Source organism: Sivoneniella epilithica UHCC 1019, from assembly GCF_040830845.1.
In the GTDB taxonomy this organism is placed as follows: Bacteria; Cyanobacteriota; Cyanobacteriia; order Leptolyngbyales; family Leptolyngbyaceae; genus ULC077BIN1.
Window position 1 is genome coordinate 1 of record NZ_JBFPDP010000032.1, and the last position, 57,671, is coordinate 57,671.

Consider the following 57,671-nt stretch of genomic DNA (forward strand, 5'->3'; position numbering starts at 1 on the left):
CAATTTACGACTCAAGATGCCCGCATCAAACTCAAGCGTCTCTATCCATCAATTCTTTCTTGACAGACTACTAGTTGCAAAAGCAATGTACTGGGGTGGGCTGTATGATGCCGCTAGTCAAACCGTTCGTTTAGTCACCCATCCGACCCTCAATCCAGCCGTTATTTATGGCTATCAGACTCACTTTGCTAGCGTTGATAATCTTGAGGATTTAGTCGGCGGACACATTTACGTTGGCATTCTATTGATCGGTGGCGGCATCTGGCATATTCTAGTTCCTCCACTCAAGTGGGCAAGAAATGTGCTGATTTTTTCAGGTGAAGCAATTTTGTCTTACTCGTTGGGAGGTATCGCCCTTGCTGGGTTTGTAGCAGCTTACTTCTGTGCTGTGAACACCCTGGCATATCCAGTGGAGTTCTACGGACCGACATTAGATATCAAGTTGGGCATCGCACCTTACTTTGCCGATACGGTTAATTTACCGCTGGGCGCTCATACTCCCCGTGCTTGGTTAGCCAACACTCATTTCTTCCTCGCATTCTTCTTTTTGCAAGGTCATCTCTGGCACGCTCTGCGGGCAATGGGATTTAACTTTAAGCGAGTAGAAAAAGCCTTGAGTGCAGTTGAGGGTTAGGTTCCTCAGTTTGGTTACCAATAGAGACCTAAAACTTTACGTCTCTATTGGTAATAGATATTTTGGTAATAGATATTCACATCACTCATCCAGTTAAAAAATTCGGCGTTGCTGAATAGAAGTATGATTTTGACTGTAGGGGTAGGTTTTGTGCCTACCCTGAGGTCGATGAAGGGCAACTACAAGGGGTTGCCCCTACGAATTTCATATCTTGTTTAGCAACGCCAAAAGTTCTATTCAAGCTGTCAACAACGCTGCCACAAGGGAGGATTTAAGATGGCGCTTCCACTATTAACCTAATCTTCTGTCTAGTTAGAACCAACGGGTAGAAGGCTATGAAATCTTTGGAAATGTGCAACCGATAATTTACACGATGGATAATTTGCCAGTTAGAACAGAGGTCGATGAAATTATCTGGGCAGCTTATCGACAAAATTTTAATGAACAGTAAATTTTGCACCATCATCGTCAGGTTGCACTAGAGTCGCAACTGCGATCGCACCAGATTACCGTGCGTGATTTCATCCGTGGATTAGCCCTCATTACCCAGACTTAAAGCGCCGAGATGATTGTCGAATCTCTCTGAGAGCAGAGAACACACTGAAAGACCATTAGCAATCTCAGAGGAAAGAAAATGTCAAAGATTGGTTTGTTTTATGGAACTCAAACAGGCTCTACGGAAGAAATTGCAGAATCGATTCAAAAAGAGTTTGGTGGAGATAGGGTCGTAACGCTACACAATGTGATGAGCGCCGAGCCTAGTGATTTTGAAGACTATCAATACATCATTGTAGGCTGCCCAACTTGGGATATTGGTGAGTTGCAATCCGATTGGGAAGGACTCTACGAAGACTTGGATAAGGTTAATTTCACTGGCAAAAAGGTGGCTTATTTTGGACCAGGTGATCAATTTGGCTATGCCGATAATTTCCTGGATGCCATTGGCATTTTAGAGGAGAAGATTTCAGGATTAGGCGGTAAAACAGTGGGGCATTGGTCTACCGAGGGCTATGATTTTACGGAGTCAAAAGCGGTTAAGAACGGTAAGTTTATCGGATTGGCACTGGATGAAACCAATCAGTCTGAATTGACTGTAGAACGAGTACAAACCTGGGTTGCTCAGCTTAAATCAGAGTTTAGTTTGTAGTGTTCTTCGCCTACCGTCTACAGAAGTTGTGAGAAATACTGCTTCCAAACGAGTGTTTCTCTAACTTCTTTTCTTCATCACTCTCTACCAAAAACAATGGGAAACCCCTGTCTGGTTATGACGCTCACTGTAGGAGCGGCTCTCTGTCCGATCGCCCTGCTTTCACTATTGCTGGGATTCTTATGGGCAATTGGCGCTGCCTTTCGAGATGGGATTACACAACTCAAACGGTTACATTCAATTCCCTGCGATCGCTGTGTTTACTACACAGGTTGTCAGTTGCTTAAATGCACAGTTCACCCCACCAAAGCCCTCACCGAGGATGCTGTTGAGTGCCTCGATTTTGAACCCGTTTTGTATAGCGTCCCTGCCTGTCAACAACGCTGCAAACATTGATGTAGAAAAGACGGCGTTACTGAATGAGAATATGATTTACTGAGGGACAGGCACATCACCAAATTTGAGGTAGTGAAGTAGCAACCGAATTGAATGTTTAAGGATTTCTACGGACTTGGAATAACACAACGTTTTGCGATGCAACCGAGCCAGATAGGGTCGAAAGCGGGTGTTTTCTCCCTCAACCCGAGTCATGTACGTCTTGCTGACAATTTGGTCGCCCTCTGGAATAAATCCTGGATAAACAGACCACCCTAATGCCTTCGGCAACGCTACGCGAACGGTGACATAGAAGTAACACTTCCAAGTCGCAACGATCGCCCACAACGGACGAAAGGTGTCAGCACTATGATCACCCAAAGCCCATCCTAAAATCCCCTTTTTGAAGTGGTCAACGGCAGTCCACAGCCAAATTTTGTTTTTTTTGACCCCACAAACGTTTCTAACTCGTCTAGCCCACAAACGTCAGGAGGAACCTCTGGATCGTAAGCATCGGGTAACAGTTCACCGATTTGTTTGACCCAAGTAATGATGGTCGTATGGTGCACTCCTTTAACCCGCTCAATGCCTCGAAAACCCATGCCGTTAACATCCATCGTGAGGCACTCCCGCTTAAACTCCTCTGAATAACTGGAAGCAGGATCATAAGTTGCGATAAATTGCCGCCGACAGGTCTTACAGATGTAATTTTGTTTCCCTCTTTGCTTACCGTTTTTACTGACCTCACTTGAACCGCATTCGGGACACTGCACTGCTTTTACCCTGATTTCATATTTCTATTATGCAACGCCGAATTTTCCCTCCATTTACGCAGAGATGCACAAGACCTACCCCTACAGTCTAAAAATCTTGCATTCAGCAACGCCTTTCTGATGCACCTGAATCAAGCCTTGTAAAAAGTGGTGCAAGCTTTGCTTTACAAAGCTTATGTTTCATTATTGAAAGTTGATCTCACAGGGAAGTAAGTGAGCTAGCATTGGGGCTGATTGATACCTTGTGAGACCTAGGAGATTGCTGAGTGAATCGATTGATAAAGCGTGTCTCGTTGCTGATGAGGTCTGTTAAGAGAGGCGATCGCGCCCTGTAACTCCACTACTTCTAAACAAGTGCCACCTTGAGCGCCTGCCATCGTCGTAATGTGTTCTTCCATCAGAGTGCCGCCCAAGTCATTGCAGCCCCACTCTAAAGCTTCCACGGCTCCCGCCAAGCCCAACTTGACCCAACTTGGCTGATGATTGACAATCCACCGTCCAAAAAAGAGCCGAGCCACGGCAGTGAGATGAAGCGTGTCCGATAAAACGGGCTGATCGCGTCCAACCCGCCGACGTAAGGGTTTTGGGGCGGATTGCCCAACGAAGGGCAGCAGGATGAATTCTGTGATGTGGGCGGGATAATGGTTTTGGATGGCGGTCTGTTGCAGCGATCGCACTTGCTCGAAATGGCGAATCTGCTGAATTGGGGTTTCAATATGACCAGACAACATTGTGCTGGTGGTGGGCATTCCCAATTGGTGCGCCGTGCCAACAATCTCCAGCCAAGTCGCACTATCCGTCTTTTCCGGGCAAAGAATCCGCCGCACATCATCATCTAGCACTTCCGCCGCTGTTCCCGGCATGGAACCGACTCCAGAATCCTGCAACGCACCAATTACTTGAGCGTAACTCAGATCATCCTCACGGGCGATAAATTGAACTTCTTGGGGAGAAAAAGCATGAATATGGAGGGTCGGAAACTGGGCTTTAATAGCCGAGATCATCTGAGTATAATAAGCCAGCGAAGTGCCGTTTACCTTGGCTTTCAGGTTTAAGCCGCCCTGCATACAGATCTCAGTTGCGCCCCGTTGTACGCCGTCCGCTGTTTTTGCCAAAAGTTGTTCTTGATCGAGCCAGAAAGCGCCCTCTTCTCCTTCATCTCGCCGAAACGCGCAAAAGCTACAGTGTTGTTCGCAGATATTGGTGAAGTTGAGGTTGCGGTTGACGACATAAGTGACTGTTTCCCCGACCAGCGTTTGGCGAAGCTGATTTGCCGCATCTCGAATTTGCAGCAATTCGGCAGGCGATCGCGCATTCAGCAATGCCAACCCCTCTGCAACCGACAAATCTTGTCCTAAAATGGCGCGCTCTAGAATAGACTCGATTGTTTCAGTCATCACAAGGGTTTCAGCAGCAATATCTATCTAGCCTAACGCAGCTTACTCTTCGGGGAAATGAAGCATCCCTAAAAGCTGATCGGCATGATCCAAATTTCCTACAATCCGGCGCATGGGATGGGGCCACGCTCTGACGAGGGTTGGAGTGGCGGTCACATGGTCGATTTCTGCCTGTTCTGGATGTTGAGTGACATCAATAATTTTCAGAGTATAGGGTTGATTCAGCGATCGTTCTAGCAACGCATGAATTTTATGCAGCGTTCGTTCTGTTGCCATGCTGTGCCCCGATACAAACAGCCTTAACACATAGCCTTGGGGATTGGGCGATTTCTGCGGCGGGGTTGCTTCTAGCCTAAACAGAGGAATCGCAGGACTGTAGGGGGCTGTGCGCTCATATTGCACCACTAGATCGTGAGATTCCCAAAGTTGCGGGAAGCGATCGCGGTAGGTCATCAGCACGATTGGATCGCAGATTTCGGGTCGTAGCGGCGCAATCTGCCAGGTGAGGTCTTGAAAGCCAAACACCGCATTGAGCAACGATTGATAGCGGAAAACCAAGGGTGAAACTTCTGCGATCTGCTGCAATGCTTGCGTATGGGGATCAAAAAACTGATCCACTGTTGCCCCATAGCAAGGCACTAAAAAATGAGGCGGTTCAGACAAACCCAAAAGATTTTGCAGCATTCCACAAAGATGCACATGCCAACGCACCTGCTTTTGTGGATCAATACAGTAAATCAGATCTCCGCCGGGAGTAAACAAGGCAATGCCTTTGAATACCGCCGGCGATCGCTCTGAATTCATCGCCAAGGGCTTATTCAAATTGCGAACTATACCCGCCCCCGCAGCATTTGAGCCATTTCATTCGGTTTCTGCGACATTTCCAGGGCTGTTTCCTCCGTAATCCGTCCCGCTTCATATAGCTTGTAGAGGGATTGGTTCATATTACACATGCCATCAAAGGTACAGCGCGGAATCAATTGCTCCACTTCATCAAGGTCACCCCGACGAATGTAGTCTTTAATCGCATCGGTGTTAATCAAAATGTCATGGAAGGCGGCGCGTTTGCCATCGGTGGTGCGGCATAGCCCTTGGGCAATCACCGCAACCATGGATTCGGCGATCGAGACTCGAATTGGCTCCTGTTGATCGGGTTCATAAAGCTGAAGAATCCGCTCAATGCTTTTGACGGCGCTGTTGGTGTGCAGGGTGCCCATAACCAAGTGCCCTGTTTGAGCAGCTTTGAGGGCAGTATTGACGGTTTCGCGATCGCGCATTTCCCCCACTAGGATTACGTCCGGGTCTTCCCGCAGCGCCGCTTTCAAAGCATTATCAAATTGGTGCGTATGAATGCCCACTTCTCGATGTTTGATCAAGGCTTTTTTGCTGCGGTGAACAAACTCGATCGGATCTTCGATTGTAATAATGTGTTTAGGCATCTCCTTGTTCATATAGTCCACCATTGCCGCCATAGTGGTGGACTTACCGCAACCCGTCGGTCCAGTAATTAAGATCAAGCCTTTGTGATAATGGCAAATATCCTTGAACACAGGCGGCAAATTTAGTTGCTCGACCGTCAGGATTTTCATGGGGATCAGCCGCATCACCATGGCAGGACCATGCAAAGAACCGAAAATGTTAAGCCGAACGCGGGCAAAATCATATTGAGTCGCCCCGTCAAACTCTAGCTTTTCTTCAAACCGCTGAATTTCTGCATCGGTGAGAATCTCTTGCAGCCAGCTATAGAACGTAGAAGAATCGGTTTCGGGCCACTCTGTTTGATCCATCTCTCCCCGATTACGGTAGCGCGGCACCTCACCCACGCCGACATGAACGTCGGAATATCCTTTATCAAAAGCAGTACGCACTAATGCGGAAAGGGTTGGCGACCCATCTGTAGGAGTACGGCGATGAGGCGCAGGTGCAGAGGAAGGGGGAGATGAGATCGAACGATGTCCCGCCGCAGGAGGTGCTTGGGGAGGAGAAGACGAAATGACTGTAGCTGCTCCGCTAAGAGGAACTTGAGGAGCTTGCGTTGAAACGACAGTTGCAGCCCCCGCCGCAGGAGAAACCATGGTTGGGGGATTCATTTGCTGTGTACCAACAACCGTAGCGCCATTATTCATTGCTCTTGGCGGCGGTGGAGCAGGAGGAACCCGTGGTGGTGGTGGAGTACTAGGTTGACGCTGGGGTTCAGTCATAAAGTTACTCTCTCAACGGCTTTGGTAGTTCAAGCCTAAGCGGCTCGTTGTAAAATTGGTGCAGTATTTTTGTTGAATTGTGGCTTGTAGCATTGCTGTTTGCAATGTAACAGCCTTCACTATTTTATTCAGAACTTTTTAGATATTTTACGCAGAACCATAGAGGATTTAAGCTTGTTTGTTTTTATAGAAGTAGTGAGAGAGTTGGAGTTCGTTCTGTATTCCACTGTTTACTAAAATACATCGCTTAAAATGACTGTTCAACTATAAAATTGCCCATTCTTCAGCGATCGCTCCCATTAATGACCAATCATGCTGCCCGATCATTAAAAAATAAGCTTTCGTAGCAAGCAGTTCTGGCTCAAAAAATCTGGCTCAGGAAAAAACCATAGCAAAAGCTTACAGCGGTAGCCGACAATAGGAAAGACGAGAATACTTTTGGCAACTTAATTAAGGAGAGCGGGCGATGAGTGAGGCTGATCAGTGGTTTGTTGTGAAGCAAGAGAATGGGCAATGCGCGATCGCTCCTGTCCTTAGCACTGGCAATCTTGAAGAACATTCAGCCGAGTCAGAATCCTCGACTGAATCCGAAGCAGCAGAACAATGGGGACCATTTACTTCTCAGTCAGAAGCGATCTCGCGGCGAGTTGGGTTGATTCGAGCCGGCAAATGCAAACCAGCCTAGTAGGAAACGCAAAATTAATTTGAGGTTGGTAGGGGTTTAGCATTGGGGCAGCGATCGCCGCAATTCATCTAAGAATCCCCTTCTCCAGGCTAAACCCTTACACCTTTAACGCTTCGTTTCTGCCCGTGGAGCTTGGTTCCGAAATGCCTGAATCCTTTCTCCTAGAACTTCTACCGCTTTAGCAAACTGGGGATCTTCCAGCGTTCCAACCTTATCGCGGTTTGCAACTAGCGCTTTTCCTTGAGCTTCAGTTAATTTAACTTCCACATCTGGAGTAATGCCGTTTTTGTTAATATCCCGTTCATTGGGAGTGTAGTACTTAGCGATCGTCACCGCTAATCCACTATCTTTACCTACCTGCCGTACCGATTGCACTAACCCTTTGCCAAAGGTTTTGGTGCCGATCAATGCTGCCCGACGATTATCTTGCAGTGCGCCAGACAGAATTTCACTGGCACTGGCTGAACCGCCATCCACTAAAACCACTAATGGCTTGTTGGTCAGCGATCGCCCATTTGCTTGCTCTCTATCTTGTTCCCCAGTGCGGCTTTTTGTCGATACGATCGTGCCCTTTGATAACCACATCCGAGCAATATCAACGCTGGTATAGAGCAGCCCACCCGGATTACCTCGCAGGTCTAAAATATATCCTGCAACTTGCTGGTCTTCTAGCTTCTTGATCGCTTTTTGCATATCCGTTGGCGCATTTGCGCTAAATTGCACCAAGCGAATGTAACCAATTTTGCCTTGGGGGGATTGCACCTCACTTGACTTCACCGCATGGATTTCAATCCGAGCGCGTTTGATTGCATAATCGATTTGATTCGTGCCACGCAAAATGGTTAGCTTCACTGGGGTGCCTACAGGACCTCGAATCAGCGTCACCGCTTTATTGACATCCATCCCTTCAGTACTTTTGCCATCAATTTTGAGGATAATATCTTTTGACAAAATGCCAGCGGTAAACGCAGGAGAATCTTCAATTGGCGCAATCACCGTCAGCTTCTTTGTTTTCTCGTCTGCTGCGAGTTGAATGCCTACCCCGGTTAACTCACCAGAGGTATCAATTTTCATATTTCTAAATTCTTGAGGGTCCATGAAGCGGGTGTAGGGATCTCCTATTTTTTTGACCATCTCGCGGATGGCTTTATAGGCTTCATCGTTGCTCTTATAGGGACGTTTCAGGTATTCATTGCGTACCTTTTTCCAGTCCACTTGGTTAAAAGTGCCATCGACATAGGTGCGATCGATAATTTGCCAGACTTCATCAACCAATTCCTTGGGGCTTTGATTAAAGAAAGATTGCAAAGACAGCATGGACATTGGCTGAAGCGAAGTGTCCTTATCTGCATCGGCAACTTGCTGCTTAGAGTCATCGCTTTGCAACAACGCCTGTCCTTTGAAGAAGTGCAATCCGGTGCCTGCAATAGCGGCGGTAGAAACGGTTAATGCGGCGGCACCAAGGACAAGCCCACGTTTTGTAATTGCCATGTTGATAAGCCTAGAAATGACTACGAAAATTACGCCCAATCTAGCACAGGCAAGTCGCCTTCATCATCGCTCAAATGTCTATGGATCAACCCAGCGCCCATCCGTTTTAATAAGATTTATCAACTCTTCAACGCCGTTCGCTTCTGGGACGCGCTTAATTTCTTCTCGCCCTCGATACAGCGAAATATAGCCAGCCTGCTTACCCACATAACCATAATCTGCGTCTGCCATTTCTCCAGGACCATTAACGATACAGCCCATCACGGCAATATCTAACCCGGTCAAATGGTTGGTTGCATCGCGCACTTTATGCAGCACTTCTTCAAGATTGAACAGCGTTCGTCCGCAGGAAGGGCAGGCAACATATTCCACCATGGTTTTTCGTAACCCTAGTGCCTGCAAAATGCTGTAGCACACAGGGATTTCTTTCTCTGGGGCTTCGGTTAAGGAGACTCGAATGGTGTCGCCTAGACCTTCAGCTAGCAGGGTTGCGATGCCTGCCGTAGACTTAATCCGTCCATATTCACCGTCGCCCGCTTCAGTCACACCCAAATGCAGGGGATATTCCATTCCTAGGGCATCCATTCGCTCAGCCATGAGGCGATAGGCTGCCAGCATGACCGGCACACGAGAGGCTTTCATGGAAATGACGAGGTTATGAAAATTTAAGGATTCGCAGATGTGAATAAATTCTAAGGCAGACTCCACCATGCCTTCTGGAGTGTCGCCATAGGTGAACAGCATCCGTTCTGCTAGGGAGCCATGGTTTACTCCAATTCGCATGGCTTTGCCTTGGTTTCGCAGGGAAACGACCAGCGGTTCTAGGGTTTCACGAATTTTGTCCCCGATGTCGCCAAACTCGGAGTCTGTATATTCGGTGCGATCGCTTTTAGGTTTTTCAAAGACATAAAGTCCTGGATTAATCCGAACTTTATCGACATGTTTAGCCACTTCTAGGGCGATTTTCATGCCGTTGTGGTGGACATCAGCAACGAGGGGCACCGGGCGATAAGTAGCAATGAGCTTGTGTTTGATCTCTGCAAGGGCGATCGCGTGCGCCATGCTGGGAACCGTTACCCGCACAATTTCACAGCCAATTTCATGTAAACGGCGAATGCCAGCCACCGACCCGGCAATATCCAAAGTATCTTCATTAATCATGGATTGAACCACGACCGGATTACTACCGCCAATGGTGACATCTCCTACCGCTACAGGGCGTGTTTTGCGGCGGTGAATGGTGCCATCGGTAGAGTAGCGGGAGGCAACAGGAGAAGTAAGAGGAGTAGATAGCGTTTGCATAAGGCTGTTATTGGCTCTCTATGGCTAGAGAAAGGCTAGAGAAAAGGACTAGGATCAAGGGCACTGAGGTCTCCACTTTTCAGATTGCCATAGATGGGTCATTTTGCGGCAATAAAGCGGTAATAAAAATGATGGGTTAAATTTCAGTCCCATTCAATTTAAGTTAATTTAAGCGATCGCGGTGTCTTCTCGCTTACCAGGGTCTTCTCGCTTAACTACCCCCATCTACACAAAACTGAGGGTTAGTTATTTTTTGGGCGAGCCTTTGGCATTATTTTTAGCTATTTCTCTTCATGCCAAATATTTCCGTATTCTCCAGTTTGTGGTTATGTCAGGCGTATCTTTACATAAGAGATATCCCATTAGTTCTTCAATGAAAGAACTCTATCGAAACCATAGATTGAAGGCTATCAAAAAATGGTTTACGAAGTGCTTCTTAAAGCGCTGGAGCATTTTTTCTAAGGAGCGGTGATTGAATTATGAAACTTGTTAAGCCGGGTCGAAATCTGATGAATCATCTGAACTATCCTCAGAAATTCGCGCTGATCAGTAGCTTGTTTGCGTTACCGATTATTTTATTAACCTATCTACTATTTTCTGAGTTTCAGAGCAAAGTTGATTTTACTCAAAAGGAATTATATGGAACTCAATATCTTCGACCGCTACGCCGCCTACTAGAAAATACTTTGAAAGCCAATATCGAGAACGATCGCACTAAAGATACAAACAAAATATCCAATCAAATTATTGAATCCAAATCCAAAATAGCCTTAGATGTTAACAAGCTAAAGCAGCTTGACCAAAAGTTTGGAAATAATTTAGGCACGACCAGTCTTCTTAAAAATATTCAATATGCAAGTGACCAACTTGATAATCAGGTCAATTTAAATTCACAATCTGCCAGCACAAATTATCATCAACTACTTTATCAGCTTGAAGATTTATGGCTTCAAGTGGGCGATCAATCTAATCTGATTCTTGATCCTGATCTAGACACCTACTATTTAATGGATGCGGTGCTTTTAAGTCTGCCAGAGATTCAAAGAAATTTGGCAGAGATTCAAATGATTAGCGAAAAAGAATCTGCCCAAAAAGTTATTAGTCCTTTAGCTCAAGCCCAGTTGATTACTTTAAAGGACAAACTAAAACAACTCAATACCCATTTGAGCGGAAAAATGACGATCGCTCTTAACAATAACCCATCGGGAAACCTGCGTCCTATATTATTGAGGCAATTGCAGCAACTTAACCGGACGGTTGAGCATCTGACTAAACAAATGAATACCCTAAGCCGCGATCGTGGATCGTTACAAGCCAAAACTTACTCTGATCTTTCAGCAAAAAGCTTGCAGCAAAGCTTTATTTTATGGGATAAAACCGTCCAGGAATTAGATTTTCTCCTAGAAAAGCGAATCGATGGTTTTGCCCATAAACAATATTGGACTACAGTATTTATTTTGATTGTTTTAGCGATCGCGGCTTATTTATTTATCTGCTTTTATCATGGCATGATGCAGGTTGTTCAGAGCTTAAAAACTGCCTCTCAACGAATGGTGGATGGAAATTTCAAAGATGCAGTTACGTTATTAAGTCAAGATGAACTGGCAGATGTTGTGAAATCGTTTAATACAGTGGCAGATGTGTTACGAGAAGCTGAAGCGAAATATCGCGGCATCTTTGAAAATTCGGTTGAGGGAATTTTTCAAACCACACCTAATGGCACTTATTTAATTGCAAACCCAATGTTGGCAAAAATTTATGGATACAACACCGCCGAAGACTTAATTAATAATATGACTAATATTGGTGAGCAGCTTTATGTCGATCGCGATCGCCGCACCGAGTTTGCCCAACTAATTGAACATCACGGTAAAGTATCGGGATTTGAATCACAGATTTATTGCAAAGACGGCAGCATCATTTGGATTTCCGAATCGGCACGAGCGATTTATGACGATCAAAAAGATATTACAGGCTACGAAGGCACTGTAGAAGACATCACTCGCCGCAAACATGCAGAAGCTGAAGTAATGCAGTTGACCCAGCAGTTGCAAGATGAAAACTTGCGAATGGGCGCTGAACTGAATGTGACTCGTCGCCTGCAAAAAATGTTGATGCCAGCCGAAGCAGAATTAGAAGCAATCATCGGTCTAGACATTGCTGGATTTATGGAACCTGCGGCAGAAGTGGGCGGCGATTATTATGATGTGATTCAACATGATGGCAAAGTGAGCATTAGCATTGGCGATGTGACTGGGCACGGGTTAGAAAGCGGCATGGTGATGATCATGGCGCAGATGGCGGTGCGAACTTTGCTCGTGAATGGAGAAATGAATTCGGCAAAATTTCTCAATTCTGTCAATCGGGCACTCTATGAAAACACGAAACGGATGCGATCGCTCAAAAATATGTCGCTTGCCCTGTTGGAATATAAAGCCGGGGATTTATACCTAACCGGGCAACACGAGGAGTTAATTGTGGTGCGGCGAGACGGGCAACTTGAGCATATTGATACGCTCGATTTAGGATTTCCCTTAGCGCTAGAAGCAGACATTAGCTCGTTTATTGCCGAGGTCAAAGTTCATCTCTACTCCGGTGATATTGCAGTGCTGTATACCGATGGCATCTCTGAAGCCATGAACACTCAAAACAGTCAGTATGGTTTGGAGAAAATGTATGAAGTCCTCAAGCAATATCGCGATCGCTCGGCTCAAGAGATTCGGCAAGCCGTGATCGCCGATTTGATGCAGCATATCGGCAAACAGAAAGTATTCGACGATATTACGTTGCTTATCATGAAGCAAAAATAAATTGCCGTAGAATATAAATATCAGCAGTATCGAGCAAAGACAAAGGTTTTGCCTAAAATTACAGCCAGGTTATGGGTGCTAGTTTTTAGAAAACTAAAGAAAATTCTTTCCAACTCTAGGTTAGGCATTTTTGATTTTTTTCATATAAGTTAATGATAGTCACTCTGAACCTATACTACTCAACTGAGTTCGGCTGAATGTCTGATTCCTGTCAATCTTCAGAAAGTGAAATTTTGTATCTTATGGAGCAAATTCGACATCTCCGTGAAGAGGTTGAGCGATTGAAGCGCGAACGTGAAGATCTAATTATTGCTCTCTCCACCACAGCCGAGCATGGAGATTGTATTGAAGCCCAACTTCAAGAAGCAAATCAACAGCTTAAGGTGGAAGTTGAAGTGCGCCGCCGTACAGAAATGACGTTGCAAACATTAATGGAAGCCATTTCTAAGCGAAAAGCCGATTTAGAAATTGTCGTGCAAACCATCATGGAACACGGCGATATTATGGATACTCAATGGGCGCTGAAGCTATCGGAGATGAATAAAATTGCCAGCATGGATGGGCTAACTCAAATTCCGAATCGTCGTCGTTTTGATGAACATCTAGCGCATCAATGGAAGCAAATGACGCGGGAGCGATCGCCCATTTGCCTTATCCTGTTTGATATAGATCTCTTTAAGCAATACAACGATACCTATGGACACCTAGCCGGAGACGATTGCTTAAAACAAGTTGCTCAAGTGCTAAATGGCTGTGTGCATCGCCCTAGTGACCTAACTGCCCGCTATGGCGGCGAGGAATTTGCTGCTATCTTGCCGCAAACCAGTCTCGAAGGGGCAATGGAAGTCGCCCAACGAGTGCAAACTGAGATCGCAAACCTAAAAATTCTTCATGAAAAATCTTCCGTTAGCAATTACCTAACTTTGAGCATTGGAATTGCCAGCAGTATCCCCACTCCAGAGCAATCCTTTAGCAAGCTACTAGATGAAGCCGACCAATACCTTTATCTGGCAAAACAACAAGGGCGCGATCGCATCATCTTCAGTTCAAAAAAAGCCTTACGACAATGATTAGTTTCTTCTGATTAATTGGGGCACTCTATAGGTCAGCAATTTTCTGTTAAAACTTCCAGATTTGCCCTTCCGAAATACCCTACTCTGGTGCACTCGATCAAGGTTAGTCATGACTCAAACCAGTGTTGTTCAAACCTTTGGGAACTTCATTCAGGTTCCCTCCTCCCAAGAATATCTCACACTCAACTTTTCCCCTAATGCCGCCGCTCGCAAACGGCGTTGGGGCAACTATGGTCTATCTGCCGATTTTTTGGGAGATTACTTTGCCGCATTCTTTCCAGGAGACGAATTGCCAGACAGCAGGATCAATCAACGAGACACTGTAAAAGCTGCCGTTAGCTATATCGCAAATGAACTGCTAGAGAATGCCGTAAAGTACAATGATGATTCAACCGGGTTACCTGTCAGCATTTCACTCCATTTGTATGAGCGGCAAATTATTTTTCATGTGGGCAACTTTGCCAATTCAGCGATCGCACAGAAATATCAAACCTTTGTTGAGGTTTTGTTGGCTGCCGATTTAGATGAGTTTTACATGACCCAATTAGAAAAAACAGCCATGGGCGGCGGCGGCTCTAGTATGGGAATCTTAACCATGATGAATGATTACTCTGCTCACTTTGGTTGGCAATTTCAAACACTTGAATCACTGCCAAATGTAGTTAAAGTTGACGTAATGGTGTCTTTGGATGTTTAAACAATTATCAAATTTTACGAGTTATCTTAGACGAGATGGAGAGTGGAACCTGTGCACATAAAGACGGACGATTACACCATTCAATATGAGCCAGAAGTCGCTACCGTGTTTTTTCAGGGTTTGCTGCGGCTAGATGGGATGGAAGCCTATCAACCCATCATGGATATTTTGCTCAACGCAATTGAATCATCTCCCAGCTTTACGATCAATCTGTGCGAACTGGAATTTTTGAATAGTTCCGGAATCAGTATGCTGTCCATGTTTGTAGTAAAAGCGCGGGATAAAGGCACCGTAAGTTTAGTTTTTCAAGGATCAGAGAAAACGCTTTGGCAAACTAAATCACTGAAAAACTTGCAGCGACTTATGCCTAGCCTAAAACTTGAATTTGCATAGGATACGATGGCAGAAGCAAGCCCCGTCGAAAGCCAACAAAACATACCCTTGGCAGAGGTCGAATACCTCCGGCTTGAAGTGGCGCGGCTCCAGCGCACGAACTGCGACCTAGAAATTGCCGTGCAAACGATTACAGAACACGGTGACGCGGTAGAGGCTGAACTTCACCAGACCAATCAGCAGCTTCAAACAGAAATCGCTGAACGAAAACTCGCACAATCCACGCTGCAAAGCATTTTTGAGACGGTTTCTAGAGACAAAGCCGACTTGGAACTCATGTTAAAGGCAACGGCTGAACATGGCGATACAGTGGAGTATCAGCTTTACACCCATGCGGTGGAAACCATGCGCCAAAGTGAGGAACTGTTTCGGGCGATTTCAGAATCCACGTCGATTTTGATGATTCTGACCCAAACGTTAGATGGTGCAATTGTTTATGCTAACTCTATCTCTAGTCAGCGGTTTGGCATTGAGCCACACGCTTTAATGGGGCATCAGTTAAAAGAGTTTTTTGCTGATCCAAACGATGCTGCTACTCTTTGGACACTATTCGAGCAGCAGGGCAGCGTTCGCAATTATGAAATGAAGATTCGGACGATCGCAGAGGGCACAATTTGGGTTTCTGCTTCGGTGCATCCGATGGTATTGGCAGGGCAACAAACATTGCTAACGACGCTGTATGACATTAGCGATCGCAAGCAAGCCGAGGAAGCTCTACACCAGTCTCAAGCGCAACTTCAGCAGCAGGCACAAGAATTAGAACAGCGGGTGGAACAACGCACCGCCGAACTGACTACCGCAAAAGAAAAATACCGCAAAATTTTTGAAGATGCCGCAGAAGGGATTTTTCAAACGACTGTGGCTGGGCAATATCTCAATGTCAATCCTGCCTTAGCCGAAATGTATGGCTACGACTCGCCAGCCGATTTGGTTGCTAGCATTACCGACATTGGCGAACAGGTGTATGTGCAGCCCCGCCGCCGAGAAGAAATAATTGCCTTTGTGCGCCAGCTTGAATCGGTGACTGCGTTTGAGTCTCAGGTGTATCGCAAAGATGGCAGCATTATTTGGATTTCTGAAAATATGCACAGCGTTCGAGATCCTGCTGGAACCCTGCTTCACTATGAGGGTAGTGTCCGGGACATCACCGATCGCAAGTCTACGGAGGAAGAACTGCGCCGACAGCGATTAAACTCCGAACGGTTATTGCTCAACGTGTTGCCTCAAGCCATTGCCGAACGCCTCAAACGAGGACAAAAAATCATTGCGGATAGTTTTACAGAAGCCACTGTATTATTCGCCGACTTGGTGGGCTTTACTGAACTCTCGACTAGCATTTCACCCACTGAATTAGTTGCGTTACTCAATAGCGTTTTTTCTAAGTTTGATCATTTAGTCGATCATCACCAGCTAGAGAAAATTAAAACGATTGGCGATGCGTATATGGTGGTTGCGGGGTTGCCCGTTCCCAGAGCCGATCATGTGAGGGCGATCGCGGATATTGCGATCGATATGCAGCATGAAATCACCAAAATTAAGGTTCACAACAATCGTCCTCTGAGCCTGCGGATTGGGATTCATACGGGTCCTGTTGTGGCGGGAGTGATTGGGATTCGGCGGTTTACTTATGATCTTTGGGGCGATACCGTCAACGTTGCTAGCCGGATGGAATCACAAGGTGAACCGGAACGAATTCAAGTTACAGAAGCCGTTTACAACCGTTTAAAGAATGGATATGACTTTACACAACGGGGCGCGATCGCGGTTAAAGGCAAAGGCGACATGATGACTTATTGGCTATTGGGCAAGAAGAGCTAGTCACTAGGTTTTAGGGATCAGAAGACGAATATCAGCCGACCCAAACGTCTAAAACCTAAAACCTTACTTTCGCGAAGTGGCGGCAGTGGGTCCAGCCGTCACAATCACCAAGCGATCGGGATGTAGAACCTCCTGAATTAAAGCGTTGACCTGAGTAGGTGTGATGGCATTAATGGTATCGGTGTAGGTGCGAATTGCGCTGAGTGGCAATCCATAGACCGCATTGAAAAGAATAGTGGATGCTAGGGTTGGAGGGGAAGCCAACTCTACTGGATAGATACTGGTGAGCGATCGCTTGGCGTTGGCAACCTCAGCCTCGGTGACTCCTTCTTTGCGGATTTGTTGGAGCAGACTCACGGTGCTAGCGATCGCCCGCTCTGCATCTTCCGGCGCAGTTTGCATGGAAATCAAAAACGGTCCGGGGGTTTGCCCTGCTTGAAAAACGCTGTAGATGCCATAGGTCAAACCTTGGCGATCGCGAATCTCTGTCCCTAGCCGACTAGAAAGCGTATCGCCGCCCAAAATTTGGTTGAATACCAAAGCGGTGTAGTAGCGGGGATCTTTGCGAGCGATCGCGTTGTAGCCTAAATAAGTAACAGACTGAGTTTTTCCGGGCAAAGTAGGCGTTAGACGCACCGTTTTGTCGGGCAGAGGCACCGCCGGAAACGTGAGTTGAGCAGTGTTTCCGGTCGTCTCCCAACTGCCCAGTTCCCGTGCTAGCAGTGTGCGAACCGCAACAGCATCAAAGTCACCCACCAGCGTTAGCACGGTAGCATCGGGGCGATAATACTGCTGATAAAAGCGCACTATGTCGTCGCGGGTAATCGCTTGCAAACTGGCTGCGGTCGGAAAAGTGTGGAATGGATGAGTGGCGGGATAGATTGCTTGCTGAAACGTGCGGAGTGCTAGGCGAGCGGGGGTATCTAGTTCTAGATTGAGTCCGGTGAGGGCACGTTGACGACTCAGTTCCAGTTCGTTTTTAGGGAAGCTGGCATTTTTCAGCACATCTGCTGTCACCTGAACCAAAGTTGGCAAATCGGCAGAGAGAGCTTCGCCACTGATGGAAACGCCTTCTCGACTGGCACCAAAGCCTAAACTGGCACCGCGATTTTCTAAGGTTTTGGCGATCGCTAAGGCATCTTTTGTTTGAGTGCCATTCATCAAGTTATTAGCCGTCAAGGTTGCCAATCCAGCGGTAGCAGGCTGATCGCGAACAGTGCCAGCGCCAATATGTCCACTGAGAGTTACGGTTGGCGTACTGCGATCGCGCACCAGCAGCACCTGCACTCCATTTTTTAAGGTCAACTTTTCGGGCAGTGCTTGATCTTGCGGCTGAGTAGTGGTTCGGTTGAGCGGCAGATACTTCGCCACTTCAGCCGGATCGACAGGCGCACCAGGGCTAAATTTCTCAGTGGTTTGGGAAAGATTGCCAGGGCTAGCTCCGGGTTTGCCGTCGGCAGTGGTCGGTTCAAAAAATCCGACGGTGCGGTTGGTGGGTGCCAAATAGGTTTTAGCAACTCGCTGGACATCCGCAGGAGTAACGGTAGCGATCGCGGCAAGGAGTTGATCGGTAAATCGATAGTCGCCCGTGGAAATTTGATTATCACCCAGCAAAATCGCTTGGCTGGCAATATCTCGATTTCGCAGGACTAGAGATGCTTTCAACTGCGCCTTTGCCCGCGTCAGTTCCTCTTGAGTCACGCCTTTATCTCGCAGATCGGCAAGCACTTGTTCCAACGCGCGATCGATCGCCTGCAACTCTTTTCCTGGAGCCGCCGTAGCCGACAATTCATACCAGCCGCCTGAAATCATATTAGCCGCTCCGCCGCCTGCATCGCTTGCCAAACCGGTTTCGACTAATGCTTGATAAATCCGGGAACTACGCCCCCCGGTGAGAATGTAATCCATTACCTGAATTGCCGCCACATCGGGATGCTTCGTATCTGGCAGAGGATAGACAACGTTTAACAGTGCCGCGCTGCCGGGTTCCTTCAAAATAATCGGTGGTGCAGCAGCCTGTAACGCAGCTTTGCCAGCCTTAGCAAACAGTGGATCTTTGGGCAGAGGGGCGATCGCTTTCGGAATCTTGCCAAAACTCTCTCGCACCTTTTGCAGCAAAGCATCGGTTTGAAAGTCGCCTACCACCACTAATGTGGCATTATCAGGACGATAAAAAGTGTTGTAATAGTAGCGCACCTGATCAACCGTAAATTTTTCTACGTCGGCTTTGGTGCCACCCACGGGTAAACCATAGGGACTGTCGGGAAACGCCGATCGCATCACAGCCCGACCCAACCGATAGCTCGGATTATTTTCATAGCCTTGCAGTTCCGAAATCACAACTCGCTTTTCGCTAGCAAGCTCTTTTTCACCAATGATGGAGTTTCTCATGCGATCGGCTTCCAGAACGAGCAGCGCCTCCAACTTGTCGCGTTCAACGGTGCCAAAATAAGCCGTCATGTCATAGCTCGTGAAGGCATTCGATTCACTACCCAACGCGCTAAAAAATCGCCCAAACTGAATCGGGCGCGACTGAGTGCCCTTAAACATCAAGTGTTCTAGCTGGTGAGCAATGCCATTCACACCCGGCAATTCGTCTCGCGACCCAATCCGATACCACACCTGCACCGAGACTACTGGCGACGTGTGAACTTCCTTTGTCAGCACCGTTAAGCCATTGTCTAAAACCGTTTTGCGAACGCCAGCCGTTAGTGACAGGTCAGCATTTGCCGTGTTTGTCGCAGGTTGAGTCGAGCCAGCTTGCGAGAGGGCAGGGGATTGAGCGATCTCAGACGGCTGATCTGGGGCAACCGTAGGAACAATTTGGGACGATGCAGCCGATCCAGCGAAGAGGGCGATCGCAAAACATCCGATAAACAATAGGCTGAGGAAGCGGTGACGGCGCATGGGAGTTGATAGAGTTCGGGTGAAAGGACGGTGTGGATTGCGGAGTACAGAGTGTGGAGTACGAGAGTAACCCCATTCAGTTCAACATTGACGGACTGCTAAGGCAGTAAGGTTAAACTCAAAATTAAAAACTCAAAACTCAAAACTTCCCTACGCCGCTGGCGCGTGATCCAACAAACAATAGGGGCGGCTGTAGCTGAGCGGCATTTCTAGAGCGTATGCTTCTAAAAGATCGGCATTGCTCATGATTTGTTCCGTTTGCCCATCGTAAACAATTTGTCCATGATTTAGCACAATTGTCCGATCGCACAGTTCTAGCGCCAAATCTAAATCATGGGTGGCAATCAGTTGAGTCAAGGGCAGACTGTCAAGCAGGTGAATTAACTGACGACGCGATCGCGGATCGAGTTGGGCAGACGGTTCATCCAAGATCAAAATTTGTGGCTGCATTGCTAATACGCCGGCGATCGCCACTCGTTTCTTTTCCCCGCCGGATAAGTTGTTTGCACTACGTGCGCTGTATTTGTCAGGATCTAGTCCGACTGACTGCATGGCACCGACGGCACGATCTACCAAGCATCCACCGCGCAAACCCTGATTCATCGGACCAAAGGTGATATCTTCCCAGACCGTGGGCATGAAGAGTTGATCATCTGGGTTTTGAAACACTAAGCCGACAAAATTACGAATTTTTGTGAGAGTTTGCGGCGCGATCGGCAGTTCGCCGACTACGACTGTTCCTTGTTGCGGAATAATCAGCCCATTAAAATGCTGAAGCAGGGTTGATTTGCCAGAACCATTGGCTCCCACCAAAGCCACGCGCTCGGTGGCATGAATCGATAAGTCGATCTGATGCAGCGCTTCTGTGCCATCGGGGTAGGCATAGCTGAGGTTTTCAATGGTGATCGGATTGTGATGCATGATTTAGAAGTATCGCGATCGCTAGCGACCTTGGATATAGAACAGTTGCCCCACGATCGTGAGTGCTGCAACCCCCGTGATTGCAACCCCATCTCGCCAACCGCCTTTGGGGATCTCGGCTTGCGGAAACAGCCCCGTATAGCCCCGCGCTAACATTGCCTGATGCACCCGCTCGCCGCGATCGTAAGTGCGAATAAACAATGCCCCAACCATATTGCCGATTACCAAACGCTGAGTTTTACGGCTGTTCATTAAATTTCGCGACAACGCCGCCCGTCGCATGGATTGGAACTCGTCGGTTAGCACGGCAATATACCGATACATCGATGCCATAATTGCCACAAGCAACGGTGGAACGCGCAAAGTCGCGATCGCGTGCAATAACGCTGGAATGGGGGTAGTCAAAATCAAAATGTTTACCATTGTTAAGGAAAGTAACATTTTGAATGCCACACTGCCAAGGGTAGTCAGCCCAATCGTAGTGATTTGCAGCCAGCCCCATTGCCAAACGATCTCGCCGTTGCGCTGAAATAGCGTTCCTAACAGCACGACCCCGATAAAGATAAACTCCACTCCGACTCGCTTGGCTAAGGCGCTCAAAGTCACTTGGCTAAACAGTGCCAACGTGATCATCCCAAGTCCATAAATTCCCCAAGTTTTCCACTGCCCATTTGGGGTGAGAGCGATCGCAAACACCATCAGCACGGTACACAACACCCGCGTAGATGGAATTAAATCATGCCAAGGCGATCGCCGTTCACTATCCCCATCTAACCGAAATGCCCCAATATGCAGCAGCATGGATTGTTCTCTTGCCGCCTATTCTGGAGAGATGACATCATCATCTGGTGGAACGGCAGAGTTACGCACCACAACTTTGCCAATGCCCCAGGCTAAGCCAAACGCGGCTAGGGTGCCAATGATTCCGGCTAAGGACGTTGCTACTGCGTCAGGCACACCCCGAAGTGCATATTCTTCAAATACTTGATAAAACGGGAGTTGTTTCGCCGGAGTTTCTTCTACCGCTTTCGTATCAAACTGATGATCTTGGGCGACCCGATCTAGCCCATCTGGGTTTTGACTAGCAAATGGCGATAGAAAAGTTGCGATCGCTAGTGCAATGCCCAGCCCAATTAACGCAAACGTCACAGTTTTATTGCGAGATGAATCAGACACGATATCAATCCTCTTTCAATTTATAGCTTGACTTTTTGATAACTCAAAACTCAAAACTCAAAACTCAAAACTCAAAACTCAAAACTCAAAACTCAAAACTCAAAACTCAATTCCACTTTTTAGCGCGATGCCATTGGACGACTGGCGATCGCATTTTTGGGTGCTTTATAAATCAAGTCAGGGCGAGTCCGGTAAATAAACCCAAGAGCAACCACCGTAATCAGTGCTTCACCGATCCCAATCAGCATATGCCAGAACACCATGGCAGGCAGTGCCACATTCAACGGCACCGTTCCAGACAACGCCAAGGCAAAAGCACAGACTACAGATGCCACTACCACACTTGCCCAAGCCGCAATAGCAGCACCCGTTCCAATCCCGCGCCAACTGTTCCAGCCTAGCGCTTTACGAATCGCTGCATACAGATAGTAGCCACCAAACGTACCAATTAATCCCATTAGAAAGATATTAAACCCCAGTGCCGTGATGCCGCCATCCTGAAATAAAAAGGCTTGCACAATAAACACGACTGCCATCACCAAAGAGCCAGCCCAAGGACCGAGCAATGCGCCAGCCAAGGTGCCGCCCAGCAAATGCCCAGAGGTGCCTCCTGGAATGGGGAAGTTGATCATTTGTGCCGCAAAAATAAACGCTGCACACACCCCCATTAGTGGAACCGTGCGCTCTTGATATTCGGCTTGAGCGCGCTTTAGGCATATCGCAATTAGCGCGATCGCCACCACCCAGCCTATCAACGTGATCGGCAGACTCAAAAAACCATCGGGAACATGTAGCGCCAAAGGCAATATCATACTTCCCGCAAGAAAAGAACTCATACCCGTTAGCAACAATTCAGTCATACCTAATCCTTAATAAACCTCAAGCCAGCGATCCAGATTTATGCCATGTAGGAGTTACATAACCGACATCCACAAATGATTCAATCCTCTAGAGGGGGATCTCTGCCAAATTTAAGTTCAATTTAAGAAGATTTCTCAGAAAAAATCGCTATTGGGAACAAAATATGGATTGTATAGAAAAACAAAACAACGAGCAAGCAGTTCTGCTTAAAGGACTGCAATAAAGAGTTATCTTTTGAAAAACGGCTCAAACAATTGCAACATACTTCCCAGATTGTAGACCGTCACTGTACTTACCCAAAATTCACGTCTTGCCATAGCAACAGGGACGAAAGCTATTAAAGGATGCGAAAACGACATGAGAACCATGTTTATAGTTGTAGCAGTTGGCAAAATGGTATCAAAAGCTACCATTTTAATATTTTTTTAAAGTAATTGTAATGGATGGAATAAACATACCCTTCCATTCCTAGGGTAGGTTCTGCAAAATTAATACCGTTGTTTAACGTTGCATTTTCAAGCTGTAGTTTGTTATTTCAAGTATTAAGGCTTTTCAGGATGATTAACCATGTAAGGCTGACTAGACAGAATTCAGTCTCAACACCCCCTTCGTCTATTGCCCAAGTTTCTGTAGCAGAGCGATCGCAATTTCCTCTCTTTATGCAAACGACCGCTGCACTCTTCGGATTTTTACTACTGATTTCTTGCTTCTCTTGGGTTTTTCCACCCACGATTAATTCGCAAACCCCCACTCCCCCAACATCGGCGCTTTCCCATCGTACCCATTGAAGGACTTAAAGGGCTTTAAATCTTAGTTCAACAAAATCCCTAACTCAAATGAGTTGGGGATTTTGCTTTGAAAGGTCAATAACTTGTTTTGCTAAGCTTAGAAAAAGGTCAGCGATCGCTCCACAAATTAAACAGTGGCTTCTGCACCAATCTCAACACGTGAGCCACGGAGACTCAACCAATCGGCATTTTCGCGCAGGATATGCAAGATGCTGGCACGGATCACCATTTCCATCCGCAGACGCTCCTGCAAAGGGGAAGAGGATCGAACTTTGAGTTTGCCAACTAATTCGTCTGCTTCTTCGACAACATAGTGATTCGGAACATTACTGAGAATGTGAGCAATCAACTGTTGATGCAATTTAGGCATCGCAAAAGCGGTTTGATAAGGATGTTCAGGATATTCATCCAAAACATTTTCGATTTCTTGAATGACGACTGGCAGGGTTAGATTGATTAATCCGTGCGACATTTTGACCTCTAATTTAAAATCATGGATGACAAAAAACCGCCTCTTGCAGCGATCGCCTTTGACTTATAAAATGGGCATCTCTTCATGGCAATGATCACAGCGCCAGTAAAGCCCATCCAAACGCATGTGGCGCAGCAAAACCCTAGAACAGCAGGGGCAAGTGTGCCGAGTGTTCATGGAATGATCGCTCACCGTTGTAGAGATAAACGGTTGACTGCGATCGAGTTTGAGATGTCTTGACACGGGTATTGAATAATTCAATAAAGTAGCCATATTGAAACCTGAGCTAATCTGTGGCGATGGTAAACACTTTTTAAGAAACTTTCGCGGCTAGCTCTAATGTGTGTGTCCTACCAAGCATAACGATCAGACGTTTGAAATCGGGTTTGACCACTGTTTGATTTGTATACCCGGCGGAAAAAGTTGCATTTCTTTACAGAAATGCAACTTTTTCCGCGTTATTGCCATTCCCTGGCTTCAATCTCCCTTTGGGATAGTAGTAAACTAGCTTCAATATCCTGCCGAACCGCTGCCGTCACTTCACTGTTGCTATGCAAACAATCGAGCAGCAGTTGATTGGCAGCGTAGTAGCGGTGCAGCACTTGCTGTTGTTCTGGGCTAAACTGCCAGTGCTGGTGAATCTGCCGATAGTTATTTATCTCACTCGTGAGATGGTTTGCCCAAGCGGTGTGGTGTTGCTGCCACCATGCCTGAAACCGTGCCTGGTTTTGATCAATATCTGGGAATTCATTTTGGAGTTGTTGCAGCGATTTGTGCAAGCCCGCATCCAGCACGATGCCTAAAATATTGCTGAGGGCGTTGCCACAGAGATGAGCGTGAGCAAAGTCTGGACTTTGGGCGATCGCGCAGGATTGCAACACATCATCCAAAGCGATATCCAAAAACATTCCTTGGTCGAGCGTACAGGCAAGCGCAAAATCGGATGCTATGTAGGGCGTTCGAGCCAGTGCTAAGTAAAAAGCTCGCGCCGTGGCATCTTTTGTTTCGGTAGGGAGCGTCTGCGATTTTTGACTTGCCCATTGCAAAAACTCCTGTAGATAAGGATCTTGAACAACCAAGGCATCAATCTGCTGCTTCATCAACTGCACTAATGAATCCGCGCTCCGCAGCATCGTAGCCGTTAACAAAAACACTTCCCGCCAGTGGGGATCGGTGATGTGGCTGACCAACCCGCCCAATGCCTGCTCTAGTGCTTGGAGGTTGTGGCTAGCAACGATGTTCCGTGCCGTGAAATATTCTTGAAACGCCAGATAGGAAAAAGAGAAAATACCCCGCGCCCGTTCGACGATTAATCCATGTTGCGATTCGATCGCCCTCAGCACCGCTCCACTTTCGACTTGCAGTTCCTCAGCATCGGTGGGCGCATTGGGCAGATGCCGAATATAGTCCTCAATATATTGCTCAAGTGTCCGTTGCTCAAAAAAGTATTGTCCCTGCTCAAAGGTAGCCGCCGCAATCTGACTCAGCAATTTCAGCTTTTGGGGCAGGCGAAACCCCTGGTAAACCTCATCGCGCTCCACCCCTCTCGCCTCATCCCATTTGCCTAGCAGTAAATCTAACCCTTCTTTATAAAAATCTGTTCGCTTTGTTGGAAATCTGCCTTCCCCCTGAAACACCCAGCACGCCATATGCAAAAACAGAGGAGTCACCACCAGTTGGCGAAACTGCCAGTTTTCCGGCAAGTCCAGCTTTTTAATAAACTGACCAGACTGCACTACCCCTGCCGGAGCAGTCGTTTTAGTAAACGCCACAAACCATTTTTGGGCAAAGGCAACAATTTGAGCCTGAGTAAATGGGGCAACCTCCACGTCGGCAAACCCGCGTAAACTAAGCCTCCGAGCAGCGGTGCGGCAGGTCGCTACAAACCGATTCTTATGATATTTGTCTGAAAAACGGCGAATTTCTTTAAGAACTACAACGCTCTCGTCATGCAGCACTTCATCAATGCCATCCAGTAACAGCAGCACCCGACCCGCTAGAAGCAATGTCTCGATTACAGATGGATCAGCAATGCCATTGGTGAAAAACTCTTGGCGCAGGTAGTTTAACAAGCTAAATTCGCCGCTAACTCTCGATTCTTCAACAAAATGCCTCAGCGTGATGAAGATTGCGACTCGCTCTGACTCCCACTCTCCTTGATTGCACTGGACGGCGAGATACTGCAAGAACGTGGTTTTGCCCGATCCCGGTTTGCCTAGCACCCGAACCTTAGAGTAGTTTTCTACGGCGGTTACCCCTAGCACTTGGGCTTGATCAACCTCACCTAAGCCCACGCGATCAAAGTCTTCTGGTTCAATATTTTGTAGATTGGCAATCTCTAACTGCTGTTGACTCGCAATGGTTTCCAAAATATTGACATCAATATAAATATCATCCAGGCTAACGGGATGGCTGATGTCTAATAGTTGTAGGATGCCGCACTGGTCTTGAACTTTGTCTTGGCGTTGCGATCGCACTTCTTGCACTAGGGCATCCAGATCGGGCAATGGAGCGCGACCCAATCCTCCTAATTCAGGAAATTCTGCGGGAGGATCAACCACGATCTCACGCCAATCCAATTCCAGCACTGAACAAATTTCTAGAAAAACCTGACGCTCAACGGGCTGTCCAGTAAAAAACCGCCAGATAGGTTGGCGTGTTTTTAAGCTCACCTCTCCCGCTAAGTTTTCCTGAGTCCATCCCTTGAGGGCAAATGCTCGTTTTGCCTGTTGAATTCCAGTAAGTGATACCTGAAGCGATCGCTTAGCGATGAGGCAATCCTCCTAGCCTAAAATTTAATAAATCAAACATTCTTATATATACGAGACTTTAAAGCTTTTTTTAGATTGATGACTCTCTCTTTAGTGCAAGTTATACACAATCTGGAAAACACACTTGATATTTACTCAAATATTTGCCTAAATTTAGCGAAATCAAACGCTGTCTAATTGGGTGCTGGACAGGACGAGGTTGATCAGGACAGCATAAAAGTCTCTGAAAAGCATACTTTTCAGAGACTTTTAACTTTTTTACGGGATTGGCGAGACTCGAACTCACTACCTGTCGCTTAGGAGGCGACCGCTCTATCCTGATGAGCTACAACCCCAACTCTGAACCCAATTTGATCATAACAGCGGCTTAGAAACGCTAGGGTTACTCAGTAATTATGTTGATGATAACGGCACTCATTTATCCTGATCCATCAATACTCAACACAATCACCGTAATATTATCGCGTCCACCATGCTCTTTCGCTGCATTAATCAGTGCAGCAGCAGCTTTCTCGCAAACCCGAATGGATTTTAACTGCGAGGCAATCACTTGATCCGATAATTCTTCCGTGAGTCCATCACTACACAGCAACAGGCGATCGCTGGGTTGGATCTGCACTGGCTGAATATCGATTTGGCGCAAATCTTCTCGCCCTAAGCACTGAGCTAACACATGCCGCCAGGGATGAACTCTGCCTTGATCGGGCGAGATTTCACCCATGCGGATAGCAAGTGCAACCCAAGTGTGGTCTTCCGTAATCTGATCGAGTTTGGCACCGCGTAGCCGATAGAGCCGCGAATCGCCAATGTGGGCACATAAAGGCTGTTCATCACGAAAGAGCAAGACGACCACGGTGGTGCCCATGTCTCCTCGCTCTGGGTGCTGCTGCTGGTCATTGATGATTGCTTGGTTTGCCTCTAGCAGCGCTTGTTCCAGAATAGTCTTTGAGGATTCAGCCGTGTGCCAGTAGTTTTCTAAATAAGTCTGAATAGTTTGGGTAGCAAGATGGCTGGCTTCTTCACCGCCTGCATGTCCTCCCATACCGTCTGCCACAATAAAAAAGCGACCTTCAGGATCGATGTAATAATCGTCCTGGTTGACTCTGCGGACAATGCCGACATCTGTTAAGCCGGTAGACAGACGCTTCATAGGGGGGTTGCTAGAGGGTCAACAGGTATTAAAAGAGCACCTATTAAAAAGATCATGGCATACGATCGCTGCGATCAATCCGAATCATCAAGCGGATCAGAGTGAACCCTGCAAACGCAGCGGCGGCGGCAGCAGCAAGTGCAAGCCAGCCCTGACCACTGACTAATAGAATCGTAGCCGACAATGTAAAGGTGCACACCAATAGTGTATAGTTCGTGCCCATATTTACACCACTCAATCGGCGTAAAATGCGCTCTGTTTCCAGCGATCGCGTCCGAACTCGAATATCTCCGCGCTCCAGTTTCTCTAAAGTATCTTCAATGCGTCGGGGCAATCCTAAAGCAGTATTGCTAATTTGGGAAGCTTGACGGCTCAATTCTCCTAAAATATTGTTTGCATCAGTGGTAGGATTTCCATCTGCCATAATCTTCAGTGCAAAAGGCTTTGCAACCTCCATAAAGTTAAATTGTGGATCTAATCCCTTGCCAACTCCTTCCAGGGTTGAAAAGGCACGCATGACAAAGGTGAACGTTGCTGGAAAGCGAAACGGCTGACCGTAGGCGATTTCATAAAGATCATCGCTAATGGCTCCCACGGATTGCGTCTCAAAGGGCTTATCCATGAAATTATCGAGCATAAACTGAATGGAACGGCGCACTGGCCCCATGTCACTGGTGGGAGTTAAAGCACCGAGATCAATCAGAGAAGCCATGACGCGATCGCCATCTTTTTGAGCCACCCCAAAGAAAGTATCCAACAACTTTTCACGGGTGACAAGTTTCACCTGACCCATCATGCCAAAGTCATAAAAAATCAGCGCCCCATCCGGGTTCACTGCCAGGTTGCCGGGATGAGGATCGGCATGGAAAAAGCCGTCGTTCAAAAGCTGAATTAGGTAAGCTTTTGCACCGAGTTGAGCTAATCGACTGCGATCGAGTCCAGCAGCGTCCAAAGCTTCATAATGACTAATCTTGATACCTGGCAAATATTCCAGCGTTAACACACGCGGAGAGGCATATCGCCAATAGACACGCGGCACCATCACCCAATCTTCATCCCGAAAGTTGCGGCGGAAAGTGTCGGCGTTGCGCCCTTCGTTGAGGTAATCAATTTCTTCATACAAGATCTTGCAGCATTCATCGTAAATGCCGATCCAGTCGCGCCCTGGACCCCACTTTGGGTGCTTTTGAAAATATCGAGCGATCCCCTTGAGAATGGCAAGGTCAATTTGAAATAGCTTGACTAAACCCGGACGCTGCACCTTCACCACTACATCTTCACCCGAATGCAGGGTGGCTCGATGCACTTGTCCTAAACTTGCCGCTGCCAGTGGGATTGGATCAAAGCTGAGATAAAGCTCTTGCAGAGATTTGCCTAAGTCTTGCTCGATTAGAGATTTTGCTTGCTCAAAACTAAAAGCAGGTACTCGGTCTTGCAATTTGGATAGTTCTTCAACGTATTCCGTGGGGAACAAGTCGGCACGAGTGGAAAAAAGCTGACCCACTTTAATGAAAGTCGGACCTAGATCGAGCAAGGTGTCGCGCATCCAAACGGCTTGCGATCGCCGACGCTGCTCCCGTTTAGCCTCCGTCATGCCACCAGGATAGCTCCAAGGCTTACCATACAGCCATTGAGAATACAACAGCGTCAGCACAAAGCCCCAAATATCGACAAAGCGCCGCTGCCGAGAATAGTTGGTTCGATTCCAGCGATAGGCTTTGTCACCATAGGATTTTTCTTTCACGCGATTCTTTAGGGCAGGCGATCGCTCAAAAGCGGTCACTATCTTCTGAGATAAGCGTTCCTGGCTCAGATATTCGTCTGAATCAGACAGGGGCACCGTAAGATTATTGTTCTCACGACCATTAGCCCCTTCGACAAGCGCAGAGGCGGTGTCCACTAAACCCGCAGCCGCTAAACTCACAGATGATTGAGAATCTTTCCCATTTTTAGGGTATTGCCCATTCTGATCGTTGACAGGGAATAAAGAGTCCGAGTGAGCAAGAGACTTATCGCTTTCAGGATGTGGCTCCGTTGGCTGCTTAGACAGGTTGGAGTCGTGAGGAAAAACAGACACTCGATTCTTATCCCTAGGCTAATATCTTTGATGCTATCAAAGGATGCGCAAACGTGGTTATGAAGTACGGCTGCGATATTGCTTCAGTTCGGAGCGCAATCGAGCGACTTCTGCCCGCAACTCGTCAATCACTGTTTGCAAGTCATCGGATTGGAAAGGAGATGCAGCAGCGGAATGGCTCGATCGCCCCTGGGTTGCAGCGGCTTCTTCTTGGGCTGCCCGCTCGATCACGCGATCGCTCAAAGTGCGTAAATTCTCTCGGAGTTCTGCATCCAGCTTACCTAACTCACTTAATGCATCGGTAAAGGCAAGTTCTGCGTGATCATATAAGGTGTCTGCTAGCGCTCTGCCAACAAAAAAGGCATGAACAATGGGATTACTCATCAGAAAATTCCTATACGCTCCGACTGAATTATAGCGTGGTTACAAGAATGAGAGGGGTCGAGAACCCTAAAAGCTTAAAGCAAGCGCATGAAAAAGATGCTGTAGAGTAGAGTTCAAGTACTGTTAAAGGAAATCCTGAATGAGCCAGACCAAGGACATTTCTCTCTTTGCCCAACAGCATTTGGTACTATTCTAGACCTGTGAATCAAGAGTTGGTAGTGCCATTATGTAAAGGATGGAGGAAGATCTGTTTCATCAGCTAGATGCTGCAACTCTAACTTCCAAAGCCTGACTCAATACCCATTGCTGCCGCCGCAGTCAGCAGTAATCAGGAACCGATGAGCGTCAAGACAAAGGGGTGAACCCATCTCGTCCCACCAGCATCAAATCGATTCGAGCGCAAATTGAGCCGTGTCATGGTCAATGCCAACGCTCACCCAATCTTGATTAAGATAGAGGTCATATACTCCATAGGGCAACGCTTTGTCTCGCTTTTCATCAACAAAATCGTAGATACTGAGTGCGCTAAATATTCATCACCGCCAATTTTCGGATCAAAAGTAAAGTGATATTCGTGCCATTCACCTGGCATGAAGTAATATGCTCTTGTTGGTAACTCGCGAGACGATAAGCTAATGTGCATTTAAGTTGCAATATGCATATTCCCCTTATTCTTTATCTTACGATTCCACTTGATAATCAACTCGCCTTGATTGAGCAGTCTTTCTAGCAATTCTTTCAATTCATCTACTGACTTGAACAGTCGATGCGCAATATATTCTTTACAAGAATGCCAAACAAGCTCAATAATATTCAGGTCAGGACTATAGGCAGGTAAGAACTCTAAAATAATGTTGGGAAGTTCCTGAGCAATCTTCTCTCGAATATCAAGACGTTTGTGATAACTGGCATTATCTAGCATGATGACAATCTTGGTTCCCTTTGCTTGAAAGTCTTCAGGTCTATTGCCTTGAGAGACCCATTCATTCTGAATCAGTTGATTGAACTGTTGTAGTTGCTCATAAAAGATATCGCCCTCTCCCTTTTTAACAAAGAAACAGATTCGTTTGCGGTCTGATTCTCGAATGCCTCCCATGACATTTACTCGCCCTTTACGGCGCTGACCTTTAATCTTTGTACGGTGCCCTTTCTGACTCCAGTTTTTCCGTCGAATCACTCGCAAACTAAATCCACTCTCGTCCCAAAACCATACCTGAATTTGATTTGGCTTTTCCTTAGCATTGGCTAAGTACTTGAATAATCTCTCTTTGAACTCAATTCTTTTTACTGGATTCTGTTTATCCTCTAAGCTATATTTTGCCCAAATATAACTATACTTTTTTCGCTTTAGAATCCTCCTCACCTGAGAACCACTGAGCTCAATTCCAGTTTTCTTTGTTAAATAGGGTGCTAAACGGTCTCCACTCCATCGTCCAAATTCATACCCTAGCTCTGCTGGCTCTTGGTCAATTGTTTCTAATAATAATCTGATATATTCAGCAGTCGCTTTGCGATGACTCTCTTGGTTTCGTTAATTTTGCAAACTCTCCAATTTGTCAGGGTCACCAGGCATACACCAATAGGCAACTGTTCGAGGTGAACATCCTATAAAATCGGCAATTCCTCGTTGAGTTTTACCATTGTTTTGAAGTAAAAGAATTAAAATTCGTTCTCGAATATGAGGTAGTTCACTCTGTCGAAGAGCTTTTTGCAATTTATCTACTTGATCTGAACTTAGAAAACTCTTTGCTGGCATGGCACGGGTGGTCTAATTATTCTTATTATTCAATTATGCAATTTAAATGCTGATCAGCTTATTAACTAAATCAGAACAACGGCTGTAATTTGTCAACAGCTTTGCAACTCATCTTTTACAAGCAGGATAGGACATTCGGACGGTGCAAGAACTGCTTGGGCATAAAGATGTGCAAACAACGATGATTTATACCCATGTGTTAAGCCGAGATGGACGTGGTGTGAGAAGTCTATTAGATGAGTAAAGTCGCAGAATAAAGTAGGCACTGCTTTACCAGCCAGATTAAGGTAGAATTCGATCGCCGATCGCCATATCCAACGTCTTCACCAAAAAAGCCCAGCGATCGCTGGCTTCCTCAATAATTTTTGTGGTGGGTTTTCCCGCTCCATGTCCGGCTTTAGTTTCAATCCGAATCAGCACAGGCACCGTCCCTTTATGGGCAAATTGTAGGGCAGCAGCAAACTTGAAGCTATGAGCAGGCACCACGCGATCGTCGTGGTCGGCAGTGGTGATCAACGTGGCGGGATAGACAGTACCCGGTTTGAGAGTGTGCAGTGGCGAGTAAGCATAGAGAGTTTTGAACTCTTTTGGATTGTCTGGAGAGCCATATTCCGAAATCCACGCCCAGCCAATGGTGAACTTGTGGAAGCGCAGCATATCCATCACGCCCACCGCCGGTAACGCCGCCCCAAATAGCTCTGGGCGCTGAGTCATGCAGGCACCCACCAGCAACCCGCCATTACTGCCACCCGCGATCGCCAACTTGGGCGAACTCGTATATTTATTCGTAATCAGCCACTCTGCTGCTGCAATAAAATCATCAAACACCGTTTGCTTTTTCAGTTTCATGCCTGCCTGGTGCCAGTCTTCGCCATACTCACCGCCACCGCGCAAACTGGGCACCGCATACACGCCCCCCATCTCCATCCAGGTCAGCAGGCTGACGGAGAAACTCGGAGTAAGCGAGACACCAAACCCGCCATAGCCATACAAATAGGTGGGATTGGTGCTATCCAGTTTCAGTCCTTTTTTATGGACGATAAACATGGGCACCGAGGTGCCATCCTTACTGGGATAGAACACCTGGCGGGTTTCATAGTCTTGTGGTTTGAAATCGACTCTGGGCTGGCGAAAGATTATGCTTTCACCCGTGATCGTGTTGTAGCGATAGATGGTGGGTGGGGTAGTAAAGCTAGTAAAGCTATAAAAGGTTTCGGTATCGTAGCGTTTACCGCCAAATCCACCCGCAGAGCCAATTCCTGGCAGTTCTACTTCTCGCACTAGCTGACCCTGCAAATCATAGAGCCGGATTTGGCTACGGGCATCTTTTAGGTAGGACGCGACAAATTGATTGTTTAATAACCCCACACCTTTCAGGGTTTCCGCCGATTCGGGAATGATTTCCTGCCACTGTTCTTTGGTAGGATTCGCCAGATCGATCGCAATCACTCGACCGCGAGGCGCGTCTAAATCGGTGCGGAACCAGAACGTGCTACCGTCATTATCCACCAGGGAATATTCAGCTTCAAAGGTGTTGATTAGTTCGACTACAGGCGCATTTGGAGCCGTAAGATCTTTGTAAAACACTAAATTGCGCGGATCGGTTCCTAGCCAGACGGAAATCAGCAAATAGCGTCCGTCTTCAGTTACGCTGCCGCTAAAGCCCCATTCTTTGTGATCGGGGCGATCATAAATCAGCACATCGTCTGACTGGGATGTGCCCAGACGATGGTAGTACAACTTTTGGAAATAATTAACATCTTCCAGTTGGGTTTTGCTGTTAGGTTCGTCGTAGCGGGAATAGAAAAAGCCCGTGTGGTCATGGCTCCACGATGCCCCCGAAAATTTGACCCAGTTGATTTCGTCGGGCAGATCTTTTCCAGTTTCCACGTCGCGGACTTTCCAGGTTTGCCAGTCGGAGCCAGAGGTAGACAAGCCATAAGCAAGCAGTTTGCCGTTTTCACTGACGGATAATCCCCCTAGCGCCACGGTGCCATCGGCAGAAAGGGTATTGGGATCAAGCAGTAGCCTGGGCGCGTCGGTCAACGTTTTGAGGGTATAAAGGACGCTTTGGTTTTGTAAACCGTCGTTTTTAAAGTAAAAGTAGCGTTGGGTCGCGTTGTTTTGCGACTGATCGCCCTGCTTGAAAGGAATACTGTATTTTTCGTAGTTCCATAATTTTGTTAGACGATCGCGCAGGCGATCGCGTGCCGGAATCTCTGCCAAAAAGCCCATCGTCAGCTTATTTTGCGCCTCAATCCAAGCTCGGCTTTCAGGGGAATCGGGATTTTCTAACCAGCGATACGGATCGGCTACGGAGGTGCCGTGATAATCATCAACCTGGTTCACCTGGGCGCTGGTAGGATATACAAATGGCTGTGCGATCGTCATAGCGTGTGACATAGGAGAATATTTTCCACTATGCCAGATGAACGCCAGCAACATCGCGAGACCCATCAGAATAATTCGGTTTTTCATTCGGGGCAGGGTTCAGGGTTCAGGATTCGGAGTTTGGGGTTCAGGTGAAAAAATTGGCGTTGCTGAATCTAGATATGAAATTCGTAGGGGCAATCCCTTGTGGTTGCCCTTATCCCAGCAAGGGTAGGCACAAGGCGCTACCCCTACCAATGAAAATCATGTCTGCATTCAGCAACTCTAAAAAAATTAGGGGCAAAAAGCTGGTGAATTGATTCTAATTTATATCAATTAAAGCGGGATTGAAGTGAGCCACGATCGCGCTGGCGGCAATGATCATCGTTAACATGCCTAGCGTAACCCACAGTAGCGGCACCCCAGAATAGGGATGGATTTGTAGCTTACCCGACGGTAAAAAGGTGACATCGAACTGTGCCAAGGGCGGAGTAACGCCATTTTCCGGGTGCAACACTTCGGGAATGACTAATTTAGGTAGTGGGGTTTGTTGCACTTGGTCAATGGCAGCCTGGCTGATGGGTTTGTAGGCTGCGATCGCTCCAGTTTCCGTCACAGCGACCCAATAGTGAAGGGACTCTTGATTGAGATGCTCACTCGTCCAAGCATCACTCAAATGCTGGTGCAGCCGTTTTCCTAAACGATTGGCTTGGTTGTAGTCTAGGTTTGGAGCCATTGTGAGTGAGGTCAAAGGTTTATTGCAGGGTCGTCGCTGCAACGTACATAGCGCGATCGCCTGGGTAATCCCCAAAATGCCTGCCCCTAAAACATTGCCATCCAATGGAAAGTTGACGTTCAGCAGCACCAACCCGGCACTAAAAGCAGTGAATAACGCCGAAACAACTACCGCGATCGAGGGCACTCCAACCCACCAACGGCTTGAGTCGGTATATTGCCGTAGCAAAAGCCACTGCGCTAATCCTAACCAGAGTGAGCAGATAGTTGCTAACACCGTGCGAATCCCCCCCGTGAGCATCACCATCGTCTGGGGAAGTATTTTTCCGGTAAGGGCAGCTACTTCTGGCAGAGTCATCGCATATCCAAGCCAGCCCCACCATGCTTCTAAGGTAGTTGTGAGTAAGACATATCCAGTTGCACCTGCCAAAATCCACAGCCAATCGGGGAGATATCGCCTTAGCACGAGCCATTGAGTTGCACTAACGACAGTGCCCGAAACAAAACCAGTAACTAGCGCCGACAGTAAGCCTTTCCCTTCCAAGTAGGTGACCACTGTTGGATCTTGCACTGATCGCAGAATCAACCCAATCAGAAACCAGCCAACCCCCGTTGCTAGGACAAATAATCCCGTAAATTGAATTCGCTCAAATGGGGGAATGAGATAACGAGATTGAGTTTGGGAAATAGAAGTCATAGCAAGAGGCAAAATGGCGGACGATCGCATAAGGCTAGCAGATGAATAGCAACAGCGGCATTGAAGACAAAATGTACACTATTTGAAAGCGCAATTATGACCGCGATCGCGGCTAAATGAGTCGTTATCAGCTTTCCAGCGATTTTAGAAATTTAGGGTTTCTTTACAAAAAATCAAGCGACCCTGTTCTTACTCCTTAGAAGAAATAGGGTGCGTGAATGACAACAGCGATCGCTGTTAGAGTAGGGAGAGCGTTTCACCTGGATGCTATGGGGCGTTGGAATCAAGGTATTTTTGTCTTTGCGATCTTTATATCCTTGCTGGGCAGTGGGACTTTTAGCCAGCCTGCCTTAGCAGAATCAACCCCAACCGCTGCATCTCAAATTGCGCCTGCGGTTCCCACTACAAATCCATCGTTTTGGGAAAAGTTGCAGCGCTTGCAAGAAGACAAGCAACTACAAGAATTGGTTGAGCGGGATATGGAACGCAGTATTACCATTCGTGCCCAAATTCAAGATGAAGTGGATCGCGCCTTTAATCACACCACGGCTTTATTAAATGTGTTGTTGGCAGTGCTGACTTGCTTACCGGTGCTAGCCGCGATCGGGATTTGGTTCATTCGGCGCAGTGTATTGAATCAAATCGTGAGCGAAACGAGAAAGCAGCTTAAAGAAGAAGTTGAAAAACAGCTAGAGGCAGAAGTTACGGCGGAACTGAAGCAGCAAACAGAGGACTTTCAGAAAAAGATTGAAGCACTGGAAGCGGAGTTTCATGATCAGCTATCTCAGCTTAAAAGTCTGTTTTTAGATACTCAAAAGGAAAAAGATCAGATTATTCAAGAGCTTTCTCAGACTACGCCGTCGCCCTTCCGAGAAAATGCCACGCCTGAAACGCAACAAAAAATTCAAGCCTTGACGCAACAGCTTGAACGATTGCAATTGACTAATGCTCAGCTTTCGTTTACGGCTGATGATTATGTGGAACAGGGCAAGGCGTTTTACTTTGAAAATCGTTTTGAGGAGGCGATCGCGTGCTACGACAAAGCCTTAACTATGGAGCCAGAAAACTTTAAAGCCTGGTTTAGCTATGGAGCCGCCCAAGTGAAGTTACAACAGTTGGATAAAGCGATCGCGGCTTACGATCGCGCCCTTCAGCTAAAACCTGATTTTCCAGAAGCCTGGTTTGGTCGTGGCACCTTACTCACGAAACAACAGCGTTGGGAAGAGGCGATCGCTGCCTATGATCAAGCGATTTTAGTTAAGCCCGACTTTTTTCTGGCATGGTTTGGTAAAGCCCGCTGTTATGCCCTGCAAGGTCAACCAGAGGCGATGCTAGATAGCCTCAAACGAGCGATTCAACTTAATCCTGAACGCAGCAAGGAAGCCGCCAAAACCGATTCCGCTTTCGATAGCCTGCGCGATGATCCTCGTTTTCAAGTACTGGTGATGAGTAATAATACTTAATGTTCAAAAATATTTTGATAGTGCAGTAGGTCAAGAGATGCGATCGCAGGTAAACATTGAAAGCAATCTTGCGCCAATTGCCAGCGTTCTTCACGCTCTAGCATCGCGATCAGTTTTTCACGAGCGCTGATCAAATAACGAACATCGTTTGCAGCATAGCGGAGTTGCTCATCGGATAGATTTGCCGCATTGCCCCAATCCGAACTTTGAGCGCTTTTATCCAGTTCTACCTTTTCTAGCTCCATTACTAGATCTTTCAGCCCATGCTTGGGAGCATAAGTACGCGCTAGTTTGCTAGCAATTTTGGTACAAAAAATTGGCTGAACGTAAATATCAAGATGGTGGCGCAAAGTGGTGATGTCAAATCGGGCAAAGTGAAAAATCTTTACGCCGTTTTTAGATTCTAGAAGACATTTTAAATTAGGTGCTAATGTTTGCCCCCGCTGAATTCGCACTACCGTAACCCGATCGCTCGGATCGCACAATTGCACCAAACACAGGCGATCGCGTTGAGGATTTAACCCCATGGTTTCGGTATCCACCGCGATCGCCTGTGCAGGCAAATATTCAGTGAGTTGCTCATCAGTGAGGTCGCGATCGCAAATCTGGAAATCCTGTAATGCCATGAGAAGAAGGGGATAGGTTATAGGGTACAGGGTACAGGGTTTTGCGTTCCCCTACTTCCTATTCCCTGCCTTAACTCGCCAAGTATTCACGCACTCGCGCTTTACGCCGACGCAGGTGATCCAAGGCTTGACGCTCTAGTTGACGAACTCTCTCGCGGCTAATGCTCATCCGTTCACCGACTTTCGCTAGCGATAGTTCATGACCATCCTCCAACCCAAATCGCAGAGCAATCACTTCTCGCTGTTGCGGCGTAAGGTCTGCCATTAAAGTTGCTAGATCTTGCCGTAAGGATTCCTGCGCCATATAAGTTTCTGGCGAAGGACCATCATCTTCTAGCAAGTCTTGCAGTTCAGTATCCTGATTATCGCCCACTCGCAAGTCTAGGGAAACAGGTTGTCGTGCCAGAGTCAAAAACTCGCGAATTTGGCTCGGTTCTAGCTCCAACGCTTCAGCTACTTCAGACGCAGTGGCTGCCCGTCCTAACTGCTGGGAAAGTTCCCGCTGAGTTTTTTTGATCTTGTTCAGCTTTTCGGTAATGTGAATTGGCAACCGAATAGTGCGCGCTTGTTGCGCGATCGCACGGGTAATTGCCTGACGAATCCACCAATAGGCATAGGTCGAGAACTTATAGCCGCGCATCGGATCAAACTTTTCCACACCGCGCTCTAAGCCCATCGTGCCTTCTTGAATCAGATCCAAAAACTCTAGATTTCGCTTCTGATACTTCTTAGCGATCGACACCACCAAGCGCAGATTTGCCTCAATCATTTTTTGCTTAGCCCGACGACCCCGATGCATTACATCTTTTAGATCGTCTTCGCTGATACGAGCATCATCTGCTAGCTCTTGATCGGTTGGCTCATGATCTAACACCTTAGACAGTGCTTCTTTTTTGTCTTGCAGCGCCATCATTTGCTGCACTTGCTTACCAAAAATAATTTCTTGCTCATGGGTCAACATGGGAACCCGACCAATTTCATGGAGGTAGGTCCGAACCATATCTGCGGTAAAAGTAGGCTTTGCAGCCTTAGATTTTGCAGTACTACTAGATTTTGCAGTGGCAGTGGTCATTGGTGACAATCACTCCGTAAACAACAAACGGAAAAAACAACTAGAAAAATGAGAAACCCCTTTTAGGAGAAGATAAGTAACATCGTTAATAGAAGCCTTTTCGGAAAAAGCGCAAGACTATTATTCTTCAAGAAACTTATTTAGAATAAAGGTGCTAGATATCTAGCAGAGAAGAGATAAATAACAAAGAGGCGAATAGCTAAATGACGATAGGAAGAACTTTAAGGCAAAGGAACTGAACCTGCCAAGTCGAAATCATTATGAGTTCACTTTAAAGATTCCTAACAAAGATTGTAGACGTGATAGCTGCATTTTTGTTTCCTCCGGTAGGGTGATCTTGGTGTATGACATAGGGTGAGTTAAGAGAAGTTAAATGGCTAAGCTTTAGTGTCACTGGATGTTAGAAAGCAATTGCTACCGGAATAACTTTATATCTCCATGACTCTATAGTGAATTAATTCTTTGAATCTGAATAGACTGAATCAGCAGGGATAACCGAAGTTGAAAGGGCGGTTTTATGGACTGGGGTAGAGGAAACCGAACCAAAAAGGGGGCAAGAATTGCAAAATTAGTAGATTGGAAAAATGAATCCACCACCATCACTGAAATAGATAAAGACGCACTCAAAGAGTGGTAGTAAGACTTTTGAGCGAGACTATAGTTATATCTAACCTGTTTAGCAGCCATATGAAGGTTATACGACTGTGGTGTGTCAGTTAGATTGGTTAAAAGCCTAGATCTGCTCTGGCAGCTTCAGCCGCTTTGAACACGACTGAATCAGGAATTTCATCCCAAGCAGTGTCACCTACTGCGGCGTAGAAGGTTTCATCATAGGCACGAGTGCGAATCACAACGGGCATCGGGACGGCATGTCCTAAAATGAGCGCTTGTTGTTTAGAATCTAGTTTTGCTAAGACCGATCGCAACCCTTGCGCGCCAGAAACACCCGTAAAAATGGCATCAATATCTTTCTCATCATTGAGCAGGGCAGTAATCCGGGTGCCGATTTGAGACATGACTTCGTTATCTATCCCAGAAGGACGCTGATCAACTACTAGCAAGGTGACAAAGTACTTTCGCATTTCACGGGCGATCGTGCCAAAAATAGTTTGTCCAACCGTTGCCGGATCGAGAAACCGATGGGCTTCTTCAATGGTGATTACCATTTGTTGCGGGCGATCGCTGACGTTTTTGGTCTGCAAAAATCGCTCTGCCTTTTGCACATAGGCATGGTGAATCCGTCGCGCAATCACATTGGTTGCCAACATATAAGACAACAAATTGGATTGCGAACCAAATTCAACGACTACATGCTTACCCGCTTCCAGAGAATCCAAAATTTGCCCGACATAATTATGGGGACAGGTATTGCGAATATATTTCAATCCATCCAACCGTTGTAGTTTGCGTTGCAGTGCCATGATCGAAGATTTGCTGCCCATCTTCGTTTCGCAAAACTCTTGAATTTCTGGGTTGTTCATGGTCAACAGGCGCGAAATCCAGGCTTTGCCAAATTCATTGCGTAAGATGATGGCATTTTCTAAACTGGCTTCCGACAGGTTCAGTTCGCCCCGCACCAACATCAAGTCTTCTACATCAATTTGGTCATAGCTGATGTAAAGCTCTTGGGCATCGCGCACCCCACGTCGCTTCGTGGATTCTGGGTCAAGCGTATAAATTTGCACCTGTCCAGGAAACAACTGCCGCAAGCCTTTCACAGTGCTAAACTGTTTCCCTTCACGAGTCGCCTCCCAGCCATATTCTGAGTGCATGTCGAAAATTAAATTCACTGCTGCCTGTTTGCGAATAATACCTGACAGCAATAGCCGCGTCAGAAAAGATTTGCCGGTGCCCGATTTGCCGAATATGCCATTGCTGCGCTCGACAAAGCGATCGAGATCTAAACAAATTGGCACTTCCATATCGATGGGCTGACCGATCGCAAAGTTACGCCGATGGGGATCATCTTCCCAGCCAAACACCGCCCGAAAATCCCATTCACTGGCATCAAACACCTGGCTAAAGTGGCTAGGAATAGTTTTGACAGGCAGCAACTCGATCTCAGCACTAGATTGAACCTGGTAGGAGGCAAGTTTTGAAGAAGAGGATTTTGTTCGCGTAGCGTCTCCGTAGGAGATATTTTGGGTTTTGAGTTTTGAATTAGTTTTGCTTTTTTGCTCCTCTGTTCCCCGTTCCCTATTTCCTATTCCCTGCTCCTCACTAATCATCAGCATTGGCGTAAGATTCACCGTGCCATAGGTGCCTGTACCCGCTAGCACTTCTTGCAAAAAGGTATTCTCAGGTTCCGGCGGGTTTGCCAAAATGCGGGAACTGCTGGTGCCCAGTGCCACATCAGTCAACATACAGAAGAAACGCGATCGCCGTCCTTGCACCACCAAAAACTTCCCCACCCGCATATCTTCCACTAGCACTTCTGCGTGTAGACGAACTTCTAGTCCTTGACTCAAAGATCCTTGAATCACAGACCCAAGGGGCAGTAGTTCTAGGTTCATGCCATGATTCCCAAAAACAACTCAACCGCTTTTCAGCATTGCTTACCAGACTAAAATAATACAGCAAATCTACTCAAAATGGTAGATCTGTTCTATACAAATCAGAATAGATAGCTGAAAGAGAAAATATTAAAGTTGAGATTTACTTTCATTAAGGCTAGATCTAGACTAGAAATCAGATTTCTCTAAATCTAACTTGGAATGGTAATCATTATCATTTTGGTGTACTTTTAGAGTCTCTGCTTTAAAAGAGCCGCTCTTTAATAAAGCCGAAACTGACACAAGAAAAACTGATAGCTTGAAGACCCTGTATTGAGTGTGAGGTAAGTAGATGTTGAAGTTAGTTAGAAATTCTCTCCTGCTAAGTCAAGTTTTGCTGGCAGCGATCGCAGTTTCATCGGGATCGGCTCAAGAGGTATCGGCTCAAGAGGTATCGGCTCAAGAAAAAACTGCCGTATCTGTAATAGAGAGCTTCAAAGTTTCTCAGCTTGACGTTGAGTCGGTTTCTATAAATGAGATAGATCAAGTTACCTCTGTTTCTCAGCTAACCGATGTTAGACCCACCGACTGGGCATTTCAAGCGCTGCAATCCTTGGTAGAGCGTTATGGCTGTATTGTGGGCTATCCCGATAAAACCTTTCGTGGCAATCGTGCCTTAACTCGGTTTGAATTTGCGGCAGGTTTGAATGCTTGCTTAGATAAAATTCAGGAATTAATTGCGGCAGCAACAGCAGATTTTGTTAGAAAGGAAGATCTGGAAGTCGTTAAGAGACTTCAGGAAGAGTTTGGAACTGAGTTGGCAGCGTTGCGGGGTCGCGTTGAAGGGTTAGAAGTGCGTACAGCAACGTTAGAGAAACAGCAGTTTTCTACTACGACCAAGCTGAATGGTGAAGTGGTTTTTGGCGTGGTCAGTGCTTTTACCGGACAAGGTGCCGATGGTGCAGATATTCCTAGAACTACGATTGTGGGCGATCGCGTTCGGCTAAACTTTGACACAACCTTTACCGGCAAAGATGTGCTGCGGACTCGGTTGCAAGCTACTAGCCTCAATGCTCTTTCGGGTGCCTCTACCTTTACGCCTGAAGGAGATTTGCGGTTTGCGGGAGCGGCGTTTGACAATGACAACAATAACTCAGTCAGTATTGATGCATTGCTCTATCAATTTCCGGTGGGCGAAAAGCTAACGGTGACGCTAGAAGCGAATGCAGGCGCGATCGATGACTTCACTGATACGGTTAACCCTTTCTTGGATGGAGACGGCGGTACAGGGGCACTGACCCACTTTGGGACTCGTAATGCTATTTACTACCTGGTGAATGGCACGGGTATTGGGTTGAAGTATGAACTAAATGATTTCATTGAGATTAGTGCAGGGTATCTCGCCAATGATGCTAGCTCTCCATTAGCAGGAGCAGGCTTATTTAATGGATCCTATGGTGCGATCGGGCAATTAACCATAAGACCATCAGAGAAATTTACTGTCGGCTTAACCTACATTCATTCCTACAACACTGATTTCACCGCCAACGGTTCCACAGGCAGCAACCGTGCCAATTTGCGATCGTTTTTTCTAAGCAATCCGCTGTTAGCAGGTACTCCTTTAGAAGGGCTGGATATTCCCACTTCTAGTAATGCTTATGGAGCAGCGGCATCGTTCCAGTTGAGTCCTAAGTTCGTGATTAACGGCTCATTTGGCTACACAACTACCCGCACCCTTGCCACACGCGGTGTATTACCACGGGGTGACCTCAATATTTTCAACTGGGCAGTGGGTCTGGCATTCCCCGATTTAGGTAGAGATGGCAGCTTGGGCGGCATCATTGTGGGTGTGGAACCACGAGTAGATTCTGTTTCCAGCGGACTTAGATCTGTGATCGGTCGAGATCCTAGTACCTCTATTCACGTTGAAGCGTTTTATCAGTATCGCCTCAATGACAACATCGCGATTACTCCAGGTGTGGTGTGGCTCACGGCTCCCGATCACAACTCAAGCAACCAAGATATAGTGATTGGCACCATTAGAACAACCTTCACGTTCTAAGTTTTCGGCGACATTTCTCTAATAAAGCTAGACAAGGAACTTCAGCCCTTGTCTAGCCCGAACGCTTGAGTTAAAGCGTATTTCAAAAAAGCTAAGCATCGAACCGCAATCTCTTATGTGTTTTTTGTGTCTTTAAGGTTGTTGCATAAGCTTTCACTTGCAGATCGATCCCCGTAATAGCAGTGCCTACTACCACGGCATAGGCTCCTAGGTCTAACGCCTGTTTTGCCATTTGGGTAGAGGCAATTCCCCCTTCACAAATAATCGGTACTTCCAATTTTTCGACCAGTTCAGATAACAAATCGAAGCCCGGTGGTTTGAGATGTTGAGTAGCGGCGGTATAGCCATATAAGGTGGTGCCTATCAGATCGGCTCCTGCATCAGCCGCTGCGATCGCCGATTCCAGCGTGTCTACATCTGCCATCACGAGTTTGCCTAACTCAGCATGAATTCGCGTAATTAGTGTAGCAACCGTTTCTTGGTTAGGGCGAGATCGTAGGGTTGCATCAATGGCAATAATATCGGCTCCTGCTTCGGCGATCGCGGCTGCATGATCAAACTGAGGCGTAATATACACCTCAAAGCCTGGAATTTGCTGCTTCCACAAGCCAATGATCGGTGAGGGAACTTTTTGCCGCACTGCTTCCACATGAGCAGGCGTATCTAACCGAACCGCGATCGCCCCTTGGTTAACCGCCGCTTCTGCCATTGCCACAATCACCAACGGCTGATGCATGGGAGACTCAATCGGAGCTTGGCACGAAACAATTAAGCCACCTTGCAAATCCTGAATGATGGAACTGCCTCTCACCTCTCACCTCTCACTTAGCCTACCAGTCTTCCGTCTTCCAAATATGCCACCCGGTCCGCCACATCGATTAAACGCGAATCATGCGTAACGATTAATACGGTGCGTCCGTTCTCTTTTGCTAGTTTCCGCAGCAGTTCGATCACCGCGTGCCCACTATGTGAATCCAAAGAAGCAGTGGGTTCGTCTGCCATGATCAGCTTGGGGTTATCTGCCAACGCACGAGCGATCGCCACTCGTTGCTTTTGCCCACCCGATAAATCGCGGGGAAGATGATTCATGCGCTCATTCAACCCCACTTCCATCAACAGATCTTTTGCTTGCTTGCGCGCTTCAGATTTGCGAACACCCTTCATTCTCAGCGCCACTTCGACATTTTCAGAAGCAGTTAGGGCTGGAAATAAATTAAATCCTTGAAAAATAAAGCCAATGTTTTTCAAGCGAAAGCGAGATAGCTCGTCCTTAGACATGCGCGTAATTTCTTGCCCTAACAGACAGACTGTTCCTGCCGTTGGAGTCAAGATTCCAGCCAAGATCGAAAGTAAAGTCGTTTTGCCAGACCCAGACGGCCCCATCAGCAGTTGAATTTCACCCCGGGGAATTTCTAAGTCAATGCCCTGAAGAATCGGAGTAGAATCCGCTCCAGTACGAAACGCTATCTTTACACCTGTTGCCACCACTGCCCGTTTGTCTGACCTTTCCCAAATGCTGGCGGGAGCATTTTCCCAAGTGCCTGGGGTATAAAGGGCACGTTCCTCCGCAGTAGATGCAGAATACTCTGAATGCTGAATGAGTTTGTTAACGTGGATTTGCGAAGCAGTCATTGATTAAATCTCTGGGTGCGTGTAGATGGTAGACAGAGGCATGGACACAAGCAAAAGGTGTTTAGTTTTAACGATTCATCAAGAGCGAACTAGAGACTTTAGCTTCAATCAAGAATACGTATTATCCGCATGATTTGGATTGATTTAGCAAATTAAACAGAAACAGTCGTTTATTAACTAGTGTAACGAGAATACCAGATGACTTACTCATTTGGATAAGGGAGCTATAGGGCGATTCCCGTGAGGAATCCGCTTTGTGGAATCGCGGATCAAACGGTCAAGCTTTAAAAACAATTGCGGGATCAACATGGGTCACCTTTTGAATAGCGATTAGTGCAGAGCCGACACACATGAATACAGTCAGTCCAAAAACAGCGATCGCGGTCGTGGGGGTAATCAAAATTACAATTCCTTTCGCGGCAACCGTCCAAGCACCCAAGCCCCAACAAAGCGCCATGCTAGGAATGTATCCCAGGATTGCCATCCACAGCGCTTGCTCTGTAATTACGCCGTATATTACCCAATCAGACGCGCCCATAGCCTTTAGAGTTCCAAACTCTTTTAAGTGATCTGAAACCGATGAATACAAAATCTGGCTAACCACCACAATCCCCACAATCACCCCTACGGCTGCGCCCAATCCCAAAATGAAACCAATTCCAGTCCGTTCTCGCCAGAAGGATCGTGTGATCAATGCCATTTCCTCCTGGGTATAAGCGCGAGTGTTTGGCAACTTCGCTTCCAAGCGCTGTTTAAGTACCTGGAGGTCTTGCCCTGGTTTTGCTTGAACGAGTACATAGGTAATCGGGTCTGCTAAATTTAGACGGCGCGGTTGAGACTGAGGTTCACCTAATGGAATATCAGTCGTTGAGAGCGGATTTTTGCAATCTATATCACCTGAATTGACGGTGCAGTTTAAGGAAGAGCCTAATCCTGATGTGAACGCATTCGCAGATTCTAAGGACGCATAGATAGAGGTGCTAGATGCCATCGATTGGGTGTACTCGCTTAACCCAACTAACTTGGCTTTTAGCGGCACGATTTTGCCTGTTTCTCCTACTTTCTTGAGGTTCAATGCGTTGAGATTGCTTCTGTCTGTAATGAAGGTATACGGCTCCTTTAAAGCAGCGGATGTTCCTTGAGCGATCGCCCAATTACCAAACAGCCGACCCGTTGGATTAAACCCCCAAACCCGAATGGGCACGATCTTTTCATTTGTATCTAGCCAAAGGGAGTTGCGAGAAATAATAGCTTCTGCATGGGCTACTCCTTCCACTTCCCGCGCTTGAGTCAATCGCTGTAGCGGTATCGGTAAGGTGATTTCTAGCTGGAGCATTTCCTTGGAAGTGACCCACAAGTCAGCATTTGATTGTTCGATCAATCGAGTCGTTGATCGACTAAAACCATCTAAAATTCCCACTTGAATGGTTACCAAACTGACGGCAAACATAATTCCGGCTTGAGCAACAATAAAGCGAGGAATATCTTCAAATAAGTTCTTACGGGCAATAGAAGCCATAACTTAGTAGATGTTGTCTTTCAAGCTGAGTGCGTTTTGCTAGGATTGAAAAACTATTCTCTCTGATGACAGCAGACTTTCCAATCATTTGCTAAAAATAGAATTCCCCTTTAGTTGCACTAAATCCGTATGTTTTCCTAAAAGATTTGGTTTGTCGTACTGGGCTTTAATCGTAAAACGAAGTCATAAAACGATTAGGGCGATCACGATACAATTTGTAACCAAAGGTTATGGTTGAGCAAGCGTTTATTAGTCTGACTATTTGCTTGAGCGATCGCGCCGAACCATACCTCTAGCCCCCGACGGTTTCATTAGATTTCAAATTGCGCTTATGATCTATCGCAACTCATTTAAGAATTGTTATACCAACCTTCCTAGCTTGCCATCCCCCCATTGGTACAATTCATATCAAGCGAATTTTTATAGCAGCTTTCTGACTAGCTACTTTTAAGACTTTTCCTGCCATGAAGGATGCTCAGCCAAGTCCAATGATTGGGGAACATCGGTCACAAGTTCTATGAACGCAAGTCCTACGGGTTTGGTATTGTGGATATCGAGATCTGATGTTCAACTAGCAAAGTCAGTTATCGTTTAATCTGCACTCGTTTATTTAGAGTTTTTGTGGCTAAACGCCTTCCCCAAACCACTGCCTATGTTCGGATCACTCGCCACTGCTGGCAGCAAGGGATGCTAGAGGGTGAAGTTCGGGCAAATCAGTTTGAGTGGCAATTTGCATGGTGTTTTCGGCTCGGTGAGCTTTCGGTGCAGCCCTCTTTAGGAAGAGCTTTGATCAAAGAGCCACTAGGACGATTTTTAGAACAAAAAGATTATCAGCTAGAACCCGGCGGCGATTATTCGTTCACGATTCGAGGAGAGGTTTAGTTTTTTGAAAGCAAAAAAGCTTGCTTTTGCTCAATCGCTTGCACTTGAAAGGTTTTTGAGTTTTTTGGGAGACAGGCTGTGACGGTGTAAAAACTTGTGCCTAGAAATGCTATGGTGAAGTCTGACTCGGATCTATGCGATCGCAACGCCCAAATTTTGTCAGGACCGGAAGGTAGCAGCAATACGGGATGCTTGCGGTAGGCGTAGACTCCGGGTCTCCTGCTTTTAAACAGTTTTTGAAAAAGAGTTCCCTGTCCCCTGAAACCCGGCACCTGAAACCTATCTCAACTCTTCGTCTGTTGTCTTGCCTGCTTAACCATCGCAATCAACGTTTGATGGGCATCTTCAGAATCTTGCAGAACATGGTCAAAGGTAATCCGTACAGACGTGTTGGAGCCATTGACCTGCGTATCTAAATCCATGCCTTCGGGATCGATCGCGGCGATTCTAGCAGCGGTGGCTTCGGGCAAATTGCCATACACTTTGGCATAGAGCGTCACCGCTTCAGCATGGTCATCATTCATGTGAGTGCAAATGCGTTGGCTCACTTCGGGCGTAATCGGATCTGCCATCGGGATTGTCCTAATTCACGGGTCACTCACTAGCATACGGCGATCGCAAGACACTTGGACAGCGCGATCGTGGGCTTTCCTTGCAATCTGCTTAAAATGCGTTAAAACAGAGCGGTATATTTTTACAACCTGTTTCTAATTGCTTCGCGTGATGACCCGTCCACTTTTTTTCATATGTTGCCTGACTGCTACGTTGGTTTTCCCAAGCCCAACCCCTGCTCAATCTGCTGGTTCAACAGCTGATCCAACCGTGCAAAGTTGCCAAACCTATGCTCGCGATCTATATCGTCCGGTGAAGGAAATCCGTCAGATCCAGCTAATAGACGATGCGAAAACCCGCCGCGATCGCTTTGAGACAAAAGTCGGCAGCCAATTCATTAGCACCGAAGTGATGGGCAACGGTCGCTTGATGACTCAAAAAGGCTGGCAAAATTTCTCTTACTTGTGCCTTTTAGAAAGCGATAGCAAAGCCTTGTACTTTCGCATTTTGAGCCGACCCACCTACGAAAAAAGGGCAGCACCTGCCACCCCAACTCGTAAAAAACATGGTGATAAATGAAGTCAGATTAGCGATCGACTGATCCCATCACCACATCCACGCTGCCTAAAATTACAAAGATATCGGCGACTTTGCGTCCCCTCAACAGATTGGGTAACACCTGAAGATTGTTGAAATCCGCAGGACGAATCTTCCAGCGCCACGGGAAGACATTATCGTTCCCCATGATGAAGATGCCCATCTCGCCGCGACCCGCTTCGATCCGCACATAGTGTTCTCCGGCAGGAATTTTGAATGTGGGAGCTACCTTCTTGCTGATGTACTGATAATCGGCACCATCCCACTCCGATTTTTTGCCCGCAGAAATGCGTTTTGCTTCTAGATTTTCGTAGGCACCACCGGGCAGCCCTTTCAAAGCTTGCTGGATAATCTTGACGGACTCGCGCATTTCTTGCATCCGCACGACATATCGGGCAAGGCAGTCTCCCTCAGTTGCCCACACCACATCCCAATCAAAGTCGTCATAGCATTCGTAGTGATCCACCTTTCGCAAGTCCCACTTCACACCAGAAGCTCGCAGCATGGGACCAGAGCAGCCCCAGTTAATCGCTTCTTCCCGGCTGAGCGTACCCACACCTTCCACCCGACGAATAAAGATCGGATTGTTGGTGATCAGTTTTTCATACTCATCGATCACGGGCATCATGTAATCGGCAAATTCTTGGCACTTATCCACCCAACCGTAGGGCAGATCTGCCGCTACGCCGCCAATGCGGAAATAATTATGGTTAACCATACGGTAGCCGCTTACCGCTTCGTATAAATCCAAAATCATTTCGCGATCGCGCAGCGTATAGAAGAAGGGCGTTTGCGCGCCAATATCTGCCACGAATGGACCCAGCCATAGCAAATGATTGACCAAGCGCCCTAATTCCAGCATGATGACGCGGATATAGCTAGCCCGTTTCGGAACGGGAACCTTGGCTAGTTTTTCCACTGCATTAACGGTCACTGCTTCATTAAACATGCCGCCGTAGTAATCCCAGCGGCTGGTGTAGGGCACATACATCAGGTTGGTGCGATTTTCGGCGATTTTTTCCATGCCGCGATGCAGATAACCCAGCACGGGTTCGCAATCGATCACGTTCTCGCCATCCAGGGTCACAACCAACCGGAAGCATCCGTGACTGGCAGGATGGTGAGGACCCATGTTAATAACCATGGGTTCGGTTTTTGTCTCAATCATTGACATAAACGAGCAGTCTCCCCTAGCGATCGGTTCGGCAGGTCTTGAGCAGCAGCAGAATCTAATGGAGGAGTCTGCGTCTGCCTCTATAACGCTTCTATATTATATGGATGGATTTGCTCTAGAAAAGTCAGAAATGCAGCAAGTCATCATATGCTTTGAAGCAATTAACGATATATTCAGTTCAATCCTTCCAGTTCATCCAAGTAGGACATTCGGTTGTAACAAGGGGAAAAAGTGTCCAACGGGTCCCTGACCTTTGCCGATCGCCAGCGCATAGTGAAGGGTAGTGGTGACGTATACCTTAGCAAGACGAGTAGCAGTGAGGGCATTGTGTCCGATCGCCAAATTTGCTGCGATCGCCGCAGATAACGTACAACCTGTGCCGTGAGTATTGGTCGTTTCCACCACTTCTGTCTCTAATATTTCTATCGCTTGTCCATCCCACCAAACATCCACACCGCGCAGGTTTCCAGCCATACCGCCCCCTTTAACCAAGACTGCTTTTGCGCCTAGCCGATGAATTTTTTGGGCTGCAAGTTGCATGTCTTCTAGGGTGTGAATCTCCATACTTGCTAGTATTTGGGCTTCATAGCGATTGGGAGTAAGAACCGTTGCCAGAGGAATCAGAGCAGTTCGCAGGGTAGAGATCGCGGCATCATCAATCAACTGCGCCCCGGTGCGTGACACCATCACCGGATCGACCACTAAATTTGGGATTTGCAGGGTTTGAATAGATTGCGCCGCGATCGCAATAATCCCTTGATTCAGCAACATTCCCGTTTTTGCTGCCTGCACTCCAATATCGCTGACGACTGCTTCCATTTGCGCCCCGACGGATTCGGGCGGCAATGCATCTACCCGCGTCACGCCCAACGTATTCTGCGCGGTGATGCAAGTGATGGCGCTAGTTCCATGGACTTTGTGAAAAGCGAAGGTGCGTAAATCGGCTTGAATGCCTGCACCACCGCCACTATCAGAACCAGCGATCGTCAATGCAATGGGAGGAGTCATAAAAGCTTTGAGTTTTGAGTTTCGCAAAATCCGCCTATTCTTGGCGTTACTATCAGGATAGTTGTTAAGAATTGCAAACACAATGAAATTGACCTGGATCGACCTGAATAGCTGGCTGTTTGAACTAGCTGGAAAGACAATTTTGGTTGATCCGTGGCTGGTTGATCCGCTGGTGTTCTATGGGCAACCGTGGTTATTCACCGCACACCACAATACGCCACTCACCATCACACCAGAAACATTGCCGCCACTTGACCTGATTTTGCTATCGCAGGGTGTGGATGATCACTGCCACAGACCTACGCTAGAAAAGCTAGATCGCGCTATTCCGGTAGTTGCATCTCCAACGGCAGCGAAGGTGGTGAAAGGTTTGGGCTATCAGAAAGTGACTGCGATCGCGCCGTGGCAAGATACGGTGATTGCTGAAAATCTGCAAATTACGGGAGTGTTGGGGGCTGAAATTCAGCCTGGGCAGGTGGAAAATGGCTATTTGCTGAAAGATTTAGCAAGCGGCGAAACGCTATACTACGAGCCGCATTTTTCACCTTTGAAGGATTTGGCAAAATTGGGACGAGTCGATGTGGCGATCGCCCCCATCATTGCCCAAATCTTCCCCCTTCTGGGACAAGTGATTATGGGTGGAACTGAGGCACTACAACTGATCGAAACCTTACAACCTCGCTATTTTTTACCCACGACGCGAGGAGACGTTCGCGCTACAGGACTTCTGCAACTATTGATTAAATCGGTAGGCAGTGCAACAGAGTTCCGCGATCGCCTCATCGCTTCCGGTAGCCCAACTCAACTTCTCATCCCTCAACCGGGCGAAACCTTTGATCTTGCCCCAGCAGCTCAATCAGCGGCATTCATCTAGTAAAGCGTTATTGAAGTGATGACCTTAACTATTTAATAATTATCAGGATTTTATGATGTTTCAAGTCTAATATGCCCTTGATTTTGGGAACTCAAGAAGAACTACTTCAGGTACAAATATGCCTAACAAAGCCAGATTGATTATATGGACAGCGACAGCCGCAATTGGGGTGGGAATATTTGTAGCTGCTCGCTTGCGCTCTGATTCATCACCCTCTAACATTAATGCCACCTCAGTGCTTCCCACCTCAATAACTATCTCACAACAGACTTGGGGAGATGAGTATCCACTCACACTCAGCGGGTTGCTAGAATGCGAATCCGATAGTGCTGTAGTGTTCAAAGCGAATGGAAAACTTTACGCTGTGAATGGTGCCGCCAAAAATAAGTACGGGAACACTGCCATGCCGATAGAAGAGGTCTGGAAAGATAGTGCCAAAATACCAGGAGCTAAAATGAATATAAGCGGTGTGATTGACGAAGGGCTTAAGCTCTGCCATTGAACTCTTCAATCTCAACGATAAGAAAACCTTTTAGCTCAGTGCTTTCAGTTCACTGCTTTTCGGCTGAATACTATAGAGAATCGCAAATCCAGCAATGCTACCCAACAAATTCATCATGTCGGAAATCGTGTCGCTATAAAAAGTAGCGAATCGGGCTTGATCGATGCAAAACTAAGTATCTAGGGAAATCCTCTGTTGCCCCCTTAATTTACTTGTATGACTGACTCGACTGCTGATTCTGTTCGCGCCCTGTTCGATCGCATCGCTCCCGTTTATGACCCACTCAACAACTGGCTTAGCTTAGGACAACATCGCATCTGGAAACAAATGGCGGTAAAGTGGAGCGGTGCTAAACCGGGGGACACCTGTGTAGATGTGTGCTGTGGCAGCGGAGATCTAGCCCAGATGCTTGCAGAACGGGTTGGCAAAATTGGACAAGTCATCGGCGTAGATTTTGCCACAGAGCAACTTGAGATCGCCCGTCAGCGAGTGCAAAATCGCCATCTCACCCTACCTATCACCTGGATGGAAGGAGATGCCCTGAACCTACCCCTGCCGGACAATCACTTCGATGCTGCCACTATGGGCTACGGGTTGCGTAATGTGGGCAATATTCCCCGCGCTCTGCAAGAACTTCAGCGCATCCTAAAACCGGGAGCCACTGCCGCCATTCTCGATTTACATCGACCTACGAATCCACTAGTGAGAGGCTTTCAGCAATGGTACCTAGATACTGTGGTGGTTCCCGTCGCCAGTCACTACGGCTACTCTAAAGAATATGCCTACCTCGCTCCTAGCCTCGATCGCTTTCCCACAGGACAAGAGCAGCGAACCCTTGCCTTAGAGGTAGGGTTTTCCACCGTTACGCACTATCCCATTGCGGGGGGTACGATGGGAGTGCTGGTGATTACGAAGTAGTTTTGAGTAGCAATTTTTTGGTACGCAAACGCGAACAAAACTCAAAATCTCTCCTTCAGAGACGCTTCGCGAATAAACCTTAAAACTCAAAACTCAAAACTTCCAATGTCTCCCTTGGATCTTTCCACTCTTTGGCTGTATGTTGCGCCTCCTGTCGTTGGCGGTATCATTGGCTATTTCACCAACGACATTGCTATTCGGATGTTGTTTCGTCCCTATAAAGCAAAGTATTTTGCCGGACGCAAGATTCCCTTCACTCCCGGACTCATTCCCCGTAACCAAGAACGGTTAGCCAAGCGGATTTCTGACACCATTATGGGGTCGCTGCTGACCCCTGACGAACTGCAAAAACTGGCGCGGCGACTGCTGCAAACTGAGCGGGTGCAAGGGGCACTACTGTGGTTGCTTAAACTGGCGCTGGATCAAGTGGAAGCCGATAAGCAACAAAAAACAGCAAAAATTTTAGCGAATGTTTTACAAGATTTATTTGGGCAATCTCTCCCGCGTCTATTGAAAGTGTTGGCGCGACAGGAAGATTTTTTGGAAGCTCAATTGAATCAAATTTTTGACAAGGTGCTACTAGAATTTCAGCTATCGGATGAGCAAGCCACTAAGCTAGCAAGCTGGAGTTTAGATGTGGTGCTGCCTCCCGATGTGTTGCGGCAAGCGTTGATCGACTTTCTCACAGATCGCAATATTCAAGTGATTGATGAAGGATTCCGCGAAAAAACCAGCGGCACCTATTGGGTCGTTGCCAATCTGTTTGGAAGTCGTAATGCTTTAGCGCGGCTGCGTACATTCTGTTTGGATGAACGAGAAGAATGTAATGCTCGACTGCGAGAACTCATGACTTCGCTCAATATGCGATCGCGCTTAAAAGAATGGCTACAAAACCTGTCTATGCAAAATCTGCCCGTTTCTACGGTGCGGCAGTTGCGTAAAACTCTACGGGATACTGTGCGCGGCTATGTGCAAGAACAAGGCTCGGATTTTTTAGAAGAACTGGGTCAATCGATTGAGTGGGAAAGTCTTGCTAGCGTGATTCTAAGTCGCCTCCGAACCTCGCCCGTCGTCAACGAATCATTGGAAACCGTTAGCCTAGAACTCGCGTTGATTTTAGAACGATATTTAGAGCGAGATTTGGAAGCGATCGTCGCGCAGGCAATTCCCATTCTCAACATCGACCAAGTGATTATTGACCGAGTAAAAGCCACTTCTGCCGCCGATCTAGAAGCCGCAATCAATGGCATTGTTCAAAGTGAACTCCAAGCGATCGTCAATCTTGGCGGCGTTTTGGGGTTTGTAATCGGCTTGCTTCAATCTGCTTCACTTGTGTTGAGATAAATAAAAAAGCTATAACCGCAAGGGGCTATAGCTTTTCCTATATACAGTGCCTTGCTTTTTGTGGCGCTTGAGTATCCGAACTGCTCACTATAGAAAATAACCGTTACTAGGCTCAATTAACTGCCTGGTTTACCTAAGTCCAATGCTTTTTTAACCAAGTCGTCAGTCAAATTTCCGGCTCCAGCACCAGAAGGATTCATATCTTTTGCCATGTCGGTATAATCAATTTGATCATTTGCAGACATGGTTGGCACTGAAACTTGTGCTGGAGTAGAAACCTCAAACTCAGGGGCAACAATGGCTTCTGCTTCCGCAGCATCTACTGTTCCTGTACTCATGTCTTGGGCGGCTGCATAGTCTGCACCCACATCAACACTAAGACCTTTGGTATCTCCCTCAGCGATCGCTTCCTTGAGCATCTCCGCATCCAGGTTTTGCGTTGTACTGGTTTCATCGACTAGATCAGGAACAACAGGTTTATCACTTCCAACGCCAGGGATATCGCTATCTTGAACAGCGCTTTTGATTGCATCTTTTACAGATTTAACAACGTCTGTCATAACTGCTCTCCCGAATAAAATTAAATTTGTCTTTTCTATTGAGTCAATCTATCAATCTGCTTAGGGCATCTCTAAGACTCTTAAGATAGAGATTTCACTTCAGCCGTAAGGTAGAGACGAAACAGGAATAAGTCTGGTCTGTCTTTGGGTTTTATGAGTTGGGTTTTATGAGTTGTAATAATAAGTTGTGATGATTGTTTCTAAATTTGTTTGGCTGACATTGATAACAAGTTTTGGTTTGATGAGCCAAGCTGAGGCTGGGATAGCGCGATCGCTCAATCAGGCTTTGACACCCGTGTTTTTGAATGCCCAAGTTATGAAAGCACCCACACAGGAAGCTAAACCTTTATTTCGGATCAGTCAGGGCAGCAAATATGGCTTTATCGATCGCACAGGCACAATTATCATTCCACCCCAATTTGATGATTTAGTGTGGGGTTTTGTAGGCGATCGGGCGCAGTATAAAGCAAATGATCGCTATGGGTTTATTGATCAAACCGGGAAGCCTGTTATTCCAGCAAGATATCGTCTGGCGTTTGGTTTTTCTGATGGCTTAGCACTGGTTGTATTAGGGACAAAGTATGGCTATATTGACAAAGCTGGAACCCTTATCATTCCAACCCAATATGAAGAAGCGCAGGCATTTAAAGAGGGATTAGCGGCTGTGAAAATGGGTGAGAAGTGGGGTTACCTTGATAAAACTGGAAAGGTTGCGATTCCGGCTCAATTTGACTATGCCATGGCATTTGCAAATAGACTGGCTCCGGTATTAGTGGACGATAAACGAGGCTACATCAACAAAACTGGAAAAATGGTGATTCAGCCTCAGTGGGAAGGCGATTGGCTGTCAGGAATGTGGACTTTTAGTGAAGGATTTGCCGGAGTCCAGCAGAATGAAAAATGGGGCTATATCGACACAACAGGTAAGGTAATAATTTCACCCCAGTTTGATGAAATTCGAGAGTTCCATGAAGGAATGGCAAGCGTTCAGCTAGATGAAAAATGGGGTTACATCGATAAGACGGGGAAAGTTGTAATTCCGCCACAATTTGATCGAGCCAATCGCTTCTCAAATGGGTTAGCCGCTGTAAAAAAGGGCGATCGCTATGGGTATATTGACCCAACTGGGAAAATGGTTATTTCTCTCCAATTTGGACTGGCGTTAAACTTTGTAGACGGTTTGGCGTTAGTTTATACAGAGGGGCAGGCAGGCTATATTAACACAATTGGAAACTATGTTTGGAGACCAACAAAATAGATATTACGAGTGAGACGGTTTTGCTGTGGGAGTAAATTGATCACGCTTGGCGATCGCAAATATCCACACTAAAAATGTTAGGAATCCTGCCAGATAAAATGGATATTTGTAAGTATTAAAATCAGACTGATTGACAATTAATCCTGCAATGATGGGACCAAACGCATTAGAAACATTTAGATAAGAAGCATTTAGACCCAAGGCAGTGCCTTGAGTTTTTGTATCTGAATTGAGGGAAATCAGTGTCGTAATCATGGGCTGCACAAAAGCGTTAAACACTGAGAAAATCAAACTGACACCCACAAAATAAATAATACTAGGAACTAACGGCATTATCGCAAACGATAGGCTACGAGCAAGAATAGAAACCAACAAAATGCTAACTAAACTAATATGTTTAACTAATACAGGAATGGCTGCTGCCTGCATTAAAATTGCGATCGCCCCAAACATCACAAACATCAACGTTAGAGATTGGCTAGATTGATTTAGCACATTAATAAAATAGGGCTGAAACGCAAAAGTAAAAATTGTAAAAGTAGTCCCAATCAAAAAATTTATAATCAGTAAAATGCCTACTTTAGGAATCGTTAACCCTTTCACTAAGTTTCCAATTCCAACATCAAAAATATTAGTTGCCTTAGCTGCTTTTGTTTGTAATGTTTCTGGTAAAAAGAACACAGTAATCAACAGTGATAGTAAGGCACAAGCACTAGCAACTAAGAATCCTGCTCCCAAGGAAAAACTTTGTGCGATTAAACTAATCACTGGACCTAAGATAAAGGCTAATCCAAAGGTGATAGCACTATAAATTCCAAATGCTTTTGCCCGATCTTGGGGTGGAACAATATCTGAAACAACCGCTTGAGCAACGGATGCATTGCCGCCAGTGATGCCATCAAGAAAACGGGCAAGAAAGAGAATTCCTGCGGTGCTAGCGGTGCCTGCCATCAAGTTTGCAATCACGGTGCCTGCTAAGCTGATGATCAAAAGTGGTTTGCGCCCAACACGATCGCTTAACTTGCCAATCACTGGGGTTGCAAAAAATTGAGCTACGGAATAAATCGAAAATAGCAAGCTCGTTTGAAAGTCCGTCAGATTAAATTGCTTGCCATATAAATACAAAATTGGAATCAGAATCGTGAAGCTGAGAGAATTGGTGAAGGAGACTAAAGCAGTAATCCAAAATGTTCGATTCATTAGCTAAAAACAGATTTCAGGGTCAAAGGATCTAAATAGCAGTGTTCGCTAATAGACATCATCATGATCGCCGAA

General features: G+C 46.7%; 49 protein-coding genes, 1 tRNA gene, 1 other RNA gene and 3 pseudogenes. 22 read left to right on the forward strand and 32 right to left on the reverse strand.

Annotated features, from left to right (window positions below; genetic code table 11):
* The 4 genes and pseudogenes from AB3R30_RS17755 to AB3R30_RS17770 all read left to right on the forward strand — a co-directional run.
* Nucleotides 1-634: pseudogene (locus AB3R30_RS17755) on the forward strand (hypothetical protein); the annotation flags it as partial.
* A gap of 454 nt (nt 635-1,088) precedes the next feature.
* The gene (locus tag AB3R30_RS17760; protein WP_458650545.1) at nt 1,089-1,190 is read left to right on the forward strand and encodes a phycobilisome rod-core linker polypeptide; all 102 of its coding nucleotides are present in this window, start codon (nt 1,089-1,091) and stop codon (nt 1,188-1,190) included.
* Between the two features lie 78 nt (nt 1,191-1,268).
* Nucleotides 1,269-1,781: a flavodoxin FldA gene (gene fldA, locus AB3R30_RS17765; protein ID WP_458650546.1), complete on the forward strand. Its 513-nt coding sequence runs from the start codon at nt 1,269-1,271 to the stop codon at nt 1,779-1,781.
* Nucleotides 1,782-1,898: 117 nt separating this feature from the next.
* Entirely contained in the window at nt 1,899-2,177 is a 279-nt protein-coding gene (locus AB3R30_RS17770) for a hypothetical protein (RefSeq protein WP_458650547.1), read from the forward strand.
* 36 nt (nt 2,178-2,213) lie between these two features.
* On the opposite strand, the gene AB3R30_RS17775 is transcribed toward AB3R30_RS17770, so the two are convergent.
* From AB3R30_RS17775 to AB3R30_RS17790, 4 genes are all read right to left on the reverse strand, one after another.
* A protein-coding gene (locus AB3R30_RS17775; protein ID WP_458650548.1) for an IS1 family transposase occupies nt 2,214-2,929 on the reverse strand; the annotation gives its coding sequence in 2 pieces (ribosomal slippage) (nt 2,214-2,605 and nt 2,605-2,929; 717 coding nt in all).
* 251 nt (nt 2,930-3,180) lie between these two features.
* On the reverse strand, nt 3,181-4,326 hold the full coding sequence (cofH, locus tag AB3R30_RS17780; protein ID WP_458650549.1) for a 7,8-didemethyl-8-hydroxy-5-deazariboflavin synthase subunit CofH: 1,146 nt from the start codon (nt 4,324-4,326) through the stop codon (nt 3,181-3,183).
* Between the two features lie 42 nt (nt 4,327-4,368).
* On the reverse strand, nt 4,369-5,130 hold the full coding sequence (locus AB3R30_RS17785) for a circadian clock KaiB family protein (RefSeq protein WP_458650593.1): 762 nt from the start codon (nt 5,128-5,130) through the stop codon (nt 4,369-4,371).
* 26 nt (nt 5,131-5,156) lie between these two features.
* Nucleotides 5,157-6,527: a type IV pilus twitching motility protein PilT gene (locus tag AB3R30_RS17790; RefSeq protein ID WP_458650550.1), complete on the reverse strand. Its 1,371-nt coding sequence runs from the start codon at nt 6,525-6,527 to the stop codon at nt 5,157-5,159.
* A gap of 466 nt (nt 6,528-6,993) precedes the next feature.
* Between AB3R30_RS17790 and AB3R30_RS17795 the strand changes: the two genes are divergently transcribed.
* Entirely contained in the window at nt 6,994-7,212 is a 219-nt protein-coding gene (locus AB3R30_RS17795; RefSeq protein WP_458650551.1) for a hypothetical protein, read from the forward strand.
* A 105-nt stretch (nt 7,213-7,317) separates the two neighbouring features.
* Here AB3R30_RS17795 and ctpC read toward each other — a convergent pair whose 3' ends face one another.
* Both ctpC and ispG read right to left on the reverse strand, forming a co-directional pair.
* Nucleotides 7,318-8,703, reverse strand: a complete 1,386-nt coding sequence (ctpC, locus tag AB3R30_RS17800; protein ID WP_458650552.1) for a carboxyl-terminal processing protease CtpC — start codon at nt 8,701-8,703, stop codon at nt 7,318-7,320.
* 78 nt (nt 8,704-8,781) lie between these two features.
* Complete coding sequence (gene ispG, locus AB3R30_RS17805) at nt 8,782-10,005, reverse strand: (E)-4-hydroxy-3-methylbut-2-enyl-diphosphate synthase (protein WP_458650553.1); 1,224 nt, start codon at nt 10,003-10,005, stop codon at nt 8,782-8,784.
* Nucleotides 10,006-10,484: 479 nt separating this feature from the next.
* Here ispG and AB3R30_RS17810 point away from each other — a divergent pair, with 479 nt between their 5' ends.
* From AB3R30_RS17810 to AB3R30_RS17830, 5 genes are all read left to right on the forward strand, one after another.
* Entirely contained in the window at nt 10,485-12,815 is a 2,331-nt protein-coding gene (locus tag AB3R30_RS17810) for a SpoIIE family protein phosphatase (protein WP_458650554.1), read from the forward strand.
* 197 nt (nt 12,816-13,012) lie between these two features.
* Nucleotides 13,013-13,885, forward strand: coding sequence for a diguanylate cyclase (locus tag AB3R30_RS17815; protein ID WP_458650555.1), 873 nt, complete (start codon nt 13,013-13,015; stop codon nt 13,883-13,885).
* A 112-nt stretch (nt 13,886-13,997) separates the two neighbouring features.
* On the forward strand, nt 13,998-14,585 hold the full coding sequence (locus tag AB3R30_RS17820; RefSeq protein WP_458650556.1) for a slr1658 family protein: 588 nt from the start codon (nt 13,998-14,000) through the stop codon (nt 14,583-14,585).
* 51 nt (nt 14,586-14,636) lie between these two features.
* The gene (locus tag AB3R30_RS17825; RefSeq protein WP_458650557.1) at nt 14,637-14,978 is read left to right on the forward strand and encodes a slr1659 superfamily regulator; all 342 of its coding nucleotides are present in this window, start codon (nt 14,637-14,639) and stop codon (nt 14,976-14,978) included.
* Nucleotides 14,979-14,984: 6 nt separating this feature from the next.
* Nucleotides 14,985-16,796 (forward strand): adenylate/guanylate cyclase domain-containing protein, encoded by a 1,812-nt coding sequence (locus AB3R30_RS17830; protein WP_458650558.1) that lies wholly within the window; start codon nt 14,985-14,987, stop codon nt 16,794-16,796.
* Nucleotides 16,797-16,859: 63 nt separating this feature from the next.
* Here AB3R30_RS17830 and AB3R30_RS17835 read toward each other — a convergent pair whose 3' ends face one another.
* From AB3R30_RS17835 to AB3R30_RS17860, 6 genes are all read right to left on the reverse strand, one after another.
* Nucleotides 16,860-19,703 carry a M16 family metallopeptidase gene (locus tag AB3R30_RS17835; protein ID WP_458650559.1) on the reverse strand — a complete coding sequence of 948 codons (2,844 nt, stop codon included), beginning with the start codon at nt 19,701-19,703 and terminating at the stop codon, nt 16,860-16,862.
* Between the two features lie 150 nt (nt 19,704-19,853).
* The gene (locus AB3R30_RS17840; RefSeq protein ID WP_458650560.1) at nt 19,854-20,624 is read right to left on the reverse strand and encodes an energy-coupling factor ABC transporter ATP-binding protein; all 771 of its coding nucleotides are present in this window, start codon (nt 20,622-20,624) and stop codon (nt 19,854-19,856) included.
* A 21-nt stretch (nt 20,625-20,645) separates the two neighbouring features.
* Nucleotides 20,646-21,425 carry a cobalt ECF transporter T component CbiQ gene (gene cbiQ / locus AB3R30_RS17845; RefSeq protein ID WP_458650561.1) on the reverse strand — a complete coding sequence of 260 codons (780 nt, stop codon included), beginning with the start codon at nt 21,423-21,425 and terminating at the stop codon, nt 20,646-20,648.
* A gap of 18 nt (nt 21,426-21,443) precedes the next feature.
* On the reverse strand, nt 21,444-21,800 hold the full coding sequence (locus tag AB3R30_RS17850; RefSeq protein WP_458650562.1) for a PDGLE domain-containing protein: 357 nt from the start codon (nt 21,798-21,800) through the stop codon (nt 21,444-21,446).
* Nucleotides 21,801-21,919: 119 nt separating this feature from the next.
* The gene (locus AB3R30_RS17855; RefSeq protein WP_458650563.1) at nt 21,920-22,660 is read right to left on the reverse strand and encodes an energy-coupling factor ABC transporter permease; all 741 of its coding nucleotides are present in this window, start codon (nt 22,658-22,660) and stop codon (nt 21,920-21,922) included.
* Nucleotides 22,661-23,576: 916 nt separating this feature from the next.
* Complete coding sequence (locus AB3R30_RS17860) at nt 23,577-23,921, reverse strand: hypothetical protein (RefSeq protein WP_458650564.1); 345 nt, start codon at nt 23,919-23,921, stop codon at nt 23,577-23,579.
* An 84-nt stretch (nt 23,922-24,005) separates the two neighbouring features.
* Between AB3R30_RS17860 and AB3R30_RS17865 the strand changes: the two genes are divergently transcribed.
* Nucleotides 24,006-24,161: a hypothetical protein gene (locus tag AB3R30_RS17865; RefSeq protein WP_458650565.1), complete on the forward strand. Its 156-nt coding sequence runs from the start codon at nt 24,006-24,008 to the stop codon at nt 24,159-24,161.
* Nucleotides 24,162-24,379: 218 nt separating this feature from the next.
* On the opposite strand, the gene AB3R30_RS17870 is transcribed toward AB3R30_RS17865, so the two are convergent.
* The 7 genes and pseudogenes from AB3R30_RS17870 to AB3R30_RS17900 all read right to left on the reverse strand — a co-directional run bounded on the left by AB3R30_RS17870 (nt 24,380) and on the right by AB3R30_RS17900 (nt 32,059).
* The gene (locus AB3R30_RS17870) at nt 24,380-26,593 is read right to left on the reverse strand and encodes an NACHT domain-containing protein (protein ID WP_458650566.1); all 2,214 of its coding nucleotides are present in this window, start codon (nt 26,591-26,593) and stop codon (nt 24,380-24,382) included.
* Nucleotides 26,594-26,953: 360 nt separating this feature from the next.
* Nucleotides 26,954-27,027 (reverse strand) — tRNA-Arg (locus tag AB3R30_RS17875).
* 83 nt (nt 27,028-27,110) lie between these two features.
* A complete protein-coding gene (locus AB3R30_RS17880) occupies nt 27,111-27,842 on the reverse strand; it encodes a Stp1/IreP family PP2C-type Ser/Thr phosphatase (RefSeq protein ID WP_458650567.1) in 732 nt (243 codons plus the stop codon).
* A 52-nt stretch (nt 27,843-27,894) separates the two neighbouring features.
* On the reverse strand, nt 27,895-29,919 hold the full coding sequence (locus AB3R30_RS17885) for an ABC1 kinase family protein (RefSeq protein ID WP_458650568.1): 2,025 nt from the start codon (nt 29,917-29,919) through the stop codon (nt 27,895-27,897).
* 57 nt (nt 29,920-29,976) lie between these two features.
* Entirely contained in the window at nt 29,977-30,303 is a 327-nt protein-coding gene (locus AB3R30_RS17890) for a DUF6825 family protein (protein ID WP_458650569.1), read from the reverse strand.
* Nucleotides 30,304-30,599: 296 nt separating this feature from the next.
* Nucleotides 30,600-30,824: pseudogene (locus AB3R30_RS17895) on the reverse strand (ISAzo13-like element transposase-related protein); the annotation flags it as partial.
* A gap of 122 nt (nt 30,825-30,946) precedes the next feature.
* Nucleotides 30,947-32,059: pseudogene (locus AB3R30_RS17900) on the reverse strand (IS630 family transposase).
* Nucleotides 32,060-32,192: 133 nt separating this feature from the next.
* Between AB3R30_RS17900 and AB3R30_RS17905 the strand changes: the two are divergent.
* Complete coding sequence (locus AB3R30_RS17905) at nt 32,193-32,303, forward strand: tyrosine-type recombinase/integrase (RefSeq protein ID WP_458650594.1); 111 nt, start codon at nt 32,193-32,195, stop codon at nt 32,301-32,303.
* 38 nt (nt 32,304-32,341) lie between these two features.
* On the opposite strand, the gene AB3R30_RS17910 is transcribed toward AB3R30_RS17905, so the two are convergent.
* A complete protein-coding gene (locus AB3R30_RS17910) occupies nt 32,342-34,537 on the reverse strand; it encodes a prolyl oligopeptidase family serine peptidase (RefSeq protein ID WP_458650570.1) in 2,196 nt (731 codons plus the stop codon).
* 214 nt (nt 34,538-34,751) lie between these two features.
* The gene (locus AB3R30_RS17915; RefSeq protein WP_458650571.1) at nt 34,752-35,861 is read right to left on the reverse strand and encodes a hypothetical protein; all 1,110 of its coding nucleotides are present in this window, start codon (nt 35,859-35,861) and stop codon (nt 34,752-34,754) included.
* Between the two features lie 218 nt (nt 35,862-36,079).
* Here AB3R30_RS17915 and AB3R30_RS17920 point away from each other — a divergent pair, with 218 nt between their 5' ends.
* On the forward strand, nt 36,080-37,324 hold the full coding sequence (locus tag AB3R30_RS17920; protein ID WP_458650572.1) for a tetratricopeptide repeat protein: 1,245 nt from the start codon (nt 36,080-36,082) through the stop codon (nt 37,322-37,324).
* On the opposite strand, the gene AB3R30_RS17925 is transcribed toward AB3R30_RS17920, so the two are convergent.
* The 3 genes from AB3R30_RS17925 to AB3R30_RS17935 all read right to left on the reverse strand — a co-directional run bounded on the left by AB3R30_RS17925 (nt 37,321) and on the right by AB3R30_RS17935 (nt 41,535).
* The gene (locus AB3R30_RS17925) at nt 37,321-37,950 is read right to left on the reverse strand and encodes a ribonuclease H-like domain-containing protein (protein ID WP_458650573.1); all 630 of its coding nucleotides are present in this window, start codon (nt 37,948-37,950) and stop codon (nt 37,321-37,323) included. The genes AB3R30_RS17920 and AB3R30_RS17925 overlap by 4 nt on opposite strands.
* A 70-nt stretch (nt 37,951-38,020) precedes the next feature.
* Nucleotides 38,021-38,950 carry an RNA polymerase sigma factor, RpoD/SigA family gene (locus tag AB3R30_RS17930; RefSeq protein ID WP_458650595.1) on the reverse strand — a complete coding sequence of 310 codons (930 nt, stop codon included), beginning with the start codon at nt 38,948-38,950 and terminating at the stop codon, nt 38,021-38,023.
* 797 nt (nt 38,951-39,747) lie between these two features.
* A complete protein-coding gene (locus AB3R30_RS17935; protein WP_458650574.1) occupies nt 39,748-41,535 on the reverse strand; it encodes a helicase HerA domain-containing protein in 1,788 nt (595 codons plus the stop codon).
* A 331-nt stretch (nt 41,536-41,866) separates the two neighbouring features.
* Between AB3R30_RS17935 and AB3R30_RS17940 the strand changes: the two genes are divergently transcribed.
* The gene (locus AB3R30_RS17940) at nt 41,867-43,576 is read left to right on the forward strand and encodes an iron uptake porin (RefSeq protein ID WP_458650575.1); all 1,710 of its coding nucleotides are present in this window, start codon (nt 41,867-41,869) and stop codon (nt 43,574-43,576) included.
* Nucleotides 43,577-43,667: 91 nt separating this feature from the next.
* Here the strand turns inward: AB3R30_RS17940 and AB3R30_RS17945 are convergent, their stop codons facing one another.
* The 3 genes from AB3R30_RS17945 to AB3R30_RS17955 all read right to left on the reverse strand — a co-directional run bounded on the left by AB3R30_RS17945 (nt 43,668) and on the right by AB3R30_RS17955 (nt 46,727).
* Complete coding sequence (locus AB3R30_RS17945; RefSeq protein WP_458650576.1) at nt 43,668-44,387, reverse strand: N-acetylmannosamine-6-phosphate 2-epimerase; 720 nt, start codon at nt 44,385-44,387, stop codon at nt 43,668-43,670.
* Between the two features lie 14 nt (nt 44,388-44,401).
* Nucleotides 44,402-45,208, reverse strand: a complete 807-nt coding sequence (locus tag AB3R30_RS17950) for an ABC transporter ATP-binding protein (protein WP_458650577.1) — start codon at nt 45,206-45,208, stop codon at nt 44,402-44,404.
* 277 nt (nt 45,209-45,485) lie between these two features.
* Nucleotides 45,486-46,727 carry an FtsX-like permease family protein gene (locus tag AB3R30_RS17955; RefSeq protein WP_458650578.1) on the reverse strand — a complete coding sequence of 414 codons (1,242 nt, stop codon included), beginning with the start codon at nt 46,725-46,727 and terminating at the stop codon, nt 45,486-45,488.
* Nucleotides 46,728-47,348: 621 nt separating this feature from the next.
* On the opposite strand from AB3R30_RS17955, the gene AB3R30_RS17960 reads away from it, so the two are divergent.
* On the forward strand, nt 47,349-47,609 hold the full coding sequence (locus AB3R30_RS17960) for a DUF3146 family protein (protein ID WP_458650579.1): 261 nt from the start codon (nt 47,349-47,351) through the stop codon (nt 47,607-47,609).
* A 123-nt stretch (nt 47,610-47,732) separates the two neighbouring features.
* Nucleotides 47,733-47,829: signal recognition particle sRNA small type (ffs, locus tag AB3R30_RS17965), an RNA gene on the forward strand.
* A gap of 64 nt (nt 47,830-47,893) precedes the next feature.
* Here the strand turns inward: ffs and AB3R30_RS17970 are convergent.
* Nucleotides 47,894-48,181, reverse strand: coding sequence for a DUF2470 domain-containing protein (locus AB3R30_RS17970; RefSeq protein WP_458650580.1), 288 nt, complete (start codon nt 48,179-48,181; stop codon nt 47,894-47,896).
* A 151-nt stretch (nt 48,182-48,332) separates the two neighbouring features.
* Here AB3R30_RS17970 and AB3R30_RS17975 point away from each other — a divergent pair, with 151 nt between their 5' ends.
* The gene (locus AB3R30_RS17975; protein ID WP_458650581.1) at nt 48,333-48,740 is read left to right on the forward strand and encodes a hypothetical protein; all 408 of its coding nucleotides are present in this window, start codon (nt 48,333-48,335) and stop codon (nt 48,738-48,740) included.
* A 7-nt stretch (nt 48,741-48,747) separates the two neighbouring features.
* Here the strand turns inward: AB3R30_RS17975 and AB3R30_RS17980 are convergent, their stop codons facing one another.
* Both AB3R30_RS17980 and thiD read right to left on the reverse strand, forming a co-directional pair.
* Nucleotides 48,748-49,932 (reverse strand): NAD(P)H-quinone oxidoreductase subunit H, encoded by a 1,185-nt coding sequence (locus AB3R30_RS17980; protein WP_458650582.1) that lies wholly within the window; start codon nt 49,930-49,932, stop codon nt 48,748-48,750.
* 192 nt (nt 49,933-50,124) lie between these two features.
* Nucleotides 50,125-50,940 (reverse strand): bifunctional hydroxymethylpyrimidine kinase/phosphomethylpyrimidine kinase, encoded by an 816-nt coding sequence (gene thiD / locus AB3R30_RS17985; RefSeq protein ID WP_458650583.1) that lies wholly within the window; start codon nt 50,938-50,940, stop codon nt 50,125-50,127.
* Between the two features lie 82 nt (nt 50,941-51,022).
* Between thiD and AB3R30_RS17990 the strand changes: the two genes are divergently transcribed.
* The 4 genes from AB3R30_RS17990 to AB3R30_RS18005 all read left to right on the forward strand — a co-directional run bounded on the left by AB3R30_RS17990 (nt 51,023) and on the right by AB3R30_RS18005 (nt 54,578).
* Entirely contained in the window at nt 51,023-51,814 is a 792-nt protein-coding gene (locus AB3R30_RS17990) for an MBL fold metallo-hydrolase (RefSeq protein WP_458650584.1), read from the forward strand.
* Between the two features lie 118 nt (nt 51,815-51,932).
* Nucleotides 51,933-52,316 (forward strand): DUF2511 domain-containing protein, encoded by a 384-nt coding sequence (locus AB3R30_RS17995; protein WP_458650585.1) that lies wholly within the window; start codon nt 51,933-51,935, stop codon nt 52,314-52,316.
* Between the two features lie 216 nt (nt 52,317-52,532).
* The gene (ubiE, locus tag AB3R30_RS18000; protein WP_458650586.1) at nt 52,533-53,234 is read left to right on the forward strand and encodes a bifunctional demethylmenaquinone methyltransferase/2-methoxy-6-polyprenyl-1,4-benzoquinol methylase UbiE; all 702 of its coding nucleotides are present in this window, start codon (nt 52,533-52,535) and stop codon (nt 53,232-53,234) included.
* 105 nt (nt 53,235-53,339) lie between these two features.
* A complete protein-coding gene (locus tag AB3R30_RS18005) occupies nt 53,340-54,578 on the forward strand; it encodes a DUF445 domain-containing protein (RefSeq protein ID WP_458650587.1) in 1,239 nt (412 codons plus the stop codon).
* A gap of 116 nt (nt 54,579-54,694) precedes the next feature.
* Here AB3R30_RS18005 and AB3R30_RS18010 read toward each other — a convergent pair whose 3' ends face one another.
* Nucleotides 54,695-55,138 carry a hypothetical protein gene (locus AB3R30_RS18010; protein ID WP_458650588.1) on the reverse strand — a complete coding sequence of 148 codons (444 nt, stop codon included), beginning with the start codon at nt 55,136-55,138 and terminating at the stop codon, nt 54,695-54,697.
* A gap of 241 nt (nt 55,139-55,379) precedes the next feature.
* Here AB3R30_RS18010 and AB3R30_RS18015 point away from each other — a divergent pair, with 241 nt between their 5' ends.
* Nucleotides 55,380-56,396 (forward strand): WG repeat-containing protein, encoded by a 1,017-nt coding sequence (locus AB3R30_RS18015; protein ID WP_458650589.1) that lies wholly within the window; start codon nt 55,380-55,382, stop codon nt 56,394-56,396.
* Between the two features lie 3 nt (nt 56,397-56,399).
* Here the strand turns inward: AB3R30_RS18015 and AB3R30_RS18020 are convergent, their stop codons facing one another.
* Nucleotides 56,400-57,596 carry an MFS transporter gene (locus AB3R30_RS18020; RefSeq protein WP_458650590.1) on the reverse strand — a complete coding sequence of 399 codons (1,197 nt, stop codon included), beginning with the start codon at nt 57,594-57,596 and terminating at the stop codon, nt 56,400-56,402.
* Between the last annotated feature and the right edge of the window lie 75 nt (nt 57,597-57,671).

What these genes read in the sequence shown, in the direction of transcription:
- fldA (WP_458650546.1), top strand. Translation starts at nt 1,269, where the DNA reads ATGTCAAAGATTGGTTTGTTTTATGGAACTCAAACAGGCTCTACGGAA.
- AB3R30_RS17770 (WP_458650547.1), top strand. Translation starts at nt 1,899, where the DNA reads ATGACGCTCACTGTAGGAGCGGCTCTCTGTCCGATCGCCCTGCTTTCA.
- cofH (WP_458650549.1), bottom strand. Translation starts at nt 4,326, where the DNA reads ATGACTGAAACAATCGAGTCTATTCTAGAGCGCGCCATTTTAGGACAA.
- AB3R30_RS17785 (WP_458650593.1), bottom strand. Translation starts at nt 5,130, where the DNA reads ATGAATTCAGAGCGATCGCCGGCGGTATTCAAAGGCATTGCCTTGTTT.
- AB3R30_RS17790 (WP_458650550.1), bottom strand. Translation starts at nt 6,527, where the DNA reads ATGACTGAACCCCAGCGTCAACCTAGTACTCCACCACCACCACGGGTT.
- AB3R30_RS17795 (WP_458650551.1), top strand. Translation starts at nt 6,994, where the DNA reads ATGAGTGAGGCTGATCAGTGGTTTGTTGTGAAGCAAGAGAATGGGCAA.
- ctpC (WP_458650552.1), bottom strand. Translation starts at nt 8,703, where the DNA reads ATGGCAATTACAAAACGTGGGCTTGTCCTTGGTGCCGCCGCATTAACC.
- ispG (WP_458650553.1), bottom strand. Translation starts at nt 10,005, where the DNA reads ATGCAAACGCTATCTACTCCTCTTACTTCTCCTGTTGCCTCCCGCTAC.
- AB3R30_RS17810 (WP_458650554.1), top strand. Translation starts at nt 10,485, where the DNA reads ATGAAACTTGTTAAGCCGGGTCGAAATCTGATGAATCATCTGAACTAT.
- AB3R30_RS17815 (WP_458650555.1), top strand. Translation starts at nt 13,013, where the DNA reads ATGTCTGATTCCTGTCAATCTTCAGAAAGTGAAATTTTGTATCTTATG.
- AB3R30_RS17820 (WP_458650556.1), top strand. Translation starts at nt 13,998, where the DNA reads ATGACTCAAACCAGTGTTGTTCAAACCTTTGGGAACTTCATTCAGGTT.
- AB3R30_RS17830 (WP_458650558.1), top strand. Translation starts at nt 14,985, where the DNA reads ATGGCAGAAGCAAGCCCCGTCGAAAGCCAACAAAACATACCCTTGGCA.
- AB3R30_RS17835 (WP_458650559.1), bottom strand. Translation starts at nt 19,703, where the DNA reads ATGCGCCGTCACCGCTTCCTCAGCCTATTGTTTATCGGATGTTTTGCG.
- AB3R30_RS17840 (WP_458650560.1), bottom strand. Translation starts at nt 20,624, where the DNA reads ATGCATCACAATCCGATCACCATTGAAAACCTCAGCTATGCCTACCCC.
- cbiQ (WP_458650561.1), bottom strand. Translation starts at nt 21,425, where the DNA reads ATGCTGCTGCATATTGGGGCATTTCGGTTAGATGGGGATAGTGAACGG.
- AB3R30_RS17855 (WP_458650563.1), bottom strand. Translation starts at nt 22,660, where the DNA reads ATGACTGAATTGTTGCTAACGGGTATGAGTTCTTTTCTTGCGGGAAGT.
- AB3R30_RS17860 (WP_458650564.1), bottom strand. Translation starts at nt 23,921, where the DNA reads ATGTCGCACGGATTAATCAATCTAACCCTGCCAGTCGTCATTCAAGAA.
- AB3R30_RS17865 (WP_458650565.1), top strand. Translation starts at nt 24,006, where the DNA reads ATGGCAATGATCACAGCGCCAGTAAAGCCCATCCAAACGCATGTGGCG.
- AB3R30_RS17880 (WP_458650567.1), bottom strand. Translation starts at nt 27,842, where the DNA reads ATGAAGCGTCTGTCTACCGGCTTAACAGATGTCGGCATTGTCCGCAGA.
- AB3R30_RS17890 (WP_458650569.1), bottom strand. Translation starts at nt 30,303, where the DNA reads ATGAGTAATCCCATTGTTCATGCCTTTTTTGTTGGCAGAGCGCTAGCA.
- AB3R30_RS17910 (WP_458650570.1), bottom strand. Translation starts at nt 34,537, where the DNA reads ATGAAAAACCGAATTATTCTGATGGGTCTCGCGATGTTGCTGGCGTTC.
- AB3R30_RS17915 (WP_458650571.1), bottom strand. Translation starts at nt 35,861, where the DNA reads ATGACTTCTATTTCCCAAACTCAATCTCGTTATCTCATTCCCCCATTT.
- AB3R30_RS17920 (WP_458650572.1), top strand. Translation starts at nt 36,080, where the DNA reads ATGACAACAGCGATCGCTGTTAGAGTAGGGAGAGCGTTTCACCTGGAT.
- AB3R30_RS17925 (WP_458650573.1), bottom strand. Translation starts at nt 37,950, where the DNA reads ATGGCATTACAGGATTTCCAGATTTGCGATCGCGACCTCACTGATGAG.
- AB3R30_RS17930 (WP_458650595.1), bottom strand. Translation starts at nt 38,950, where the DNA reads ATGGTTCGGACCTACCTCCATGAAATTGGTCGGGTTCCCATGTTGACC.
- AB3R30_RS17935 (WP_458650574.1), bottom strand. Translation starts at nt 41,535, where the DNA reads ATGAACCTAGAACTACTGCCCCTTGGGTCTGTGATTCAAGGATCTTTG.
- AB3R30_RS17940 (WP_458650575.1), top strand. Translation starts at nt 41,867, where the DNA reads ATGTTGAAGTTAGTTAGAAATTCTCTCCTGCTAAGTCAAGTTTTGCTG.
- AB3R30_RS17950 (WP_458650577.1), bottom strand. Translation starts at nt 45,208, where the DNA reads ATGACTGCTTCGCAAATCCACGTTAACAAACTCATTCAGCATTCAGAG.
- AB3R30_RS17955 (WP_458650578.1), bottom strand. Translation starts at nt 46,727, where the DNA reads ATGGCTTCTATTGCCCGTAAGAACTTATTTGAAGATATTCCTCGCTTT.
- AB3R30_RS17970 (WP_458650580.1), bottom strand. Translation starts at nt 48,181, where the DNA reads ATGGCAGATCCGATTACGCCCGAAGTGAGCCAACGCATTTGCACTCAC.
- AB3R30_RS17975 (WP_458650581.1), top strand. Translation starts at nt 48,333, where the DNA reads ATGACCCGTCCACTTTTTTTCATATGTTGCCTGACTGCTACGTTGGTT.
- AB3R30_RS17980 (WP_458650582.1), bottom strand. Translation starts at nt 49,932, where the DNA reads ATGTCAATGATTGAGACAAAAACCGAACCCATGGTTATTAACATGGGT.
- thiD (WP_458650583.1), bottom strand. Translation starts at nt 50,940, where the DNA reads ATGACTCCTCCCATTGCATTGACGATCGCTGGTTCTGATAGTGGCGGT.
- AB3R30_RS17990 (WP_458650584.1), top strand. Translation starts at nt 51,023, where the DNA reads ATGAAATTGACCTGGATCGACCTGAATAGCTGGCTGTTTGAACTAGCT.
- AB3R30_RS17995 (WP_458650585.1), top strand. Translation starts at nt 51,933, where the DNA reads ATGCCTAACAAAGCCAGATTGATTATATGGACAGCGACAGCCGCAATT.
- ubiE (WP_458650586.1), top strand. Translation starts at nt 52,533, where the DNA reads ATGACTGACTCGACTGCTGATTCTGTTCGCGCCCTGTTCGATCGCATC.
- AB3R30_RS18005 (WP_458650587.1), top strand. Translation starts at nt 53,340, where the DNA reads ATGTCTCCCTTGGATCTTTCCACTCTTTGGCTGTATGTTGCGCCTCCT.
- AB3R30_RS18010 (WP_458650588.1), bottom strand. Translation starts at nt 55,138, where the DNA reads ATGACAGACGTTGTTAAATCTGTAAAAGATGCAATCAAAAGCGCTGTT.
- AB3R30_RS18015 (WP_458650589.1), top strand. Translation starts at nt 55,380, where the DNA reads ATGAGCCAAGCTGAGGCTGGGATAGCGCGATCGCTCAATCAGGCTTTG.
- AB3R30_RS18020 (WP_458650590.1), bottom strand. Translation starts at nt 57,596, where the DNA reads ATGAATCGAACATTTTGGATTACTGCTTTAGTCTCCTTCACCAATTCT.